The organism is Acinetobacter sp. TYF_19 (assembly GCF_043105125.1).
Lineage (GTDB): Bacteria > Pseudomonadota > Gammaproteobacteria > Pseudomonadales > Moraxellaceae > Acinetobacter > Acinetobacter johnsonii.
This window is the reverse complement of the sequence record NZ_JBICLH010000072.1, coordinates 1-57,671: the sequence shown is the minus strand read 5'-3', so window position 1 is coordinate 57,671 and position 57,671 is coordinate 1. Positions and strand designations below refer to the sequence as shown.

Here is a 57,671-nt window from a genome sequence, read left to right as displayed (position 1 = left end):
TATGATTTTTTGAAAAATGGGTCTGGTATTGAATTGAATGTGGCATAGCTATTGCTACTAGCTACATGAGTTTATCGAAATAACCAAAAAACGTCGGATACGATGTGGGGGAATCAAACAATGAAATTTGCACTTAAAGCATTATCTTTAGCTGTGGTGGCTTCAGCTTCTACATTCACTTTCGCAGATGACGAGCCAGCATTACCGTTTGGTTTCTCTTTTAGCGGAAGTGCTGCTGTAACAACCGACTATCGTTTCCGTGGTTTAACTCAAACCCAAAATGATCCAGCGGTACAAGCGGGCTTTACTTTGGCACATGACTCAGGCTTGTATTTGGGTCTTTGGGGTTCAAATGTTGATTTTGGCGAAGGTTCACCGAGCTTAGAGCTCGATCCATCGATTGGTTTTGCAACAACATTAGAAAGCTTTGCCAGCAAGCCAGTGCTTGATGTGGGTATGGTGTATTACAACTATCCAAGTGCAGATGATCTGAACTGGTTAGAGTTTTATGGCAAATTAACCTTTGCGAGTGTCTTTACTGAAGGGGACAGCCTACTGACCAATGTAAACTATACCAATGACTATGTTGCAGCAGATACAGACAGCTGGAACATCAATGCTGGTTATACGATTCCATTTGGTTCAACGGGCTTTGGTGGCGTTGCGAATGTGGGTTATACCGTGGTCAGTGATGAAGATAAATATTCATTTGGTGATGATGACAATTATGTCGATTGGAAAGTGGGTGTGACTTATGCATTCCAGTCTATTCCTGGTGCAACAGCAGAATTGGCAGCAGTAGGAACCAATATTGATACTGATAATCTGGATCATGTGACAGCACGTGGTGTAGAAACAGGTGCCGTGTTTACCTTAACTAAAACTTTCTAAGTTTTCGCATCTTCAAAACCCCTCTAGTCCTAAGGACTAGAGGGGTTTTTCTATGTGGAATTTAGCGATTTTTAGGCATTTTGCTGTCGGTAGGAGAGAGCTTCAGTCAAATGTCCCGTTTGAATGTGCTCTGACTGGGCCAAATCCGCAATGGTTCTGGCCACTCTTAAAATACGGTGATAACCCCGAGCAGACAAATTTAAACGCTGTTGTGCTTTTTCAAAGATTAAAGCCGCTTGTCCATCTAGCGGTGCGAATTGTTCGAGTTGTTTGGGTGATAAAGCCATATTGAGACAAGCTTGGCGCTGCATTTGCCATTGATAAGCTTGAATCACGCGCTCACGTACAGTTGCCGAGTCTTCTACGACTTGTGTGTCTTGTAATTCAGACGCATGCAAGGGTGGTACATCAATATGTAAATCAATTCGATCCAGCAAAGGCCCGGAAATACGGTTTTGGTAGCGTTTAATCGCCTCGGCTGAGCACTGACAACGGCTATCTTGATTAAACGCATAACCACAGGGACACGGATTCATTGCGGCAATTAGTTGGAAATTGGCTGGAAAGGTGATCTGCCGTGAAGCACGCGAAATCACAATCTCTTTGGCTTCAATCGGCTGTCTTAAAACCTCTAAAACCTTGCGGTCAAACTCTGGTAGTTCATCTAAAAACAGCACGCCTTTATGTGCCAAAGTAATTTCACCGGGTTTGGGTTGTGACCCGCCACCGACTAAGGCAACCGCAGAAGCTGTATGGTGCGGTGCACGAAATGGCCGCTGTCCAAAAGGATGTTGATGATTGGCCACCGAGTAAATACTCGCCACTTCCAAATTCTCTTGCGTGTTCAAGGGTGGGAGAATACTGGCTAAACGTGAAGCCAATAGGGTTTTCCCTGTCCCTGGCGGTCCTTTAAATAGCAAAGAATGACCACCTGCTGCCGCAATCTCTAAGGCACGTCTCGGACGCAGTTGACCTTTAACATCGGCCAAATCAAATTTGTAGTGCTGTGAGGCTTTTAGCGCCGTGGGTTGAAACTGTTGGATGAGATGGTTTTGCGACAGATGCTCACAGACTTGTTTTAAATGTTGCGCTGCAAACACTTGAAAGTTGGGCAGTTGAGAGGCTTCTTGCGCATTGGCCTCAGGTAAAATCAGTTGATGCCCAGCTTGCTGGCAGGCAATCGCAATACTTAAAGTACCTGAAATTGGTCGCAGTTGCCCATCAAGTGCCAACTCACCTATAAATTCAAAATTTTCAGTCCCTTGCTCAGGGAGCTGACCAGAGGCAATTAAAATACCCAGTGCAATAGGCAAATCCAACCGTGAACTGTCTTTGGGCAGGTCTGCGGGTGCAAGGTTAATGGTGAGGCGTTTAGTCGGAAACTGAAAGCCACTATTGATAATGGCGGAGCGCACCCGATCTTTGCTTTCTCGAACGGCTGCTTCAGGAAGCCCCACAATGGTTAAAGAGGGTAGTCCTTGGCTCAGATGAACTTCAACTTCAACCGAAGGTGCGTGTAAACCGAGCAAAGCTCGAGTGTAAATTTTGGCAAAAGACATCTTTTGTTCCATTATAGTGCATTATTTTAATTCGTTATGCGTCTTTTATTGCACCAAACAGGTGCTCATTTTTTGTTCTGGATGCGTAACTCTAAAGCTTCCACTTGTTTCAATAAGTCATTTAAACGCAAATTGGCATTATTCAGCGCAGTACGTTGACGTTCAATTTCATCTTTGGAAACCAAATCCATCTTAGTGACTACTTCATTGAGCAGTGCGCGTAAATTATGTTCTAAGTCTTGTTTAGGTTGTTCGACTTGTTCCAGTATGGCTTGTAATAAAGTTTCAATCATTTCTATATCCAAAAGTTGGAGAAGTGACAGCAGTGTACCATTGCTGCTTCTGACTCTATAGCCTTTCAGATGAAATATGATTTCATCGATTGTAAAAAAATCATAAATCTTCGACTAAAAAACCTGAATTTTGAAGCTCAAAACGCATTTAAATGTATAGAATAGGGTATAAAGAAAACTCATGTCAGACTTTCTTTTCCCCCCAACCTAAGAATTTTTGGCATGAAATTTGAACATAAAACCTTACTGGTGAAATAAGCCGAAGGAAAACAAACATGAAGCTCGTAACTGCAATTGTAAAACCGTTTAAATTGGATGATGTGCGTGAAGCACTGTCTGAAATTGGTGTTCAAGGGATCACGGTAACCGAAGTCAAAGGCTTTGGTCGTCAAAAAGGTCATACTGAACTTTATCGTGGCGCTGAATATGTTGTTGATTTCTTACCAAAAGTAAAAATCGAAATCGCGATCAGTGATGAAATGGTCGACGCGGTGATTGAGTCAATCACACGTGTTGCTAGCACAGGAAAAATTGGCGACGGTAAAATTTTCGTCACAAATTTAGAGCAAGTCATCCGTATCCGTACAGGTGAAACAGGTGCCGATGCCGTTTAATTTGGCATGAAGTTTGCTGAGTAACACATAACTCGCACAAATTAGGTTGGGGGATACGAATGAAAAAGATGCTATTCGCGCTGAGCTTATCTGGCGCACTTTTAGGTGGTTCTGTTGCTTGGGCTGAAGAAGCAGCAACAGCGCCAACGCCATCAGAACAAGTCACAGTGGTTGAAACAACGGATGTGGCTGCTCCAGCGGTACAAGCGGTTGAAGCCGTTGCTGCTCCAGTAGAAGCACCCGCACCTGCAGAAGAAGAACCAACATTAGATACAGGTGATACGGCGTGGATTTTAGTCTCCACAGCACTGGTTTTATTAATGACCATTCCAGGTTTAGCATTATTCTACGGCGGTATGGTTCGTAAGAAAAACGTCTTAAGCACTATGGCACATAGCTTTGTTGCTGCGGCAGTGGTGAGTATTGCATGGGTCATCATTGGTTATACATTGGCCTTTGGTGAGGGCAATGCCTTTATCGGTGGCTTAGATAAGTTCATGCTGACTGGGATCACCACAGATGCACTCACAGGGACGATTCCTGAAGTTCTATTCGTTATTTTCCAAATGACCTTTGCCATCATTACGGTTGCCATTATTAGTGGTTCAATTGCAGAACGGATGAAATTCGGCGCATTTATCGCTTTCATCTCGATTTGGGTAGTCGTGGTTTATGCACCAATTACTCACTGGGTATGGGGCGGTGGCTGGTTAGCAAATGATGGCGCACTCGACTTTGCTGGCGGTACCGTTGTACACATCAACTCAGGTGTGGCGGGTTTGGTTGCTGCATATATGCTCGGCAAACGTATGGGCTTAGGCCGTGAATCAATGGCTCCACACAACTTGGCATTAACCGTTGTGGGTGCAAGCTTACTGTGGGTCGGCTGGTTTGGTTTCAATGGTGGTTCTGCATTGGGCGCAAACGGCTCAGCAGGTTATGCATTACTTGTGACTCAAGTAGCAGCAGCAGCAGCGGCAATCTCTTGGTTAATTACTGAAAAAGTTGCACGTGGTAAAGGTTCAGTACTTGGTGCTGCATCTGGCGCGGTTGCTGGTCTGGTAGTGATTACACCAGCAGCAGGGTTTGTGACTGTCGGCGGTGCACTGGCGATGGGTTTAATCGGTGGTGTGGTGTGCTTCTGGGGTATCAGTGCATTGAAACGTGCTTTAAAAGCCGATGACTCTTTAGATGCATTTGGTTTACACGGTGTGGGTGGTATTGTCGGTGCAATCTTAACAGCATTCTTTGCCAGCGATTTCATCATGGGCGACAAAGCACCAAGTGATGTGATGCATCAACTTTGGGTTCAAGTTGAAGGGGTATTGGCAACGATTGCATACTCAGCAGTATTAACCTTCATTATCTTAAAAGTGATTGATCTGGTGATTGGAATTCGCGTTGAATCTGATGATGAACGTATGGGTCTAGACTTGAGCCAACATGGCGAACGTGTGGACTAATCAATAGAATAATAAATAAACAGTATAATCAATATATTGTGTGAAACAGCCCGAAAGGGCTGTTTTTTTTCTATATCTAGCGTAAAACTCTACAAAACACCGAATTTTTGCTACACTCTAAAACCATTCAAATTTGTTCAATTTAACCACTATGCATTGTCCATTTTGCAACGCTGAAGACAGTAAAGTGATCGATTCACGTTTGGCCGCTGAAGGTTGTCAGATTCGTCGTCGTCGTGAATGTATTAGTTGTGGTGAACGATTCACAACCTTTGAAAGTTATGAAGTGGTCATGCCTCGTGTGATCAAGTCGGATGGCAAAAGTGAACCTTTTGATGAAGCAAAATTGCGTCGTTCCTTGATGCATGCTTTACAAAAACGTCCCGTGACGCAAGAGCAAATTGAAACCGTCTTGAGCGATATTCAGCTGCAAATCCGCCGTTTAGGTGAGCGTGATGTGAAATCACGCACCATTGGTGAAATTGTTATGCAATCTTTATTTTCGTTGGATCATGTTGCGTATGTACGTTTTGCATCGGTCTATCAAGACTTTCAAGATGTCGATGCCTTTCGTCACCAAATTGAACAAATGCAACAACGTGAACATTAAGCGAGTTGTCATCCATGTCTGAATTACAGTCTAGTGCTTTACACGCTGACCAAGCTTGGATGAAACAAGCGATTGCTTTAGCACTGCAAGGTCAATACAGCACCAAGCCAAATCCAAATGTAGGCTGTGTCATTGTCAAAGATGGGCAGTTATTAGGCACAGGTTATCACCCTAAAGCGGGTCAGCCACATGCAGAAGTTTTTGCGATGCGTGAAGCGGGCGAACAGACCCAAGGCGCAACGGCTTATGTCACTTTAGAACCTTGTGCGCATTATGGGCGTACACCGCCGTGTGCCAAAGGTTTGGTCGAGGCAGGTGTGGCGCGTGTTGTGATTGCTTGTCCAGATCCTAACCCCTTGGTGGCTGGTAAAGGGGTACAAATTTTAAAAGAAGCAGGCATAGAGGTCGATGTCGGCATTTGCCAAACCGAAGCGCATCAGTTGAATGCTGGTTTTTTAAAAGCCATGGCTACTGGCATGCCTTATGTGCGTTTAAAAGTTGCCTCTAGTTTAGATGGTCGAACGGCGATGGCTTCGGGCGAGTCGAAATGGATTACAGGCCCAGACGCACGTTTAGATGTTCAGCATTTTCGTGCCATTTCTGGCGTCGTGATCACAGGGATTGAAACCATACTGGCCGATGATCCTCAGCTCAATGTCAGACAGCTTCAGAGTGTTGCGGATCTGACAATGGTTGTACAACCAAAACGTCTGGTGTTAGATCGTCAAGGCCGCTTGCCGCTGACGGCCCAAATTTTACAGCAACCAGATACCGTGATGGTAATGGGGCCTTATCGTCAAGCATTGGCTGATTTAGGCGTGATACAGTTTGCTGTTCAACCTTTAGATCAGTTATTAACGCAGTTGGTTCAATCGCATCAAATTTACGATGTCATGGTTGAGGCAGGTGCAACGTTATCGACGGCTTTTTTACAAGAGAAGTTGGTCGATGAAATGATTAGTTATGTAGCACCGACCTTATTGGGTCAGTCTGCACGTGCAATGTTCAATGCTGAGTTTTCTCAGATGGCAGAGCAACTCCGCTTTAAGCTTATGGATGTCACACAATTCGGTGATGATGTGCGCTTAACGCTTATCCCTTCTCAAGAGTCATTATGAGTTCAGAGTCTACGGTTTATCATAAACGTCGTCACGCGGCACGTACCACCGATGAATATTTGTTTCATCAACTTGTTCCTTATTTGGGGAATAAGCGCCGTTTGTTGCATCTGATTTTAGAAGCGCTTGAGAGTACAGGGACTTTAAACCGTGCAGATGGTCGTGCGCCTATTTTTGCTGATTTCTTTGCAGGTTCAGGCGTGGTCTCACGTTTGGCACGTCAAAATGGTTATCGCGTGATTGCCAATGACTGGGAACCGTATAGCCATGCGCTGAACCATGCCATTTTAGCTTGTACCGAAGCACCTGCATTTAAAGAGTTGGGTGGTTATCAAAAGGCTATTGATTATTTAAACCGCTTGCCTGAAGTTAAGGGCTGGGTAACGCATAATCTGTGTCCGCGAAATGATGAGATCTATGATCCAAGCCGAGATCGTTTGTTCTTCAAACGTCGCAACGGTATGCGTATTGATGCGATTCGTCAGCAAATTGCCACATGGCAGGCACAAGGGGCAATCGATGATGTGGAGATGTCTGCTTTACTGGCACCGCTGCTGTATTCTGCAAGTTTTGTCAGCAATACTTCCGGCGTCTTTAAAAGCTTCCACCACGGTTGGGGCGGTAAAACCCAAACAGCGCTAGAGCGGATTGAATCCTTGCTGTGGTTGACTCCAAGTCGTTTTAGTGAAGTGGGTGATAATAAGCAAAAGAATCCGATGGCTGAAATGTGGTGTGTCGATGCGCAGCATTTGGCAAACCAAATGAGTAGTTTTGAGGTCGATGTGGCCTATCTAGATCCACCCTATAACCAACATGCCTACAGCAGTAACTATCATGTTTTAAATGCTTTAACGCTATGGGATCAGGTGGATTTGCCGACACCAGACACCAAAGGTTTTAAAAGCGGAATTGACCGTGCGTGGCGCAAAGAGCGTCCGAGTCCTTATAACTCGTCAAAGTATGCCAAAGAGGCATATGAAAAATTACTTTCCACCATCAATGCACGTTACATTCTGACCAGTTATTCAACCGATGGTAATATTGAAGCAGGGGACTTGCTCAAAGCCAATTTGGAGCGAGGTCGCGTGACTTTATTAACGCAGGATGTACCGCGTTATCGCGTGAGTAAGCAGCGTCAGTCTGAGCGTGCGCGTGTGTTAGAGTTTATTGTGATCACCGATACCCATGCCAAGTCAGGTCCGCCAATTCGTCAACTGCTTGGGCAGTTGTACCATTATGCCGAATTGGGCGGGGTCGATACATCTGGGGTCACGACACAGTTGGCGCTGTGGTAAAAATATAGAGGTAGAAATCAGAAATGTTTACAGGGATCATCGAAAGTCTAGGCACGGTTGAAAGCGTACAAAATGTCGGTGGCGATGTGCGGTTACGCATTGGTACGGATCTTGATATGTCAGATGTACATTTGGGTGACTCGATTGCCACCAATGGCATTTGCCTCACAGTGATTGACTGGGGTGAGCACTGGTATGCTGCCGATGTCTCACGTGAAAGTTTAAACCGAACCACACTGACCCACTGGAAAGTTGGCCAACGTGTCAATGTGGAAAAGGCGATGTTGCCCACCACACGTTTTGGTGGGCACATTGTGTCAGGTCATGTCGATGCTGTGGGTGAAATCACCGTTGTGCGTGAAGATGCACGCTCGCTTTATTTTGAAGTAACTGCGCCAGCCGAGATTGCACGTTACTTGGCAGAAAAAGGCTCGATCACGGTTGATGGGATCAGTTTAACCATTAATCATTTGCGTGGCCGTATTTTAAGCCTCAATTTAATTCCACATACGGCTGAACGAACCAACATTGGAACGTGGAAGGCAGGCAGTCAAGTGAACCTTGAAGTGGATGTGTTAGCACGCTACATTGAACGTCTGATGATGGGGGATAAGGCTGCGGAAACTACCCCACAATCTAAAATTAGTTTAGACTTTTTGGCACAAAATGGTTTCTTGAAATAGAAAAATCGTTTAGATTGCAGCAAGAATAGACAAAAGATGAGCTCCCTATTTGCCCAAAATGAGGGAGTTTTTCTTTTGAAATGAATAGGTAAGCAATTGAGTATGATGAAAGATAGTACGCAGTTCATTGCACGGATAGGTGACAATGATTGATTTTTTTCTCCATCTAGAACAATTATTGCCCGTACTGCTTGCAGAATACGGCCTTTGGATTTATGCGATTCTTTTTCTGATTATTTTTGCAGAAACCGGTTTCGTTTTTATGTTCTTTTTGCCGGGTGACAGTTTGCTGATTGCCATTGGTGCCCTATGTTCCAGCTCGGATTTAATCCATATCCATACCATGGGTATTTTGATGATGATTGCTGCGGTATTGGGTTATATCGTCAATTATTATACGGGTCAGAAGTTGGGCTTTAAATTTGCCCATCAGCATTCGCGTTGGCTGAAACCCGAATATATGATGAAGACCAATCAATATTTCTTAAAGCATGGCGGTAAAACTATTTTAGTGGCACGTTTTATTCCTTTTGTACGTTCTTTCGCACCTTTTGCTGCGGGCGCAGGGCATATGAACTTGGCGACTTTTATGTGGTACAACGTGACCGGTGGCCTGATTTGGATTGGTAGTTTGTTGGCGATTGGTTATGGTGTGGGCAATACCTTATCGTTTATGGTTGATGTGTTGGTTTGAGATCGAGACAGACCACATCAGCCGAGAAAAAACAAGGGTGCATAAAAAAACTCACCGCAGTGAGTTTGAGTGGAAGCCAAGGCCAGTTAGGCAGAGTTGGATACCACTTCATCAGAAAAGTCTGAATTTTTCAAAATATAGTCAATTTCTTCTTGAGCCGCGGCTTGTAGCTTACTGCGGTAGCTGGCGACGGACTCTTCAATTAAGGTTTCCGCTTCAAGCTCTAAACGTAAACGTACACTTTCTAACTCAGACAAAATTTGTGAGTCATCAATGCCAAATTTACCTTTGGCATAGTCCAGAGCTTGTTCAGGTGTTTTCTCGTAGCGTGCGGTATAGCTCAAAATTTCCTGATCGACACTTTGACGCATCACATTTAAAGCTTGGGTTTGCTCATTGAACTGACGGATTTCATCTTTTTTGAGGCTCTCCGCATAAGCTTCCTGCGCTGCGCGTTTGTCTGCCAGTGATTTTTCTAACGCTTGTTGTTTACGAATCCGCGCTTCTTCAATCAGCTGTGCTTTCAGATCGGCATACGCTTGTTCAATTCTTTGGGTCGAGACAGCTTGAGCACGTTGGTCTTGTTCAATCCAACTGTGCAAACCTGTTTCAGGTTTGAGTACATCGCAGACGCGACTCAGGTCATCAATAAAGGCCTGACGAACAGCATCAGGTACATTTAACCAGCGCTGTTTAAAATCTGGACCAACATTCAATGCCACTACGCATCTCCTTATTTAGACGGGGAATCATTTAAAGCTTGAAGGTTCGAGCTTCAACTCCGAGACGTCTATATTGTTTAAATTTTTCACGACCTTGTTGTTTGGCCGATTCGTTATTTTCAATAATTTCTATAATGTGGCTAAATTTTTCGAACTGTTCAAGAGCTTGATCGTTAAAATTGAACACAATCCAGTCGGATTGCTCAGGCAGTTGGTCTGAGATACAAATGCGCGCATCGATTTGATCAATGCCATGCGGAATAAAGCTCGTGTCATCAAAACTCCACAAACGTTCATCCAATTGCTGTTGTAGTTCAGGGTCGCTTGCATACAGCCAGATTCGCTCTGGCTGACGCAAGATTTTTCGACATAAACGACAAGTACTTTCGACTTGTCGTTCAGGACTTTGTTCAAACAAATAAAAGCTAATATTAGCCATTAGACTGCGCACGATGAGCTAAGAATTGCATCAATAATGGCACTGGACGACCGGTTGCCCCTTTATTGGCACCCGAGTTCCATGCTGTACCTGCGATATCTAAATGCGCCCAGCGGTAATCACGGGTGAAGCGTTGTAAGAAGCACGCTGCAGTTACGGCACCAGCTTTAGGCCCGCCAATGTTGGCAATATCTGCAAATGGAGAGTCTAACTGTTCTTGATAGTCATCAATCACAGGCATGCGCCAGACGCGGTCAAAGCTATTTTGACCAGCCTCAGACAATTCGGCCGCCAGTTTGTCGTCTGGGGTAAACATACCCGTTAAGACTGAACCGAGTGCCACGACACAGGCACCTGTTAAGGTTGCAATATCAATGACCAGTTCTGGGTTAAAGCGTTTTACATAGGTCAATGTATCGCACAGCACCAAACGACCTTCTGCATCGGTATTTAAAATTTCAACGGTTTGACCACTCATGGTGCTCACGATGTCACCTGGACGCGTAGCCTTACCTGACGGCATATTTTCAGCTGCCGCAATCGTACCTACGACATGAATGGCTAAACGTGATTCACACAGGGCACGGAGCGTCCCTAGAACAGATGCTGCACCACACATGTCGTATTTCATTTCATCCATACCAGCACCCGGCTTCAATGAAATGCCACCTGTATCAAAGGTGATTCCTTTACCGACCAAGACCACTGGGGCTTCAGTACGTTCAGCTTGATACTCAAGGGTAATAATACGGCCTGGGCGGTCTGAACCTTTGCTCACCGCAAGGAAGGAATGCATGCCCAGATCCGCCATTTGCTGCTCATCAAGCACATTAACACGGAGTAGGTCAGGATATTGAGCTGCCAGTTCTAAGGCTTGCTCTGCCAAATATTCAGGGAAACAGATATTGCCCGGACGGTTGCCTAAGTCACGAGCAAAGCTTTGACCTGATTGCACGGCTTCAATCAGTTTAAGTTGTGCAGCATTCAGCGGCGACTCAGCGGCAATCAGGCAGATCTGTTCAAGCACGTTGTCGGCTTTTTTTGATTTGAATTCATCAAATGCATATGCCGCTTGCGTCAAACTGAGGGCAAATAAATAATGGAGCTCAGCTGGAAGGGCTGAAAGGTCAATACTGATGTGTTTGAATTTTTTTTGTGAAGCTTTGATAATGGTTTGAGCAATTTTCACCAGCTTTGCTGCTTGTAATTCAGCTGCTTTACCGACACCCACCAAGGCTGCATTGGGGCTTGCTGGAATTTGACCAATGAGGCTCAAGGTTTCATTGAACGCGGCTTTAAACTGAGTTGCTTCAATTAAGTTGTTTAAATCATTAATTTGATAAGCATTTGCAAGGTGTTGCGTGTTTTCAGAATCTACTAATATCAACAAAAATTGGCTAGACGTATTCTCTGTGAATGACGTATTAATAGAGAGTTTCATAAGTTTTATTTAAGCCTTATAAAGTTTGAAAATGATTAAACCACTGAAACATTAACATGAATAGAGTTGCAAAGTGCAACAAGAGTACAGGTTTTATATTTTCACTATTCGGGTAAACTAGCGCTAGTTTTTATTCACCTATTTTTGGAAGAATTAATTTGATTATTCGGCGTTATCTGGTCAAACAAGTGGTGTCGACATCCTTGGTTGTGATCGCCTTATTGACCTTGATCATGATGGGCGGTCGTTTGATCAAGTATTTTGGCGTAGCCGCGCAGGGTCGCTTAGATGCAGGTATTTTATTTAGCATTATTGGCTATCGTTTGCCTGAATTTTTAACGCTGATTCTTCCTCTAGGCTTTTTTATTGGGCTGATGCTGGTTTTTGGTCGTTTGTATGTCGATCATGAAATGGCAGTACTCAATGGTAGTGGCGTCAGTCGTAACCAATTGGGGCGACTGCTGATTCCTATGACCGTGGTGTTTCTTGCTGTTCAAGCTGTGCTGATGCTTTGGATGGCGCCGTGGGGTGTTCGTCAGTTTGAGCAGCTCACCACCAGTCAGGCGGTGCGTACTGGTTTTGATTTGGTTCGACCCAAAGAGTTTATTTCATCGGGGCCTTATACCATTTATGCGGGTGACTTATCCGAAGACCGTAAGAACCTCAAAGACATCTTCTTCTATCAACGCGCTGAAGCAGAAGGTAAGCCTGATGTGATGATTTTGGCCAAAGAAGCCACGCGGGTTGAAATTGAAAATGATCCCGCCAATGTGGTGGATTTGGTGCAAGGTCGCCGTTATGAAATTTATCCGGGACAGCCGCGTTATAGCCAAGCCGAGTTTCAGTCTTATCGCCTACGTTTAGAAAATGATAAAGAAGCAAAGTTTGAAAGTGCCGATGTTGAAGCATTATCCACCATTAAACTTTGGGATAATCGTCATGATCCTGTCGTGGCGAGTGAGTTGGGCTGGCGTATTTTTGTACCGTTTGCCATTGTAGTGGCGTTGCTTCTCGCTGTGGCTTTATCTGAAGTGAGCCCACGTCAAGGACGTTACTTAAAGCTGTTTCCTGCATTGCTTATTTTTGCCAGTTTAATCGTGGCGCTGATGGCCATTAAAACCCGAGTCAGTAAAGAAGAAATGGGGATTTGGGCTTATCCAATGATCTTGGTGATTTATGCGATAGCAGCGGCTTTGTTTTCGCGTAAACAAAAGCTGGCCCCGAAAATTAAGAAAACATTACAACGAGCGGGGTCTTAATCATGTTTGCACGTCGTATAGTCGCAAAACATGTGACCAAAACCACCGCGATGGCGATGCTGGGTGCTACCGCTATTTTATCGGTCTTGCAAATTCTGTTTACCTATTTGGGTGAGCTAGGCTCCCTTAAAGAAGGTTATGGTGCTTGGGATGCTTTACGTTATGTACTGTGGGGAGCACCGCAATATCTCTATGAGATTCTACCGATTGCCGCGTTAATTGGCTCGGTACTGGGACTGGGCACTTTGGCTTCAAACAGTGAACTGATTGTGATGCGCTCGGTGGGGGTGAGTCTCTGGCGAATCGTCGGCTGGGTGATTCGTTCGGCTTTAATTTTGGTGGTACTGTCATTCGCTTTAAGTGAATGGGTGATTCCATATACCAATGAGCAAGCCAAAGGTGTGAAAAGCCATCGAACTGCGGCTGAACTTGGTGAAGTACGTGGTTACTGGACACGAGAAGGGCAGCGTTTTATTTATGTCGATTATGCCAACTCTCAAGGTCAGCTGAAAAATGTGCAAGTGGTCGACTTTGACAATAATGCTCGTTTGAAAGGCGTTTTAAATGCTGAGCAAGGTCAGTTTGTGCAAGATGGTCGTTGGATTTTAGAAAATACTGCCCAAGTTGATTTACTACCGACTGGCAACGCTGCGGCACAAAAGGCCGCTGAAACACCTTTGGCACTGGCACTGCAGCCGAAATATGTGCACATGGTGACGATTGACCCTGAAGACCTTTCACCGAGTCAATTGGTTAGTTTCATGAGCTATATGCATGAATACAGCCAAGTGCCTAAAACTTATCAGCTGGCTTTTTGGCAAAAAGTGGCGTCTCCATTTGCCTTGATTGCTTTGGTATTGATTGCTTGTTCCTTTATTTTTGGCCCACTGCGCCAACAATCGATGGGCTTTCGTTTGGTCATTGCACTGTTTACAGGCTTAGGTTTCTTTTACCTGCAAGACTTCTTGGGTTATGCAAGTTTGGTGTATTCACCTTCACCCGCATGGTTCGTTTTTGTGCCGATTTTACTGATGTTTGTCGCAGGTGGTTATTTATTACAACGTGCGCGATAACTGTACGATATTGAAGAAAACAATGCGGATGATGGTGTTAAACCATCATGCCTGCATAGAGTCTTGACCGAAAATTCGGTAAGATAGAGCGATGAATTTGTAGACAAAAAAAGAGTGCTTATTATGGCGGATGCAACTGCTGGCAAAATCCCTCACGTACTGGTCATTATGGATGGTGTGGGACACCGTGAAGCGATTGAAGACAATGCTTTTTTAGCAGCGAATCGACCGAATTTAACAGCGATTGAAGCAAAGCATCCGCATAGCTTAATTTCAGGTTCTGGTGAAGACGTGGGTCTGCCAGATGGCCAAATGGGTAACTCTGAAGTGGGCCATATGAACTTGGGCGCAGGTCGTGTGCTCTATCAAGACTTTACCCGAATCACCAAAGAGATTCGTACGGGTGCTTTTTTCGAGCATGAAGTTTTGGTTGATGCTGTTGAAAAAGCCAAAGCAGCGGGTGGTGCGTTGCACATCATGGGGCTATTGTCTGAAGGTGGGGTCCATTCACACGAAGACCACATTGTTGCCATGGCTGAACTTGCGTTAAAACGCGGTGCAACCGTGTATCTCCATGCCTTCTTAGATGGTCGTGATACCCCGCCACGCAGTGCACAGCATTCTTTAGAAAAATTAGATGCATTGTTTGCTCAATATCCAAATCAAGGTCGTATTGTGAGTCTCATTGGTCGTTATTTTGCGATGGATCGAGATAACCGTTGGGACCGTGTGGAACAAGCCTATCGTTTACTCACAGAGTCTGAAGCAACACGTACTGCAGCTACAGCCGTTGAAGGTTTAGCATTGGCTTATGCCGCAGACGAATCTGATGAATTTGTCAAAGCAACACGCATTGGCGATGCTGTAAAAGTTCAAGATGGTGACAGCATCGTCTTTATGAATTTCCGTGCGGATCGTGCGCGTGAAATTACCAAAGCGTTTGTTGAAAAAGATTTTGCAGGCTTTGCGCGTAAAGTCGTACCAAACCTATCTAAGTTTGTGATGTTGACACGCTACCAAGCCAGTATTGATGCACCTGTGGCATATATGCCTGAAGCATTAAAAAACTCGATTGGTGAATATCTTTCAGATCTTGGTAAAACCCAATTACGTATTGCTGAAACTGAGAAATATGCACATGTGACATTCTTCTTCAGTGGTGGTCGTGAAGATGAATATCCAGGTGAAAAACGTATTTTGATTCCATCACCGAATGTGGCTACTTATGACCTCAAGCCAGAAATGAGCGCATATGAAGTAACCGATGAATTGGTGGCTGCGATTAACTCTGGTGAGTTTGATCTATTGGTGGTGAACTATGCCAATGGCGATATGGTTGGTCATACGGGCGTGTTTAATGCTGCAGTGAAAGCAGTGGAAGCCGTTGATTTATGCTTAGGCCGTGTCTATGAGGCGGTGATGGCACAAAAAGGCCATATGTTAATTACGGCTGACCATGGTAATGTTGAACAAATGCAGGATTATCACAGTGGTCAGGTGCATACTCAGCATACGACAGAATTGGTGCCTTTTATCTATGTCGGCCCAACTCAAGCAACCATTGCTGAGGGGGGCGTATTGGCCGATGTCGCACCAACCTTGTTAAGCTTGATGCATCTTCCTGTTCCAGCAGACATGCAAGGTCGTAACTTAATTACATTAGACGTATAAATCAATTTGGGTGGGTAAATGGCAAAAGCATCGTGGACTTCAATAGGTGTAGTGATTGCTTTAGGTCTGAGTCTGATCCACCCGATGGGGGCTGTTGCAAAAACTGCGGCAGCACCCGCTTTTGATGATGAACTGGAACAAGGTTATGTTGAGGTTCCAATTGAATCAATTCAACAATTTGTACAAATCTACGGTTTAGTCAAAGACAATTATGTGGCTGAACGTAGTGATGAAGCACTGTTTCAACAGGCTATTAAAGGTTTAGTCGGTGGCTTAGACCGTTATTCTCGCTATTTATCTCCTCAAGAATATAAACAACTGGTGCAATATACTGAAGGGGATTTGGCTTCAGTTGACTTCAGTTTAGAGTTTGATTCTCGCTTACAACAATGGCTGATTCGTGGATTAAAACCTGACTCAGATTCCAGTAAATTGGGCTTAAAAAATGGGATCTCCGTTTTTAAAGTGGATGATCAAGAGCTACGCAAGCTCAACCATGCTCAAGTCAATGAATTACTCAGTGGGGCAATTGGTAGTACCATTAGCCTACAGTTAAAAGCCAATTCAACGCCGATCAATTTAGTCCGAACCAAAAAGGTTGAAACCGATATTCAGGCGCAACTGTTGAATAACCAAGTTTTGGTGCTCAAGGTACGGGTGTTTCAACAGGATACGGCCAATGAAATTCAGCAATTGATAGAAGAGCATCAGTCTTCGCGTTTAAAAGCGGTCTTGATTGACCTCAGAAATAATCCCGGGGGGCTGTTGTCTGCCGCAGTTGAATCTGCCGATTTATTCTTAAATCAAGGGGTAATTGTTTCAACCCAAAGCCGTTCTGAAGGGGATCAACAGTTCCAAGCTTTACCAAGTCTAGAGTTTCAAAATTTAAAAGTGGGCATTTTGATTAATGACCGTTCTGCATCGGCCGCGGAAGTGTTTACCGCCGCGCTGAAAGAGCATGGACGGGCGTGGGTGATTGGTGAAAAAAGTTATGGTAAGGGCGTGGTGCAAAAACTATTTCCACTATCGAATGGCGCAGCTCTGCAAATGACCGTGTCACACTATTACACCCCAAGTGGGCAAATGATTGAGGGGGTGGGGATTGCGCCAAATCAGGTGTACCCAATGCCACATGAACTCAAAGACGAAAGCTATGTTGAACATGTGGCAGAGATTCTAATTAACCGTCGTTAAGTCTCTAAACGGAATCGTCTTCGCCATCTAGCCCGAATTTCTTCAAGCGATAACGTAAAGAACGGAAAGACATGCCGAGCTTTTTAGCCGCCAGTGTTCGGTTCCAGTGGGTAAGATTGAGCGCATTCATCAAAATTTCTTTTTCAATTTTTTCTAAATACAGCTCTAAACCCTCTTCGGGTAATTTACGCGAAGGCATATGACTGAGTTGATCATTGCCAACAGTACCTTGTTGGGTGGCATTGGCAAAGTTGGTCTGAGCAATCGGTCGCAGTGGGGCTGTTTGCAAGTGTGGTAAGTCGATACTGCTTTCATCACTTAAGGTGATGGCACGTTCCATCATGTTGCGTAGTTCACGCACATTGCCTGGATAATATTGGGCCAATAAAAACTCACGTGCACGTTCACTCAGTGGTTTGACTGGGATGTCCCATTCTTGGCAGATTTTCTGAATGAAATGTTGTGCCAAAAGAATAATGTCATTGCCACGCTCACGTAGGGCAGGCAGCACAATGTCCATGACATGGATGCGGAAGTATAAATCCTGACGGAACTTGCCTTGTTGCACCAGTGCTTCTAAGTCTTGATGGCTGGCACTAATCACACGGAAATCGACATCAATTTCGGTATCACTCCCAATGGGACGAATACGTTTTTCTTGTACCGCGCGCAGCAGTTTTACCTGCATAGTGAGTGGTAACTCAGCAATTTCATCTAAAAATAAACTGCCGCCATGCGCAGATAGAATCAGCCCTTGTTTGTCTTGAGTCGCCCCTGTAAAACTACCCTTACGGTGTCCAAATAATTCACTTTCCATCAGTTCAGTCGGAATGGCACCGCAATTAATGGCAATTAATGGCCCTTCATTACGATTGCTCAGGCGATGTACCAGATTAGCCACCACTTCTTTGCCAGTGCCTGATTCACCCGTAATAAAGACAGGGGCTTGCGAGCGTGCAATTTTCTTTAAGGTTATGCGTAGCTGTTGAATAGGAAGGGACTGACCAATCAGCAGACGATGTTCAAGCGTATCTTCTTGGATATGCAGCTGATTGATGGGTTGATTAAAGGCTTTTTGTAAAAGTTGCTCTAAATGTTTTTGGTTGATTGGTTTACTGACAAAATCAAACGCACCAGCTTTAAGTGCTGCAATCGCAATATCCATATTGCCGTAAGCAGTCAGCACTGCAACAGGCAAATTAGGATAATTTTGAGCAATAAAATCGACCAAGCTCAGACCATTACCATCGGGTAAATTAAGATCGGTTAGACAGGCATCATATTGATGCGTTTTCAGGGCTTGAACCGCCTCTTGTAAGCGATAGGCAATATGTGTATCAATCCCCATCCGACTTAAAGACATTTGCATCAGTGTACATAAGTCTTGTTCGTCATCCACCAATAAAACAAGTGGTTTTTTTTCCACGTTTAACCCCAAAAATTACACGTCATTGTTTATACGGGGGCATTCAATCCGAAAGCATGCCCCTATTTTTTGTTCTACATAGTATAGCTTAGCTTGGTTGGCTTCGCAGAAACTATGGGATAAATATAATCCTAACCCAGTTCCATTGATTGAGGTACTAAAAAACGGTTGAAACAGGGTGCTTTGATCCTGAGTGGCGACCCCTTCACCAAAATCGCAGACATCAATGTGGACGAGGTTTTTATAGCTATAGACTCGAATGTGAATGTGCTCTGCTTCAGCTGCATTATGCCGAATGGCATTTCGAATCAGGTTGATCAGCACTTGCCTCAGTTGTTGTTCATCAAACTGAATCTGAGCTTGATCGGAAATGCGGTAATCAATTTGATCTTTGACATCGGGCAAATCTTCAACGATAAAACGTTCTAAAAAAGCGGCGACATCAATCAAGGTTGGATAGGTTTCTTTACTGCGTGCCATGCTCAGTGTATCGCCAATAATTTTATCAATCCGTGAGGCTTGTTTGGCGATCATGTTCTGTAACAGGGCTTGCTCAGGATCGTTCACCTGCATCAATTCATTGGCTTGGGTGATGGCAGCCAATGGATTGCGGATTTCATGGGCAATACTGGCAGAAAGTTGACCCAGTGCAGCCAGCTTGAGTTGTTGTACACGTTGATTAATTTTTTGTGCATCTTGTAGGACGAATAAGGTCAGTGTTTGGTTCGGGACTTGAAGTTTTTGAATTTCGATCTGAATTTGAAAGCGACTCAGCTGGGATGTAAATTGGAATTTTTCTCCATTCTTCAGTTGGTCGAATTTGAGGAGTTCAAATAAATCAGGCTGTGCTTTGTACAAAGGATATTTATCGTGAGCATAAATCGGGGAGATACCCAATAATGCACAGGCTGCAGGATTACTCAGCACCATGTGGCAGTTTTCATCGAGAACCAAATAGCCGAGCTCGGTTTGCTCTAAAATATAACGGTTAATGTTTTGCAGTTGATCCAGTTCTTGGGACTGATAGAAGTTTAAATTTTCAAGGACTTGAAAACGTCGTACTGCAATTTGTCCAGATCCATAAACCACAAAGAACAAAAAGGCGAGCACGGCACTGTTGCCAATGGTATTCAGTGAACTAATTGAAAATAGCGTTCCAATAAAGTGTTGATAAACCAGTGTAATCACAGCAATCAAGGTAATGATGAGTGCTTTTTGTTTATCGACCAATACACAAGAGGCAAAGATCGTGATCACAAACAATAAGCTTAACTGTAAGTTCGGACCGTCGGTGGCGAAAGTGAGTAAGCTGAGGCTAATGACATCGATGATAAACAACAAGGTGAGCTGAAGTGGTATGCGCTTGCGCACATGCTTGAGGCTCAATAGCTGAAAGGCACTGATAAAAATAAAGCCAATCAGGACAGAACGATACAATACTGGATATTGATAATTGGAAAACAGTTGCTCATAAGTCAGCAGATAAACCAACAATAAACAGCAACCAATAAACAGTCGATAAGACGCATACCAAACACCTAGACGGTATTGATTTAACTGAATATTGGTTGAGTATTGCAGCATGTGGGTGTTAGTCAGCTTGCATCAGGGTTTAATTAAACCATAACGAATAGCAAGGTGAGTCAGCTTCACATCACTGTCGATGTTGAGCTTTTCAAAAATTCGGTAACGGTAAGTATTGACCGTTTTTACGCTCACAAAAAGTTTGTCAGAAATTTCTTGTGCACTAATGCAATTCACGACCATCATCGCCACCTGCATTTCACGTTCAGACAGAGCATCAAAAGGCGAGGTTTGTGTATCCGATAGATAAGAACTGGCCAGTTGTTCAGCAATATCAGCGCTGAAATATTTGCCACCTTGCATCACTTTATTGATGGCGCGTACCATTTCGGTCACAGGTGCACCCTTTGTAATGTAGCCTTTGGCGCCAGCTTTGAGTAACAGGGAAGGATAAGGCTCTTCAGCTAGGCCACTGACTGCCAGTACTTTGGTCTCGGGTGCGGTTTGCAGTAAGCGGCGTGTAGTTTCAACTCCACCAATACCTGGCATGTTGACATCTAACAGAACCACATTCGGGTGATGTTGACGGACGAGATTAATTGCTTCTTCACCAGATTCAGCTTGGCCAATGACTTGAACATCGGCATGGTCCTCGAGCATTCGACAAATCCCTGTACGTACTAACTCATGGTCATCTACCACTAAAACTGTGATCACCTAGCTCTTCCTCACTATAAAAACCATATTTTTTGTTACATAAAGCAAAATAAGCTTGCAATGAAACGACAAAATTAGCAATCCTATTCTTAGGCTTATTTGAAAAGATATGCACGCTGTCGACGGCAATGCTGTTCGCATTGTGTACAAATGTAAGGCATATTGGCGTGAATACGCAAATGTATCTTATGGGTTATGAAGTTGAGTGAAGAAAAGTGAAAAAATCAAATAAATTTTTAATGCATCTATTGGGATGGTCGATTGCAACGACGGTCAGTACCCATAGCTTTGCAGACTTGGTGATGAATCCGGGCTCGGGCCCTAGCCAAGCAAGCATGAGCTGGTCTGCAGCAGATGCAGAACAGTTTCTGAATGATGATCTCATGGAAGATCCTGAAGAGTACGCTCCTCAGGGTTCAACAAAAGTCACCACCAGTATTCGCAGTTCTAACGGTGTGGTGACGAATAATAGTACCTCGAAAACAGTACAAATTTTCGATACCTCGAAATATTCAAACCAACCCAATGTCAATGCTCGTGCAGCACTGGTGATGGATGGCAATACAGGTGAAGTGCTGTACAGTAAAAACAGTAATACCGCGCTGCCGATTGCTTCGATTACTAAGTTGATGACGGCAGTGGTGATTTCAGATGCACGTTTAAATATGTCTGAAAACATTACTTTACAGCAAGCGGACTTTTCGTGTTCGGGTTGTAAAAGTTCAAGCTCGTCCCTGCGTGCAGGAGACAGTATGAACCGTGCAGAGGCATTGTTATTTGCATTAATGAAGTCAGAAAACCCAGCAGCATCGGCGCTTGCACGGACGTATCCGGGTGGTCGCTCAGCCTTTGTTTCGGCGATGAATGCCAAAGCCAAATCTTTGGGTATGAATTCAACTCATTATATGGAGTCGACAGGTCTACATCCAGGTAATGTCGCTTCAGCACGTGACTTGGGTATTTTGGTCAATGCCGCATCACAGTATGGTCTGATTCGTCAGTTCTCAACCACAGCCAGCTATGACTTTAACTTGGGCTATCGTGTATTAAAATCAAACAATACCAATGCCTTGGTTCGTAATGGTGGTTGGAATATTAATATTTCAAAAACAGGTTTCATTAATGAAGCCGGTCGTTGTGTGGTAATGCATACCACTTTAAATAACCGTCCAGCAGTGGTGGTGTTATTGGGTGCGGACTCATCTGCAGCACGTACCAATGATGCAACGCGCCTAATGAACTGGGCAAGCCAATTACCAAAACGTATTTAACCCGACTTTGTTTTTGTTCACTCAACAACGAAAATTGAGTCATAAAAAAGCCCTGCATATGCAGGGCTTTTTTTGTCTTCTCTCAATTACATGTTTGAAAGAATTGAATCGCGAACTTGTTCTAAAGTGGCATCGATTGATAGCATGACCGCATCAGAACACTGTTTGATCGCAGTATCTGGGTCTTTTAGACCATTACCTGTCACGGTACAGACAATCACAGAACCTTCTGCAATTTTACCGGCTTTGATGTCACGGATTGCGCCGCCAATAGATGCTGCAGAAGCAGGTTCTACAAAGACACCTTCATACATTGAAAGTAAACGCTGTGCTTCTAAAATTTCTGCATCAGTCAGTTCATCAAACCAACCTTGAGAGTCACGAACCACTGCTTTCGCATGGTTCCAGCTTTGTGGGTTACCAATACGAATTGCTGTTGCAACTGTTTCAGGGTTTTCAACGGGTGCACCACGTAAGAAAGGTGCAGCACCTGCTGCTTGGTAACCCACCATGGTTGGTAGGCCTTCAGGTTTTGGACCTGTGAATTGATCTGTTTCAGCATTGTAAATCACTTGCTCAAATTGATCTGCAGGTTGATTGGCAACTGCTTCGGTATAACCCATCCAGTGTGCAGTAATGTTTCCTGCGTTACCTACTGGTAGGCAGTGGTAATCTGGTGCACGGCCTAACTCATCGACGATTTCATAAGCAATGGTTTTTTGACCTTGCAAACGGTATGGGTTGATTGAGTTTACGATGGTCACTGGGGCTTTGTCGGCAATTTCTTTAACCAGACGCATGCCGTCATCAAAGTTACCGCGGATTTGCATGGTGATGGCACCATACATCATTGCTTGCGCCATTTTACCCATGGCAATTTTGCCTTCAGGGATTAAAACGAATGCTTTGATGCCAGCACGCGCTGCATAAGCCGCAGCAGCAGCTGATGTATTACCTGTAGAGGCACAAATAATCGCTTTTGAGCCTTCTTCAACGGCTTTAGTAACCGCCATGGTCATACCACGGTCTTTAAATGAACCAGTCGGGTTTAAGCCCTCGTACTTCACATAAATTTCAACATTTTTGCCAATTAAACGTGGAATGTTCTCGAGTTTAATCAGTGGCGTATTACCTTCACCCAAAGAAATAGCGCGAGTAGTTGCAGACACTGGTAAACGGTCGCGATAACGGTCAACTAAACCAGTATAACGATTGGCATTCGACATGATGATGTTCCAATTGTGTGTAGAGCTTGGAGAGGAAGAGAAGAGCGTTCTTTTCCTCAACCCGATTAATTATCAAGCGATTCTAAACGAATTCGCACGATTTCGCCATGAATGACGGGTAAGGCTTGAATTTGAGCAAGTGCCTCGTCCATTTTTGATTCAACGACTGGATCAGTCAAAATCACGATTGGAATAAGGTCTTTTAAGCGTGGTTGTTGCATGATGGCATCGATACTGATGCCTGCACGGCTCAGAATCGTGGTTACATCGGCCAAGACGCCAGTTTGATCTTCTGCATTAATCCGAATGTAATAACCTGTAGTCATTTCTTCACGGCTTAAAATGGGCACATTGGTCAGTGCTTCGAAGGCCAATTGCGGAATCGTTCCAGCACCATCTTCGGTATACGAGATATCACGGACGATATCAATAACATCTGCAACGACCGCAGAAGCGGTTGGGCCCGCGCCTGCGCCTGCGCCATAGTACAGGGTTGGGCCGACAGCATGGGCTTGTACCAAGACAGCATTTTTAACGCCGTTGACATTGGCAATCAGTTCTTCCGCAGGGATCAAGGTCGGGTGAACACGAAGTTCGATGCCATTCGCTGCGCGGCGCGCAATTCCCAAGTGCTTAATACGGAAACCCAGCTCTTCAGCATACTTCACATCTTGTGCTGTGATTTTACTGATGCCTTCAGTATAGACTTTGTCAAACTGTAGCGGAATACCAAAAGCACACGATGCTAAAATCGTGAGTTTATGTGCAGCATCAATGCCTTCGACATCAAAAGTTGGATCAGCTTCGGCATAACCCAGCTCTTGTGCTTCTTTGAGCACATCGGCAAAGGCACGACCTTTTTCACGCATTTCAGTCAGAATAAAGTTACCTGTACCATTGATGATACCCGCTAACCAATTAATCTTGTTTGCCGCTAGGCCTTCGCGCATCACTTTAATGATGGGAATGCCTCCTGCAACCGCAGCTTCATAGGCAATTTGCACGGCATTGTCATCCGCCAGTTTGAACAGCTCATTACCATGTTCAGCAAGTAAAGCTTTGTTCGCGGTGACCACTTGTTTACCATGTAAAATGGCTTCTTTAATCACTTCATATGCAGGGTGGATGCCACCCATGACTTCAACCACAACATCGACATCAGGCTGACGCACAATGTCGAGTAAGTCAGCACTTTGCTTGACCTCATCGCCTAAGTCTAAGTCTGGACGAGGGCGGCGTGTGCCGACATAGGTAATTTGAATTTCACGACCGGTGCGACGTTTAATCTCAGCAGCATTTTCATTTAGTAGTTTAAGGGCACCACCACCCACAGTACCAAGACCGAGGATTGCCAGACGAACTGGTTTCACGTCACACTCCAATTTACTTATATATATTGAACCAAGCCTAGATCATAGCTAAAAAAACTGTGAGACTCTAGGAGAGAAATCATTTTATGTTCAACTATAAATATTAGTTAAATAGCAAATAAAAATTAGTTATTTAAGACGATTTAATAATTCACTTGGGGCCAAATAACCACCGAGATATTCACCATCTTCATTGTAGATCGCAGGTGTCCCATTTACGCCCATGTTCAGACCCAACTGGTATTGATCTCGCACTGGGTTTTTACAGGTCGCTGGTGGAAGTTGAGCACCTGAAATTGCTTGATCAAAGGTAGCTTGACGGTCTGCGCTACACCACACACTTTCCATGGCTGGCATGAACTGTTCGCCACGCGGCCATGCAATGTAACGTACTTCAATGCCTTGAGCTGTGATTTCAGGGATGTGTTCGTGCAGTTTATGGCAGTAAGGGCAGCTGGCATCGGTAAAGACATAAACCACATGCTTGGTCTTGCCTTTGGCTTTATAAACCAGTAAGTCTTCAGTTTTGAGCCCTGCTAGAAGCTTTTTGTTGGCTTCAGCTTGCAGATTGTCGCTGACGTTGTGGAGTGTTTTATCGCCCAAGCGAATCACATCACCTTGGATAATATATTTACCATCTGCCGTGGTATAAACCGAGCTCATCCCTTCAAGATTGACCCAAAATAAATTTGGCACTTCAGTGGTTTTGATATCGATGATTTTGGCATTGATATTGGCTGTTTTGAAATGCTTTTGAAGAGTGTCAATTAAACGTTGCTTTGCGTTGCGTTCCGTCAAAGTCGACGCTTCACCTGTGGCTGGCGCGCTTGCTGTTAAAGAGTCTTGTTTTTTTTCTTCAGTGTTATTTGAACATGCTGTAAATAGAACACTTGAAGCAATGGCACAGGCAATGAACAATGGTTTACGGGTAAATAACATAGATAACCCTTTTTCTTTTGACTTTATAAAAACAGAGCGCCAAGCATAGCAAAAAAAGTACAGGACTCGGTAATACTTCGTAGTCTTCGTGCTAAAAACAGCCTTAAGTTATGGATGATCAAGACCTTAAGCTCTTGGGTGATGGCTGGCATGCAGTTGTTGCATACGCACTTGTGCGACATGGGTATAAATTTGTGTCGTGGACAGATCACTATGTCCCAATAACATTTGTACCACACGCAAGTCGGCGCCGTGATTGAGTAAATGCGTTGCAAAAGCATGTCGTAAGGTATGTGGAGAAAGTTCTGCTTGAATTCCTGCTTGTAAGGCATAACGCTTAATGGCATACCAAAAGTTTTGTCGACTCATGATGCCACCATGTTGGGTGAGAAACAGATAGTCAGTTGCAGATTTATATAATTGCGGACGTGATTCAATTAAGTATTTTTCGACCCACTCCACTGCGATTTGCCCCAAAGGTACCAAGCGTTCTTTATTGCCCTTACCTGTAATTCTTAAATAGCCTTGTTTTAAATTGATTAAGTCTAGGCGTAAGTTCAGTAGCTCAGATACACGTAAACCACAGGCATACAACACTTCAAACATGGCACGATCACGGAGTCCGAGAGCAGTTTCAATATTTGGAGCTTGAATTAAGGCATCCACGTCTTGCTCAGACAAATCTTTAGGCAGTGCGCGGCCAATTTTGGGTGTTTTATGTAGCGCAACAGGGTTGTCTGAACGCAGTTTTTGTTCCCGTAGAAATTTAAAAAAAGAACGCAGAGCAGACAGACAGCGCGCAATGGAGCGCGGGCTTTTGCCTTGCTTGGTGAGGGTCAGCAGAACATCGGCGACATCGTCACTGCTCCATTTGGGCATGCTCACCTGACTGCACTCGCTGCACTGCAATAAGTCAGAGAGATAAGCATTTCGGGTGTGTGGGCTGACGGTTTGTGCAATGAGATAATCTTTAAAGCCGTGTAAAAAACTGAGCTGAGTTGGAATTTGAACAGGCGCAGGCACACGCGGTTTTTTATTTAACATAAGCTCTCAAGCACATCATCACGGAAAGACAAAAACAAGGAATAGGGGTTTTATTCAATGTAGTGTAATCATTCTCGCTTGTCGATGTGTTATAACAGATGCGAATCATTATCGAATCTGATTTGGTAATTATTCTCATTTGTTTGTATACTGTTCAAAATATTAAAGGGTTGGATGCGGTGCGTTTATCTGATTTAAAAGTCAAACAAACTGCCATCATTAACAAAGTGAATCATACTTTGGATGGCGAAGCTCAGACTGATTTGGTGGCTAGTCGTCTTGAAACATTAGGCTTTGTCGCAGGTACAAAAGTACAGGTGATTACCAAAGGTGTTTTTGGTGGCGATCCAATTTTAATCCAAGTGGGTTTTACACGTTTCGCCTTAAGAAAAGTTGAAGCTGAAAAAATTGAAATTCAAGTCGAAGGAGCACCTAGATGAGTGATGCCTTGCGTGTTGCCCTTGTAGGTAATCCAAACTGCGGTAAAACTTCGTTATTTAACCATCTCACTGGAACACGCCAAAAAGTAGGTAACTATGCGGGTGTAACGGTTGAGCGTAAAGTTGGTCAATTTACTCTTCCTTCAGGTCAAGCAGTTCGCGTGCTGGATTTGCCAGGGACGTATAGCTTAGATGCGACCAGCCCTGATGAAATGATTACCCGCGACGTGGTGATGGGGAAAATTGCAGACGAAGGTCAGCAAGATGCTTTCTTATGTGTCGTTGATGCAACCAACCTCAAACTTCACCTTGGTTTAGTGATTGAACTGATTGCATTGGGCCGTCCAATGTTAATCGTTTTAAACATGATGGATGAAGCACGTCGCCGTGGCATGCAAATCAATACCCAAAAGCTTTCTGAGCGTTTGGGTGTGCCGATCGTTGAAACCGTTGCGGTACGTAATTCGGGTATTGAAAGCCTACTCAGCGCTTTAGAGCAGGGCAAATATGCCGTGCCTTATACCGAGCTGACGGGCTTAAAAGGTGACACTGCGCATGAGAAAGTAGAAAATTTATTACATGACGCCGTGCAGTACGTCGATGAAGAAGACAAGCGAACGGATTTTCTGGATAAGATTTTTCTACATCCAGTTTTGGGGCTAGTTAGCCTTGCAGTCATGATGTTTATTGTCTTCCAAGCCGTTTTTTCTTGGGCAGCGCCGTTTATGGATGGGATTGAAACCTTCTTTGGCTGGCTGGGTGAAACCATCGGTGGGTCAATTAGCCACCCTTTACTTAACAGTTTGGTGGTAGATGGGATTATTGCGGGTGCGGGCGGTGTCGTGGTGTTCTTGCCGCAGATTTTAATTCTGTTCTTCTTTATCTTGGTATTGGAAGAGTCGGGTTATTTACCGCGTGCCGCGTTTTTGTTGGATAAGCTGATGTTTAAAGCAGGTCTTTCTGGGCGTGCCTTTATTCCATTGTTGTCTAGCTTTGCCTGCGCAATTCCGGGCATCATGGCATCGCGTACCATTAGTGATCCGCGTGACCGTTTGACCACGATTTTTGTGGCACCACTCATGACGTGTTCAGCACGTTTACCTGTATATGCCTTGTTAATTGCTGCTTTTATTCCTGAACAAACCGTTTGGGGGATCTTCAATCTGCAAGGCTTGGTGTTGTTTGCTTTATATATGGCTGGGATTGTGAGTGCACTGTGTGTATCTTTCGTTCTGAAATTCTTCCATAAAGACAAGTCACAGCATATGTTGATGATGGAGTTGCCAAGTTATCGTTTCCCTGACTTAAAGAATATTTGGATTGGTTTACTTGACCGTGCCAAGATCTTCTTGCGTCGTGTGGGTGGCATCATTTTCGCGTTGTCTATTTTGTTGTGGTTCTTATGTACCTTCCCGCAAGCTCCTGAAGGCGCGACTTTACCTGAAATTGATTATTCATTTGCCGGGATGCTCGGTCATTTGCTGCAACCAATTTTTGCCCCGCTGGGCTTCAACTGGCAGATTTGTATTGCCTTGATTCCAGCCATGGCTGCTCGTGAAGTCGTGGTGGCAGCTTTAGGTACGGTATATGCCTTATCTGCTGTCGATGATGATGCCATGTCACAAGGTTTGGCTTCACTCATCAGTAGTGGCGGTGAGCTCGGCTGGTCGGTAGCGGCTGGTCTGTCTTTATTGGTGTGGTTTATTTATGCACCGCACTGTTTGGCGACTTTAGCGACGGTCAAACGTGAAACAGGTTCATGGAAAACCGTGAGTTTTATGACCATTTACTTGTTTGGTTTGGCTTATTTCATGTCATTCCTGACCTATCAAATTGCAACGCACTATTTGGGCTAATCGGCGTAAATAGGCGAGGAGATTGAGATGATTGAAATTCTAATTGTTGCTGCTCTAGTGATCTGGAGTGCAGTGGTGGTATTTAAGAGAGTATTTCCTAAGACATCGGGTTCAGTTTTCATGTCCTTGTCCGCACTGTGTGAGGCTCGTGGTTGGACACGTTTAGCAACGTGGTTAAAGCCGTCAATGGCTGGCGGGTGTGGCGGAAACTGTGCCTGCCCAGCAACAGAAGACAGCAATGCGAAAAAGCCTGAAGTTCAGGCGGTGAAGTGGAAATAAAACGATTTTTGCTCACAAATAAAAAAGCCGTCCAAGAGGGACGGCTTTTTTACGCACTGACACAAAAAAAGTGCAGGAAAGTCAAAACAGAAAAAGCATTCAAAACAGCAAAGTGCTAACATTTCCGCAGATAAATCTCAGACCAAGCATGGGGCAAAAATGTTAATACAACGTGGTGGACTTAAGGTCGTTGCAGGGCTCGGCATTTCTGGTGTTGCAGCGGTCAATTTTTTACATAACCAAGGCTACCGCGTTGCAGTAACGGACTCTCGATCGACCCCGCCCGGTCATGACCAAATTCCAGCAGAGGTACAAACCAGTTTTGGTCAGTTTGATACAGAACTGTTGTTGTCTGCTGAAGAAATCGTTATTAGCCCTGGGCTCGATCCGAAACTACCTGAAATTCAAGCTGCGATTGCCAAAGGCATCCCCGTGGTGAGTGAAATTCAAATCCTACGCCGTGCAACCGACAAGCCGATCATGGCCATTACTGGGTCGAATGCAAAAAGTACCGTGACGACCTTGATTGGTCTGATGGCTGAACATGCAGGCGTGAAAGTCGCGGTAGGCGGTAACCTTGGTCGCCCAGCGTTGGATTTGACCAAAGATGAGCCAGATTTATACATTTTAGAGCTATCCAGCTTTCAGTTAGAAACCACTTCAAATTTACAAGCTGAAGTTGCGGTGGTGCTGAATATGAGTGAAGACCATCTTGACCGTCATGGCGATATGATGGGCTATCACACCGCGAAGCATCGCATTTTCCAAGGCGTGAAAAAAGTCGTTCATAACCGCGATGACTCACTTACTCGTCCTTTGGTCCCTGATGCTACGCCAATGCAAAGCTTTGGTTTAAATGCACCTGATATGAATCAGTACGGTGTATTAAGAGATGACGACGGTACGATCTGGTTGGCTCGTGGCCGCACACGTTTATTGAACAGTGCAGAGATGTATATTCAAGGCACACACAATGTGGCCAATGCTTTGGCCTGTTTGGCTTTGGGCGAGGCAATCAACTTACCACTGGAGTCGATGTTGGAAACGCTGAAAAGCTTTAAAGGCTTAGAGCATCGCTGTGAGTTTGTGAAAGAAGTTGAGGGTGTTCGTTACTATAATGACTCTAAGGGCACCAACGTCGGCGCAACACTGGCTGCGATTGATGGTCTAGGCGCTGCGATTGAAGCCAAAGGCGGCAAAGTCGCGATCATTTTAGGTGGTCAAGGCAAAGGGCAAGACTTTAGCGCTTTACGTGAGGCTTTGAGCAAATACGTGAAAGTGGCGGTATTGATTGGTGAAGATGCCGCGTTGATTGAAAAAGCCGTGGCAGGAACGACGACTTTACTGCATGCTGAGACTTTAGAGCAGGCGGTTGCACTTTGCCAAGCCCATACCCAAGCCCATGATGTCGTGTTATTGTCACCCGCATGTGCAAGTTTTGATATGTTCAGTGGTTACCCACAGCGCGGACATCAGTTTGTCGCTTGTGTGCAAGAACTCCACTAAAAATAATAAGGAAATTGAGATGGCTGAGTTTGCTCAGACAACGATCAATAAAATTAACCAGTTTTATAGCCGTTGGGCGCCGTGTGTACCCAGCGAAGTGACACCACGTAATGTGTTGATCTTCTGCGTCGTTGCGTTGTTGTGTTTAGGTTCGATCATGGTCGCATCTGCGTCGATGCCTTATGCTGAACGCCTTCATGAGAATTCATTTCACTATGTCCTTCGTCACGGGATTTCAATCGCGGTGGCTGGCGTTTTGGCCTATGCGGTATACCGAGTTCCGCTCAATGTTTGGTTCAATAACACCTTTCCGTTGTGGATTTTGACCATTTTACTGCTGGCTGCTGTGTTGGTCGTCGGTACGGAGGTCAATGGTTCGACCCGCTGGATTCGTGTTGCGGGCTTTACGTTACAGGCTTCTGAGGTTGCCAAAGTGATGATGGCGATTTTCACCGCGGACTATGTGGTACGGCGTGCCGAAGAAGTAAGAAATAACATCAAAGGTTTGATTCGTCTCGGTATCATTATGCTGTTGACGGTGGGTTTGATTATCGCGGAGCCCGACTTGGGTGCAACCGTGGTGATTAGTTTGATGATGCTCGGGATTTTCTTCCTTGCTGGCGCGCCGTTGATTCAGTTTGGTATGGCTTTTGGTGCAATTTTTGCGGCCTTTGTCTTTCTGATTGTGTTTGAGCCTTACCGTTTTGAACGTCTCATGTCTTTCTCAAACCCTTGGGAAGATCCGCTAGGTACTGGTTACCAGCTTTCCAATGCCTTGATGGCTTTTGGGCGTGGTGAATGGTTTGGTGTAGGACTTGGCCATAGTGTACAGAAAATGGCCTACTTGCCTGAAGCGCATACCGACTTCATGTTGGCCATTTTAGGCGAAGAGTTTGGCTTTTTCGGGATCACTACGGTCTTAATTCTGTCCTTTACCATGTTGCTGTGCTGTATCAAAGTGGGTCATCGTGCCTTGAAAAATCAGTACTTGCGTGCGGGTTATTTGGCTTATGGGGTATCGATTATTTTCTTACTGCAAATTTTGGTAAACGCAGGTATGAATATGGGGATGCTGCCAACCAAAGGTTTGACCCTACCTTTTATTAGTTATGGAGGTTCATCACTGATTATGTGTGCAGTGATGATCAGTTTGATTTTGAAAATTGATGCAACAACACAAAGTGCTAATCCAACCAAAGAAGAATCCAGCTTCTAAGCGGGTTGTTCTTTCATCACGCTTTCCGCAGACTAAACGTACTTTTCGTTTTATGCGGATAGCGTTTGAGCCCTTCTAAATTTTTTGAATTTCTTTCAATTACAAACGTTGCGCACTAGACCTCGCGTTGAGTTTCTGCCGCAATCGTTTTGCTATAAATAGATACCGTGCAGGGTAGTATGGTGCGGAATTAGTGAAACATCCCATTGCGCAATGGCTTGTTGCAACATTCGTTCAGGGTGGTCTAACGCGACAGATGGCTGATTTAGAGCATGTATCGCTTGAGCGAGTAGTGCTGGTGCTTGGTTAAGATCCAGTGCCTGTGCCATATTTTGTTTAGACAACTTTTGCCCTTGATCATTCATGGCTAAAGGCAGATGCATATAGCTAAGACGTGGGTAATCTAGCAGCTGACCTAAATAAATTTGTCGCTCGGTATTATCCAATAGATCTGCACCACGAACCACGTGGCTGATGCCTTGTAGGTAGTCATCCACCACGACTGCTAATTGATAATTGATAATGCCATCGCGGCGTTTCAATACAAAGTCACCGAGCTCATGTGCCAGTTGTGAGCAGTGTCTGCCCTGCAGAGCATCATCAAAACAAATTTCGACATCTTCCACTTTGACGCGAATGGCTTGTTGCTCAAAAGGCAGAGCAAGGTCACGGCAGGTGCCTGCATAAATGTGGTTAGAACCGAGCATTTTGCGGGTGCACTGACAGGCATAGACCAGTTTGAGTTGATGCAGTTGTTGAATCACGTCTTCATATAGGTCGAGACGATCTTTTTGGAAAATAATCTCCGCATCGGGCTGAAAGCCGAAAGCCTCAATACAACGCAAGATATGGCTTTCACTGCCGGGGTAAATACGCGGGATATCGGTATCTTCAATACGAACCAACCATGTGCCTTGATGTGCTTTTGCTTCGCAATAACTGGCAACGGCTGTGATGAGTGACCCAAAATGCAAAGGGCCGGTTGGCGATGGCGCAAACCGACCCACATAAGCCATCCTGTTGTCCCCCTCCTTATGTAAAGGAGGGGTTGGGGGAGGATTATTGAATAACATGATTAACCGTTATTTTGCTTCTCTTTGATTTCTGCCAGTGTTTTGCAGTCAATACATAAAGTTGCTGTTGGACGGGCCTCTAAACGGCGCAGACCAATTTCGATACCACAGGTTTCACAGAAACCATAGTCATCGTTTTTAATCGCTTCAATTGATTGCTCGATTTTGCGGATGAGTTTACGTTCACGGTCACGTGTACGTAGTTCAATTGCAAACTCTTCTTCTTGTGTCGCGCGGTCATTCACATCAGGCAAAGCGGTGTTTTCGTCTTGCATGGTGTTGAGTGTGCGGTCAACTTCTGACATCAACTCTGCTTTCCATGCCAACAAAATTTGGCGGAAGTGCTCAAGCTGACCTTCAGACATGTATTCTTCATTTTTTTTCGGCTGATAAGGTTCAATACCAAATAAGCTTGCAGTAGAACCACCGTCAGTCGCTTTAGGCTTAGTTTTGCGCACACGTTTTGTAGATTTTTCATCTACAACATCAGTTTGTTCGTCTAAGACAGTATTTTGGTTGTCATTCGCCATTTAGGGCAATCCTCATCATATACGTATCTTTAATACGCAAAAAATATGGTGATATGCAAGTGTTTTTATCCACCCTCGAGGAGATTCACCCTCGGGGGTCGTCATCATATAGACTTTTTAAGTATTTTGATAGTCTTTGATGTTTGGATTAAATTGATCACTTTTTCGTAAGAGCAACTAAGGTAATTGAAAACGATAAAAATGAAAAGTTAATAACCTGAAATTTCAACATTTATTTTTTGCTGTGCGTGTAAGACACGTTCTACGTGGGTTTCATGGCTGCCATCTGCGTTTAATTGTAAAATACGATAACCTGGTGCTTGCTCATCTAAGGCAAAATGATCACTTAAAGGCTTAAATTGGACACTGGTAGATGGCGTCGAGTAAAACTGAATACCATGCCATTCACGCCATGATTCTTGATGGACATGTCCCGACAGCACAATTTTGACATTGTGGTATTTCGCAAGAACCGCAGTGAGGTCTTGGGTGTTCTTGAGTTTATGTTGATCAATCCATTTTGACTGCATTTCAAATGGATGATGATGACAGGCAATCACAATGTGCTGCTGGGCAAATTCTTGTAGGATTTGTTCCAGTTGGTTCAATTGTGTTTCATCGACCCAGCCATCGATTTTACCTTTGACGGCACTATTGAGTAAAACCACACTCCAAGGACCAAAGTGAATCACGTGGACTTTGTTTTGTTGCTGATGAAAAGGGAAGTGTTCGGCATTGTCATGATTGCCCGGAACCTGATAAAACGGCGTCTTTAAACTCTGCATAAAGTCTAAATAGCGTTGATAGGTTCGAGGCACAGGTACTTGTGCCAAGTCGCCCGTATGGACGAAGGCATCAATTTGTGGATGACGTTCCACAATGTGTTGTATTACATGATGAAAGCTTTGCTCTGGATTCATACGGACAAATTCCAGATGATCTTGATCCATCAAGTGCGTATCTGAAATTTGGATAATGGTCCAATTTTTTTCATTATTTAAAGTCATGCCTGACCCCTTAGACATTCCTTGTCGTTTTAATCTGTTGTTGTAGCCATTGCAAGGCCATTATGACAGGCGCATTTCTGAGCCGACCATTGGAAAGTAATGTATCGATCTGCGCATAATCAATCAGGTGTAATAAAATATTTTCACCTTCATCGGGCATACCAAATACACCACCTTGTTCGGGTAAATCGGCCGCAGCACTATACAGATGAAACAGTTCTGCACAGGCACCTGCAGAAGGATAAAAGCTAAACAGATGTTGTAAGTGTTCAATCTGACAGCCTGATTCTTCTAATGCTTCACGGCGAATACAGCTTTCAGGTGATTCATCACCATCTAATACTCCCGCAATAATCTCCAGCTGCCAAGCTGAATCTTGATCATCCATAGCACCAATACGAAACTGTTCAATCAAGGCAAATTTTTGTTGTGCATCATCATAAATCAAGACACCCGCAGCTTCAGGACGCTGAATGAGCTCACGTGAAATCACAGAGGTGTACTCAGTTTGATTAAACAGGCGATGACGTAAATTTACTTTTTCTACGTGAACAAAACCCTGAAAAACAAAGGCCCTGTCTACAATTTGGACATCTTCACTGTGATATGTAGCTTGCTTAATTATGTTCATAAAGCGCAATCAGGATGAAATTTATCATTTCATCCTAACTGAGAATCACATGATTACAAAAGGTTTTTTATCAACTTACACTTTTTGGTACAAGTTTTGTCCGGTTGCATGGAATTGTTTTTTCATGCTATCGAGACCGTTTTCGACCTCTTCTTGCTGAATTTTATTCAGCGTAGCATTTTGCTGGTTTTGTGCATAATCACGCACGTTTTGGGTGATTTTCATCGAGCAAAACTTCGGGCCGCACATCGAACAGAAGTGTGCAGATTTGTGTGCTTCTTTTGGCATGGTTTCATCATGCATGCTACGCGCCGTGTCTGGGTCAAGACTGAGATTAAACTGATCTTCCCAGCGGAATTCAAAACGTGCTTTAGACAGGGCATTGTCACGAACTTGCGCACCCGGATGACCTTTGGCCAAATCTGCCGCATGTGCTGCAATTTTATAGGTGATGATGCCATCTTTGACGTCTTTTTTGTTCGGCAGGCCCAAGTGTTCTTTTGGCGTGACATAGCACAACATGGCAGTCCCATACCAACCAATCATCGCTGCACCAATCGCAGAAGTAATATGGTCATAACCCGGTGCAATATCGGTGGTTAATGGCCCTAAAGTGTAGAAGGGCGCTTCTTGGCAGACTTCAAGTTGTAGATCCATATTTTCTTTGATCATATGCATAGGCACATGCCCCGGACCTTCAATCATCACTTGCACATCATGTTTCCATGCGCGATGGGTCAGCTCCCCTAAAGTACGCAATTCAGAGAACTGTGCTTCGTCATTGGCATCTTGGATACACCCCGGACGTAGACCATCACCGAGGCTGAATGACACATCATAGGCTTTCATGATTTCGCAGATTTCATCGAAATGTGTATAGAGGAAGTTCTCTTGATGATGGGCCAAACACCACTGCGCCATGATTGAACCACCACGAGACACAATACCAGTGAGGCGATTCGCCGTCATTGGAACATAACGTAATAAGACGCCTGCATGGATGGTGAAATAATCCACGCCTTGCTCAGCTTGTTCGATCAGCGTGTCTTTGAAGATTTCCCACGTCAGGTCTTCCGCCACCCCATCAACTTTTTCTAAAGCTTGATAGATCGGTACAGTCCCAATCGGAACAGGTGAGTTACGGATAATCCACTCACGGGTTTCATGGATGTTCTTCCCTGTGGAAAGGTCCATGATGGTGTCTGCACCCCAACGGGTTGCCCACGTCATTTTTGCGACTTCTTCATCAATTGAAGAACCGAGAGCCGAGTTGCCAATATTGGCATTGATTTTCACCAAGAAGTTTCGACCAATGATCATGGGTTCGATTTCAGGGTGGTTAATATTGGCAGGGATAATCGCACGACCTTCAGCCACTTCTTTGCGCACAAATTCAGGTGTGATTTCCATCAAGTTATGCGCACCAAAGTTTTGCCCCGCGTGCTGACGTGCATCGACTCCTTCACGTTGACGCTGATTTTCACGAATAGCGATGTATTCCATTTCAGGAGTAATGATGCCTTGTTTGGCATAATGCATCTGCGTGACATTGAGGCCTGCTTTGGCACGACGTGGTTTTTGAATATGGGCAAAACGAATATCAGCGGTACGAATATCCCGTAAACGCTCTTGACCAAAGCTTGAACTGAGGCTGTCTAACATTTCGGTATCGTTGCGCTCTTCAATCCAACTTTCACGGACATTCGGTAGACCTTTGTTCAGATCAATACTGACATTGGTGTCGGTATACACACCAGAGGTGTCATACACCATCACTGGTGGATTGTATTCACCGCCTAAGCCTGTTGGGGTTTCGGTCAGTTCAATCTCACGCATGGGGACTTGAATGTCTGGGCGTGAACCTTGGATATAGACTTTTTTAGAGGCAGGCAAGATACGGGTCAGATCTTTGGCATCTTGTTCATGTTGTGCTGAAATTTCAGCGGAAAGATTCGTTAAATGGTTCATTGCAATGATCCTTATGAATGACATCAACGAATCAAGCACGACCAAAAACGATGGCAATTGAAGCTATTTCTGTGTGTTGTTGATTTGATGATACAAATGCAACGGATGTATTTCTACTGGAAATAATTCAATGAAAGGCGTTCAGTTTTTAGATGGCTTGATTCCTACGCAGGTCTTAACCTGATCAGGTTCAACGGTACTCAGCTTCAAAACTTTATTGAAAAGTCTTAGCTGATCTCAGCGAGCAATTACTCGCGCTCCGTCAAGCGATGCATCATCTTAACATGCAATGTTGTTAAAAACAGCGACCTTTTTATTCAAAGTGTGAAAGGAGATATGTTCAACGTTCTAAGCAAATGGCATCGCTTAAGCAGTCTTTGCCTTGATCGGGTTGGACCATACGTAGTTGAATAAAATGCGCCAATTGTCTTTGTAAGAGTTGATCTGCACCTAGGCGCTGTGCATGGGCGGAAGCAGGCAAGATGATTTGAGCCGCTCTTTGTTCAGGGCTGAGTTTCACGAACTTTAAAAATAAGCGCGCTTGATCCGTCACACTTGAATTTTTTAATTCGGCTAGGCGCTCAATTTCTTCCAAATAATTGCTATGCACGGTATAGCCGTCGTAAACGCGTTGAGCATCCAGTCCGATAAACAAGAGGGTGCTATATAGGTTCAATAGATGACGTGCATCTTGGTGGTAGCTACTTTTCGGGTATTGCTGTAAATAACTTTCCCAATACAGCGCACGATCTACAATTTCTTTGGCATCAATTTTGACCTGACTTCCAATCACGGCAGGGTATTGATTCTGTGTTGCCAGATGTTCAATAAACTCTTGCTCAGCGACAGGTAGGTAAGGCGCAAAAATTTTGGCTAAATATTCAGGGCTACGGCGGTAATGCACTTGTCCTTCGCCTGCATCAAACAGCTCGACATAAGACTGCCCTTGGTGTTTGATTAAGTATTGGTCACGAATGGTCAGTTGCTCAAAAAGACTTTGTTGAATGGTCGGATGTTGCGCCATTTCTAGAGCATAGCTTTCAAAAGCGCGCTGCTGTTGCGGCGTACGTTCGACCGATAAGAAGTCATGGTACATTTTATTGGATAAACCCAATAAATGCTTTTGTTGTTGAAAGCCGAGTAAAGGCAAACACAGCTTAAGATCTTGATTGATTTGCTCTAAAGCAAAAGTCGTACGCTGCGCATCTATTTCTGACATGTTTTTGTCAATTTTTTGGCACAAGTCGGTTAAGTCTAAGGTTTGAGTTGAAGACGCTTCTATTTGCGCAGGCTCTTGAAAGCTAACAGGTTCAGGTTTCTGACAGGCAGCCAACAGCACACACATGAAAATCAGTGCGTAAGGTTTAAGCGAAAATAAAGAAGAATGATTCACAGCGACTCGATCAAAAAACTCAGTTCAGCGACAACACAGTAGAGAAACTCCTTTTCTCCATGGCTCATTTTATAGGGGGAATGGAATTTTTAATGTGTAGTATTGTGAATGAGTTTGTTGAACGGGCTGTGACACTGTTTAATATTTACTTCATAATGAACAAATTAGTGGGCGCTATTGTAACCAGTGCAATAAAAAATATACGAAAAAAATGACAACCCGTTTTAGTATAGCGTTGCTCAGAACGAGGCCAGTGAGGCGGAAAGGTTGACTGAAAACAATGAAGATTAAATGTATCCTAGCCAGCTGTGTGTTGTTTTTCGCGCCGTGGAGTCATGCCTTGGATTTGGTCGACGCTTTACAACGCGCCAAAGTCAATGATCCCAACTGGCAAGCCAATTTACTCCAATATGAAGCAGATCAACTCAATTTAGGCATTGCTCAAGGTAACTTACTACCTACTATTAGTCTGTCTGGTAATGTGACTCGAAAAAATCAACCCATTGGGCAGGTGAGTTCGGTTCTTTCCATGCCCGATACGACCACCACCAAACAAGTGGCGATTACGGCACGCCAACCCCTTTTTCGTTGGGATGCGTGGGAAGGATTGAAACAAGTCAAGACCTCCCTCAGTTTAAGTGAAGTCAATTTACAGCTACAGCGGCAGCAACACATTTTAGACGTGACGGAAGCCTATTTTAATGTACTGCGCCAACAAAGTTTAACCGCAGCCAATTTACAAGAAGAACAGGCTCTACTTGAGCAACTGAATATGATGAATGCCAAACTCAGAGAGGGTTTGGTGGCAAAAAGTGATGTGAGTGAGGCCAATGCACAATACCAAAGCGCACAGGCTAACCGCATTGCGACGCATGTACAACTGGTCTTGGCGCAGGAACAACTGGCGCAAATTATCGGGCCTTATCAAGAAAACTTGGCAGTGCTGCGTGAAGACTTTCAGTTTCAAAAACCTTATCCAGCAAAGCTTTCAGCATGGACCAATTTAGCTCTCGCACAGAACCTAGGCATTCAGCAGGCACGCTTACAACAGCGCTATGCTGAAGATCAAAAACGGGTTGAACAAGCTGCTTTTTATCCGCAAATTGAAGCTGTGGGAAGCTATGGTTATAGTGAACAGACGCCTGAGAATATTATGTCGGCCAAAGGCAACTTTGATCAGATTGGTATTGAGATGAATTGGAATGTCTATACGGGGGGACGAACCAAGAAGTCGATTCAAAAAGCCGTTGTTAACGTCAAAAAATCTGAAGCTGAACTGGATGCCGCCATCCGTAAAGCCAACACCGAGGTGAAAAAGTCTTATTTGCAAGTGGAAACAGACCAAGCCAAGTTGCAAGCACGTAAAGCTGCCATGGAATCATCCAGCCTCGTCTCTCGTGCCTCACAAGCGCAGTATCAAGAAGGCTTAAAAACCATGGTTGATGTTTTACTGGCACAGCGCAATGCCTTTTCGGCCAAGCAGGATTATGTCAATGCTAAGTATGACTATCTGATCAATGTCTTGCATTTAAAGGCATCTGTGGGTAAGTTGACTGAACAAGATATTCAAGAAATGAATGCATGGTTGGTGGACAAAGCACGCTTATAAAAGGGTCTTGTCATCAAATCTTCACAATTGCTATGCTTTAATATCGCTCAATCTTTAGTCCCTCATGATGTTGCTGTGGAGTACGTCCTTTGCCAAATAGTCCTGTTTTAAACCATCACATTTCTTCGCAGTTCAATGAAGATTTGCAGGATGTGAACACCAAATTTATGACCATGGGTGGTTTGGTAGAGCAACAAGTGGCAAATGCAATTCATGCGCTACTCGACACTGATGCCAACTTAGCGGTCGATGTCCAGTTTAAAGACAATGCGGTGAATCAGCTCGAACGTGAAATTGATGAGGCCTTGACCTTGATTTTGGCGCGTCGTCATCCTGCTGCGATTGATTTGCGTATGGTAATTGCGATGTCGAAAGCCAATACCGACCTAGAGCGTATTGGTGATGAAGCGGCGAAAATTGCTCGTATTGCGCAAAGCTTATGTGAAGACGGTGAATCCCCTCGCGGTTATATGGAAACGCGTCATATTGGTAACCAAGTCCGTGTCATGATTCATGATGCCCTAGATGCTTTTGCACGCTTAGATGCAGAACAAGCGCTACGTGTGATGATGGCCGATGCTGATATTGACCGTGAATATCAATCTGCAACGCGTACTTTGATGACTTATATGATTGAAGACCCGCGTCATATTGCCCGTGTGATTAATGTGATGTGGGTATTGCGTTCATTAGAACGGATTGGCGATCATGCGCGTAATATCTCTGAGCAAGTGATTTACATGGTGAAAGGTTTAGATGTGCGTCATACCAGTTTTGAAGAAGTTGAAAAACATATCCAAAAATAAAAAAAGTGAATCTTATTTTCAAGCACAACTTCGGTTGTGCTTTTTAATGGTTGCTTAATTTTTAGATAAAAAAAATCTCAGACTTTGGGGGAAATCTGAGACTAAAATCGGGGATATTTATCGTTATAGATAAGAGGTTTCCCTCTATCCTTGAATGCCATTATAGGAAAGATGTTTTTCTGCGTCATGTAGGTTCTTGTAGTGTAATGTTGAGTTTTGCAAGGGTTGTGTAGCGCTATGTTTACACTCAATCATTTGGATACAAATAACTGCTTTATAGCGTAATTGGGTCATCAAGATGTCACCTATCTTGGGTTTGGTTAGACCTGTGCTTAGATAGAACATTGTATGAATAAAAAGAAAAGCCCCGATGTCGGAGCTTTTCAAATGTGCAATGCTTTATCACGCCTCAGGCTTTAAGCCTTCTGCTTTTTCTAAGCTTTCATCATTGTTAAAGAACTTCTCACGTTGTTCTTCAAGAAACTTTTTCGCATCAGGTTCAAACACATTTAGGCGTTTTTCATTGATTAAAGTGGTTTGGTGCTTTAACCATTCTCCCCAAGCTTGCTTGGAGATGCTTTCAAAAAGTTCTTGGCCTTTTGCACCAGGAAACGGTGCAAAGTCTAAACCTTCCATTTCTGTTTGATATTTACGGCAAAAAACTTGTCGAGTCATATCTAGACGTCCTTATTGAGCATAAAGTTTTTCTAAACGCGCATGGGCACGTTCAATGGCAGCTTCTACTTGCGCAGGTGCAGTTCCACCAATGTGGTTACGTGCATTGACTGACGCTTCAAGGGTTAGTGCTTTTTCAAATACATCCGCTTGAATTAAGTCAGAGAACTGTTGAAGTTGTTCCAAAGTCAATTCAGAAAGATCTTTTGACTCTTGAACGCCTAAAGCAACGGCTTTACCCACAATTTCATGTGCGTCACGGAAAGCTACGCCATTTTTTACAAGGTAATCAGCCAAGTCCGTTGCCGTTGAGAAACCACGCAGCGCTGCTTCACGCATGATTTCAATGTTTGGAACCAAAGCAGGAATCATGTCTGCAAAAGCCATGAGCGAGCCACGTACGGTATCAATCGCATCAAACAACGGTTCTTTGTCTTCTTGGTTGTCTTTGTTATACGCCAACGGTTGACCTTTCATCAGTGTTAATAAGCTCATCAGGTCGCCATAGACACGACCTGTTTTACCGCGCACTAACTCTGGAACATCTGGATTTTTCTTTTGTGGCATGATTGAAGAGCCAGTACAGAAACGGTCCGGAATGTTTACGAAATTAAACTGTGCAGACGTCCACAGAATCAGTTCTTCTGACATGCGTGATAAGTGCATCATGATCAGCGAAGCCGCCGCATTGAATTCAATACCGAAGTCGCGGTCAGATACTGCATCGAGCGAGTTTTCAGAAACGGCTTCAAAACCCAGTAACTCTGCTGTAAATGCGCGGTCGATTGGGTAAGTGGTACCCGCCAATGCTGCTGAACCTAAAGGCATACGGTTAGTACGTTTACGACAGTCAATGAGACGCTCAGAATCACGGACTAACATTTCAAACCATGCCAACAGGTGGTGACCAAAGGTCACAGGCTGTGCCGTTTGTAAGTGGGTGAAGCCCGGCATAATGGTATGCGTGTTTTGAGCAGCAATACTCAAAATACCTTTTTGTAATTTTTTCAGTAATTCTAAAATGGCATCAATCTCATCGCGGACATATAGACGAATATCGGTTGCCACTTGGTCATTACGGCTACGACCTGTGTGGAGCTTTTTACCTGTGATGCCAATCCGTTGAGTCAAACGCGACTCAATGTTCATGTGCACATCTTCTAGGTCAATACGCCATTCGAACTGACCCGCTTCGATTTCAGCTTGAATGGTGTTTAAGCCATTGATGATGTCATCGCGTTCTTGTTCAGTCAGAACGCCAACTTTTGCAAGCATGGTCGCATGAGCAATAGAACCTGCAATATCTTGTTTATAAAAGCGTTGGTCAAATTGTACAGATGCTGTAAATTCAGCAACAAAGGCATCAGTAGCTTCAGAGAAACGACCGCCCCACATACCCGAAGTTTGGGCTTGTGACGGATTTGAGGAATTAGAAGATGTGGTCATGTCGGCTCAATAAGATAAAAAGCGGTAGAACTCGCATGAGTATAACAAATTCAAGACAACTTGCCGAAGTTCAAGATGCGCAAAGTTTAACTTCCAGCATGGCTAAGCCAAATATCTCTTATTTATTTAGTAAAATCGTGCAATGGCCGCATTTGTTGGAATTATTTGTAGGTGGAAATTTGTTGGCCATGCTGTTGGCTTTGGCCGAGGCGCAGTCTTGGTCAAACTTGGTGTTTGAGCATGTACTCGGTTATATGCTTTACATCAATTGGGTTTTACTGTCTTTTGCTGCGCTAATGCAATATGGGCAAAAAAAGTTGCAGAATTTAGGTCTGGGTATGACTTTATTGTCAGGCTTTTTTCTATTACAGATCATTGTTTTGGTGACCACGCTCAGCCTTAATATACTGATCTTCTTTGGAGCTAATTTTAGTTTCAATGGTTTGACTTCAGCCATCTTATGGAATGATGTTGCTTTGCATTTGGGCTATGGCTTGCTGTTAGGCAGCTTTTGTTTTCGTTATTTGTACCTAAGAGAACAGTGGTTTAGGCAGCAAAATAGTGAGCTGAATGCACGGGTGCAGGCGATGCAAGCCCGTATTCACCCGCATTTTTTGTTTAATAGTTTAAACAATGTGATTTGCCTAATTGCGATTGACCCAGATAAAGCCGAACAGATGTTGCTCAATCTATCGCGTCTGTTTAGAGCCAGTTTCCAAGAGTTAAAACTGGTCAAGCTCAGTGATGAAATTGAGTTGTGTCAGCGTTATTTGGCGATTGAGCAAATTCGTTTGGGGGATCGTTTACAGGTTGAATGGAAAATCGAGCATGCCGAATTGTGTCAGCAGGTACAAATTCCACTCTTAACTTTACAACCTTTACTTGAAAATAGTATTTTTCATGGTGTTGAAAAATTTTTAACTAAGAGTACGATAAGTGTACTGATTGAAATATTGCAAAATCAAGTTAATATCGTCATAACTAACCCATTTACAAAGGAAACAATTCATAAACGACAAGGACATGGTATTGCCATTGAAAATGTGAAGCAGCGTCTAGAGGCATATTTTGGGCGAACTGTGAGCTTTCAAACCTATGCAGGGGAGGGAATGTATACCACTGTTGTGCAGTATCAATATAAATAAGCCGCAGTGAACCTATAAAAATAAACAAGGTGACTGTTGGGGAGGAGATAAATGGACATCCTAATTTGTGATGATGAGCCTTTAGCAATCGAACGTTTGTCTAGATTGGTGAGTCAGCTCGGACATCAAGTGGTGGCAACAGCCTCACATGGTCAACAAGCAATTGAATTAACTCAACAATATGAACCAGATGTGGTACTTTTAGATATTCAAATGCCAGAAATGGATGGTTTGACCTGTGCGCATTATTTGCGCCAACTTGAACCGATGCCTGCTTTGGTGTTTTGTACAGCTTATGATGAACATGCGCTCGATGCATTTAAGTCACATGCTGAAGGTTATTTATTAAAACCAGTGATGCAACAGGAATTGCAACAGGTGCTTGGTCACCTCACTAAATTAACCCAAGCTCAAATGAGCGAGATAAAACAAAAAGAAAATATGGATGAATTTAACGTAAAGCGACATCAAATCGCAGCGAAAACCTATCGTGGTGTGGAATTGGTTCCCATTGAAAATATTTACTATTTTTTGGCGGATCAAAAATATGTCACGGTACGCCACAAAAACGGCAGTGTCTTAATTGATGAAACCTTAAAAGACTTAGAGCATGAGTTTGGGGAGGCCTTTATTCGTATCCATCGTAATGCCTTGGTTTCAGTTCACTTTTTAGAAGGACTTGAAGTGGTCAACTCTGGGCAGTATCAAGTGCGTTGCCGTGAGTTAGACGAGCGCTTGGCGGTGAGTCGACGGCATTTGCCGGGCTTGCGCGAGCGCTTACATAGGCTTTAGCAGGCTAATATAATTATTCTACTGCTGATGATGAGATGGGACGCTTTGGGCTGAATACATTTCCAATGGGGGAAATTCAGTTTAAGATAGTTTCATTCTTATTGGCACATACTAAAATTTATGAAAACCTTAAAGATCGCTACTCGACAAAGCCCGCTTGCTCTTTGGCAAGCTGAACATATCCGTGCTCGTTTAGAAGCATTGCATGCGGGGCTCACAGTAGAGTTGGTGACTTTTGTTACCCAAGGGGACAAAATTTTAGATACACCATTGGCAAAAATTGGTGGCAAAGGTTTATTTGTTAAAGAGCTTGAAGCAGCTTTGTTGGATGGTCGTGCTGATTTGGCAGTGCATTCGATGAAAGATGTTCCGATGGCTTTGCCTGAGGGGTTATCGCTGGCCGTCATTTGTGAGCGTGAAGATCCTTTAGATGCTTTTGTGTCGAATAGTTGCGTGAGTTTTGATGCCTTGCCACAAGGGGCGAAGGTCGGCACCTCGAGTTTACGCCGTAAATGCCAAATTTTAAAACAACGACCTGACCTAGAAATTATCGATTTACGTGGCAACGTGGGAACACGTTTATCTAAATTGGATGCAGGTCAGTACGATGCCATTATTTTGGCCAGTGCGGGATTAAAACGTTTGGGTTTGGCAGAACGTATCCGTCATACCATTCGCCCAGAGTTGAGTTTACCTGCCGTGGGCCAAGGTGCTTTAGGGCTAGAGTGCCGTGCAAATGATCAAGCGGTATTGGATTTAATCAATCCTTTATTACATATAGAAACCGATACCTGTGTTCGCGCTGAACGTGCTTTCAATGCTTATCTTGAAGGTGGATGTCAGGTACCTATTGCAGGCTATGCCACTTTAGCAGACAACCGTATTCAGCTCGAAGGGCGTGTGGGGAGTGTCGATGGGCAAACGCTCCTCAAAGCACAAGTGGCGGGTGATGCCGCTGAAGCCGAGCATTTGGGTGTTGTCCTTGCACAAGAGTTATTGGCTCAAGGTGCAGGTGATTTACTCAAAGCCTTTTATCACTAATATTGCTTAACGATGCTGTTTATTAATACGCGCCCTGTTGATCGCGCGGCAAGCCTCACGATGGCACTAGAGCAACAGGCCGTTGAGGTCTATCTATTGCCGTTACTGGAGTTGTTGCCTAGAGCATGGGATCATGATCTGGCACGCTTGTATCAGCAGTTAGTGTACACCCAAGTGATTGTGGTGGTTAGCCCTAGTGCTGTGCAGTTTGGTATGGCACATTTGCTGCAAAGCGGTTTAACGGTGTCCGATTTACGGCATATTCAATGGATTGCGGTTGGACAAAAAACAGCGCAGGCTTTGGCTGAATATGGTTTGGACAGTGTGGTGCCTGAGGTGGAAACCTCTGAAGGGATGTTACAACTGCCTGTTTTGCAGAACTTGGCCAGTGATGCGAGTATTGCATTTTGGCGAGGAGAAGGTGGGCGTCAGTTTATGATGGACACCTTAATGCAACACGGGCGTCTTATACTGAACTTTGTTTTGTATGAGCGCCATTGTCCAAATGAAACGATGCAGCAACAGGCTGAACTAATTCAATGTTTATCAGAACATAATTACTATGTCACACTAATCAGCAGTGAGGCCAGTTGGCTGAATTGGTTAGCTCTGCTGGACTCAAATATTCAGCTTCTGCAACAAGGACACTTTTTGGTGTTGGGTGAGCGTTTGGCACAGATCTTGAAGCAGTATCAAGAGCAAATGCATGTGTCATTTAAAATGAGTGTACTGAAAGATTTAAAGACAGCCACGATTGTACAGTTGTTACAAAGTGAGCAAGGGAACGCATGAAGAAGATTCTTATCATTGTATTGATGGCTGCATTGGCGTGGATTGCGAAGCTAAGTTATGACGTGTGGGGGCTGAGTACACAGCAAGCTACTTTGCTCAATGAAATGCACCAAATCGAACAGCGCAGCGCCAATTTGAACGATCAAGTCGTGGCTATGCAGCGTCAAAAAGAAACTTTGAAACAAAACCCTGCAACAGTGAATACGATGAGTAGCCAACCTGCCGAATTGGTGGTTGAGGGTATTGATCCAATTTTGTTTATTAAGCAACAGTTGGACTTGGTTGAGTTTGCCTTAAAGCAACAGCAGTATGTGGTGGCCACCGATAAGTTGGCTTTTTTAGATATGCAGCTGGAAAAATATAACTTGGCTGTGGCGTTGAAGCAAAGTTTGCATCAGGTGATAGCACGAGATATGCAAACCATTCAGAAATTTGTGGCTGAGCGCAATGAGCAGCAAGCGCTGATTAACCGTCAGCTGCAACAGATTGATCAGGCTTTAAGTCGGGAAATACAACAACTTCAGTTAAACACCACGCGCGATACGTCTGAATCCTTTTGGAAGCAATGGTTAAGGCTCGAACCTGCGCAAGCACCTGCAACAGCGTTAATGCAACGACAAATCGTGCTTAAAGAAGCCCAGTTACGCTTATTGTTAGCACGCCAAGCCTTAGCTTCAGGGCAATATACCGAATATCAAAAAGACTTAACCGAAGTAATGCTGTTGATCCAGCAACTTCCAGACCCTAAAGCCAAAGAGCTGCTGAAACAGCTGAATAAGCTGAAAACATTGGTGGTTGTCCCAACGCCTATTTTAAGTACGCGTGCGTTGTTGGGGTAATGGAATGAAACAAATACTGATTGCTTATGGTTTGGTGAGTTTAATTGCAATTGCTGCGTTGAGTGTCTTGAGTTATGGGCATGGTGCGGGTTATGTCTACGTGTTTTGGCATGACTGGCAGTTACAAACCAATCTCTGGATCGTATTTATTGCGCTAGCACTGCTTAGTTTTAGCTTGCATTTGGTTTGGTTGGGGCTAAAACGCTATCTCAGTCGAGAAAAACGCAAAGCGGAAACTGTTTTTGATTTTAAAAGTTTGCATCCTTATGAACAACTGGCTGTGATTTGGTTATTGGATGCAGGTCGAGATCAACAAGCCTTTATTCAAAATGCCTTCGCGCAGTCAGGCTTGCTCAAAAGTATTATTGATGCACGTTTATATTTGATGAAGGAGCAGTTCCCTGAAGCCTTAAGCGCCTTGAGCCAAAGCAATGCCATGGCTTTTGAGTTGGCGGAACTGCAACGTATTGAACTGTTTTTAGCAAAAGAAGATGCAGAACAAGCTTTAACTCATCTAGAGTTTCTCAATCAACATGAACTGTCACCTTGGCTTAAAGATGTGCAAACCGCTTATGAAGCGTGTTTAAAAGAGCTATGGGGACGTTTTGCGATTCAGTTTCCATGGCTTTATTTACGCTCAACTCAATATGGTCATTTAGATCAAGATGTGAAAAAAGCATGGCTGAAGCGTTTGTTGATAAAATTTGATCAAGCTAATTATGAAAATTTAGAGGATTTAAAACAACGTTATTTGGACTTGTCTGATCAGATTTTCAGCCGCAGTTATGATGTTCAACTGCTGTGGCTTAAGTTATTAGCACGTATGCCAGACATGAGTGAACAGCACGAACACTTGTCGATTTATTTGCTCAATCAGCAGTTTAATTCGGAAGTATTTTATTTGTGGTTCCAGCAGCAACTTTTGAAACAGCAACCCGATTATGTGGACTTGCAGCAACACATTGAAGCATGGGAAGCGAAGTATACGAGTGTGCCGGTTTTGAGTTTTGCCAAGTGGCATATTTATACTGCTTTAGGCATGCAAGAGCAGGCAGATGCGTTATTAAGTTTATATCCAGATAATGTATTAATGAACTATTTAAGAATCAAATCGACTTTAAATGGTGATGAAGATTTAATTAAACAGTTAAATTTAATTTTTGAAAATAATGCAAATTTTGTAGAAATGAAAATATAGGTGCATAATGCAGAGCGTTTTAGATTACCCATTGGTTTATACTCAACACGTGGCTTGGGGAGATATGGATGCCTTTGGTCATGTTAATAATGTAATGTATTATCGTTATGTTGAAAGTGCGCGTTTGGCTTATATTGAACATACGGGTATTTTATCTGCGGATGTACTGACTGTTGTTGCATCAAATCAGTGCAAATATTTAAAACCCGTATTTTATCCAGACCAATTAAAAATTAGTGCGCGTATTGAAGAACTCAGAAATAGTGCATTTCGTATGCACTATTTATTATGGAGTGAACAGCAACAGTCATTCGTTGCGGAAGCAGAAGCGGTCATTGTTTGTGTCGATAAAACCAATATGCAGAAAACATTAATTCCTGAACTGGTGCGTCAAAAACTCAAAGAATTTGAGTTAACCGTCGGTCACCAAATATAAATCTCTTTTTATTTATTTTAAAAGTCGCTAGACTATATAAATATTGTCTAAGTATTGTTGTTTAAGTCATGGATGAGTTGAGTCTTTGGTCTAATCAAAATATTATTAAATAGACTCAGTAAATAAAATGTTGGTTAATGGAGTTAATGTAATGCCAGATATTAGTAATTTGTCCGTAGAAGAGTTAAAGCGTCTACAAATCGAAGCGGAAGCTTTAATTGCATCTAAAAAAGATCAAGCAATTGAAGATGCTTATACCCAAATTAACGCGATTGCGGAAAATGTAGGCTTAAGCATTGAACAAATTTTAGAGTTTGGCGCGACTAAGCGTAAAAAAGGCACACGTAAGTCGGTTGAACCGCGTTACCGTAACAAAGGCAATGCTGCTGAGACATGGACTGGCCGTGGTAAGCAACCACGTTGGTTAGTGGCTCAGTTAGAAAAAGGTGCGAAGCTTGAAGATTTTCTAATCTAAGTCATCACCTTGTCACAGATGTGACCTAAGCTCAAAAAACCAAGCATCATGTGCTTGGTTTTTTTTATAGTTAAAGTTTGGTGTTGTTGTAAAATTATGCATAATGTCTATCAAAGAAAGACAAGAAATGAAGCAAGGAAGAATAATTGAAAGTTCGTGGTGGGAGAATCACAAAACCTAAATACATCACGTGGTGGATGTTTGCAGTCGTTGCCTTTTTAATTTTTGTTTTGCTGCAAATTCCTGCGGCATGGCTTATTGCAAAATTTTATAAAAACAACCAAGTTTTACATAACGTCAGCGGTAATATTTGGCATGGACAGGCCGATTGGCAAACTGGAAAATTGCGTGGAACTGTGCTTTGGACCACCCGACCTTTAGATTTACTGCTCCTTCGTGCAGGCACGAATCTCGAAATTTATAGTGCCAATACCAAGCTTGAAGGCGTTTTGGCCTATGGGTTTGGGAAAAAAATAATGGTGCGTGATTTAAACGGACAAATTGCACCCGAAACGTTAAAGTCGTTGGCCAATTGGCAATGGCCGAGTAATGCGGTTCAGTTACAAGAAATTGATTTTAATTATAAAAAAGAGCAGGGATTTGACCAAGTGGATGGGGGAATACAATGGGCAGGCGGCGAACTCATGTATATCTTTGCGCAGCGCCCACAACAAATGCAGATTCCATCGTTGGCGGGTCGTTTGTCGCAGGAGCAAAATAAGCTGATGGTCGATTTACGCGATCAACGACAACAAAAACTGATGAACCTGACCATCGATCCAAGTCTGATGTTGGATGTGCAATTAACCCAGCGTCTCATGTTGAATGTCCCGTCATATCAAGGCAAAGCAGGCCTAGATAGTTATGTGGTGAGTTCACGTCAGCCTTTACTTAGTGGGGGTTTTTGATGGGTTTTGATCTGCAAAAATTACCAGAGCTGAATCTCAAACAGTTTGAACGTATAGCACCACTGTGCTTAATGCTTTTGATCTTGGCGCTATGCTGGAAGTTGGCTGGCTTATTTTGGCTTTGGGTGGCGCCACCACAAGTTATGCAAATGCCACGCGTTGAATTGGGTTCGCAGCAACCTCAAGTTCCGAATATTACCAATTTTGCGTTATTTGCAGAGCAAAGTAAGAATCCCGCAGATGATCAGCTCAATTTACAGCTACAAGGGGTGGTGGTTGGACAACCCAGTCAGTTCTCATCTGCTGTGATTAAGGCAAATAATGTAGCAGAGCGCTATCGGGTGGGGGAAAACATCGAAGGCAGCGCTTATTATTTGTCAGAGGTGTATTGGGATCGCGCGATTCTCAAAAATAACAGTGGGCAAACCCGAGAATTGTTTTTTCAAGGGATTGATAATTTAGATCAGCAAATTGTGCCCCCAGCAACAGCACCCGTTGTAGCGCCTGCTGTGAGTCAAGAGCAGCAAGCATTAGGCCAAGCAGTACAGAACTTACAACAAGATCGTGAGCAATATTTAAAAGATTTGGGTGTAAATACCAATAACACAGGGCAAGGTTATCAAGTCACGGAGCAAACACCAGCTGCACTGCGAAGTCGTTTAGGCTTGCAGGCTGGGGATCAGATTATGTCTTTAAATGGTCAAACGATCGGACAGGGGCAAAACGACGCGCAGTTGTTAGAACGTGCGCGCCGTGAAGGACAAGTAAAAATAGAAGTGAAACGTGGTGATCGTATCATTACGGTACAACAGAATTTTCAGTGATCGAACATCACCAATATTAGTTAGGAATGACTTGGATTTATGGCTTTATTGAATCACCGCCCTGTTTGGGCACTGACAATCGCAGCGCCTTTGCTTGCCATGGTGAGTACAGCCAGCTATGCACAAACGTGGAAAATTAATCTGCGTGATGCGGACTTAACTGCATTTATTAATGAAGTTGCGGATATCACTGGGAAAAACTTTGCAGTTGATCCACGGGTACGCGGCAATGTCACGGTGATTTCAAACAAAGCGTTGAATAAGCAAGAAGTCTACGACTTGTTCTTAGGGGTCTTGAATGTCAACGGTGTGGTCGCGATTCCTTCTGGTCGGACCATTAAAATTGTGCCTGACAGTAATGTCAAAAGTTCTGGCATTCCCTATGATGTTCGTCACCGCGCCACAGGCGATCAGGTTGTGACGCGGGTGATTTGGCTGGAAAACACCAATGCCAATGACCTGATTCCTGCACTGCGTCCATTGATGCCGCAGTTTGCACATTTATCTGCGGTGAATGGCACCAATGCACTGATTGTGTCTGATCGCGCCAGCAATATTTATCAGCTTGAGACCATCATCCGTAACTTGGATGGAACGGGACAAAATGACATCGAAGCGGTTTCGTTGCAGTCGAGTCAGGCTGAGGAAATGATTGGGTTGTTGGAAAGTATGAGTGGAACGGGCTCAATCAAAGATTTAAAGGGTTCCAGAATACGGATCCTTGCAGATAATCGAACCAATCGGATTATTCTAAAAGGAGATACCGCGACGCGTAAACGTATTCGCCAAATGATCGAGATGCTGGATGTGCCTGCTGCGGAGCGTTTGGGAGGTTTGAAGGTGTTCCGCTTAAAATATGCCAGCGCTAAAAGCTTATCCGAAATTTTACAAGGTTTGGTTTCAGGGCAGGCTGTTAATTCTAGCCAGTCTAACGACAGCAATAACAATAGCAATTCCAGCTATAACCAAAATAATAGTTCGAGTGAAGGTTCATCTTCACAGATTTCCACGCCAAGTATTAACTTAAACAGCCAGTCCAATCGCAATCAGAACAACATCACCAGCTTTAACAGTAATGGGGTCAGTATTATTGCCGATAGTTCGCAAAATGCACTGGTGGTCAAAGCAGACCCTCAGTTGATGCGTGAAATTGAGTCCGCTATTCAGCAGTTGGATACCCGCCGTCAACAAGTCCTGATCGAAGCGACTATTCTCGAGGTGGAAGGTAACGATGCCGACCAACTGGGCGTGCAATGGGCGATGGGTGATTTAAGTAGTGGTGTTGGGATTATCAATTTTGACAATATTGGTTCGAGTCTCAAAAGTATTGCTGCAAACTATTTAACGGGTGGCGGTGCGGGGGCTGCAAGTGCAATTGGCGCGGGTGGTTCGTTAATTCTTGGGGATTATAAAGAAGGCAGTGATGGCTCACGTCAGTTATATGGCGCGATGATCCAAGCATTAAAAAGTAATACCAAGTCGAATTTGCTGTCTACACCATCGATTGTCACCATGGACAATGAAGAAGCCTATATCGTCGTGGGTGAAAATGTGCCGTTTGTAACAGGCTCAGTTTCTACCACTTCTTCAGGTACAGCTAACCCCTACACCACCATCGAGCGTAAAGATGTGGGTGTAACGCTTAAGGTGGTGCCGCATATTGGTGAAGGTGGAACCATTCGCTTAGAGATTGAACAAGAAGTATCGGATGTCAAAACCAATAAAGGTGAAGCGCAGGATTTGGTCACCAGTAAGCGTGCGATTAAAACTTCAGTCTTGGCGGAACATGGCAATACCATCGTTTTAGGCGGCTTGATTTCGGATAATACGTCTTATTCACGCCAATCGATTCCAGGTCTTGGTGCAATACCGGGATTGGGACGTTTGTTCCGCTCAGATGGTAAGTCAGATCAGAAACGCAATTTGCTGGTTTTCATTCATCCGACGATTGTGGGGGATGGGGAGTCTGCACGTCGCCTTTCTCAGCAGCGCTACAGTCAGCTTTATAGTTTGCAGTTGGCCATGGATAAAGATGGTAGCTTTGCCAAGTTGCCTGAAAATGTCGATGATGTCTTCCAACAGCGCTTGCCTGTGACATCAACCAAACCGACCTTGCCACAATCGTATCAACAGGTGCCAAGCAGTCCAACCTCAACGCAGCCGATGGTTGAAACAACGCCTGTGGCCATTGAACCTGCGATTCGTAAACAGCCGATTGCTAATGTTCCTAAAAATACCACCTCGCGTCAGTTATACCCAACGGGTCACCCTTATATTGGCTTGAACCTAATGGAAAATGTTCAAGGTGGTCGAGTGGCACACATGGCACAGGCGGTATCGACAAGCTACTCCATCCCTGAGCGATATACTGAGAATATCTCGATAGGTTCAGCCTAGCTGTCCTGCCATTCATCTGTAAGGGGGATGAAATGGTAAAGAATATTCTCTGTGTTATCATAAATCAGCACATAGAGAGATAAGTCATGACTTGGAAAATACAAGCAATTACTGGCGAATTAACTGGTCAGGAAATTAGCATTGACCGTGATATGTTGGTCGGTCGTCATCAAACAGCGGATATTTTATTACAACAATCTGAAATTTCGCGTAAACATGCGGCTTTTTTACTGAAAGAACATGCTTTGTGGCTACAAGACTTGGGTTCTTCAAATGGCACATATGTGAATAATGTGCAAATTGCGGCAGAAACGTTGTTGAAGCAGGGTGATATCGTCCAGTTTGCAAGCTTAAAGTTTTCGGTCTTTGAGCCTGCTAAGGCGTTAGAAGATGTGGTGGAATCGGTAGCGGCGGCAACTTTGGGCGCAGCTGTGGTTGAAGCGCCGATTAGCCAGCCATCTGAAGCAGTAGCTGCTTCAGAAACGGCCCAAGCGGAAGTGAGTGCTGATGCACCTGTTGTTGAGCCAGAACAGCCGAAAACGGCAGCACAGCATATGAACGATCAGGGCATACCTGAGCTAAAAGAACGTGATGGTAATGTGAGTTTAACGCGTGATGGTATGCCGCAAAATGTCGGTATTCCGAAACCCGCTCCTATTCCTGCAGGGGTGGATTTGACTGCGCCTAGCGTGCCTCAGGTTGAGAACAACGAGGCTCCAAAAGTACAGGTTGAACAAGAGGCTGAAACTCAGAAAAATGCCTCGCTGGGGTTAATCTCGATTATTGTCTTGATTATTTTAGCGATTATTGCTTGGCTGATGTTCAAATAAAACGCAGATCACACTACAATCAAGGCATGCACAAGCATGCCTTGATTGTTTTGGGCGGTACACGATAAAAATGGGTGAGGGTGAATGAATATTGCAAATGTGGCACAGCGAGAGGTTTTACTTTTCGATCTAGATGGAACCTTGGTGGATTCAGCAACAGATTTGCATCGTGCCATGAATATGAGCCTGAATGCTTTGCAGCTGCCTACTGTTACTGAAGCGCAGGTGCGGGTCTGGGTGGGTAAGGGAACTGCGCTGTTTTGTCAAAGTACCTTGCAGCATTTAACGGGTAAAGTTGATCCTGCCCAGCAACAACAATTGTTGGATACGTTTTTAAAAATTTATAATGCCGACCCATGTGTGGAAACTCAGCCTTTCGATGGCATTCTTGAGTTTTTAGAATGGGGCTTGGCACAAAAGAAAACCATGATTTGCGTGACCAATAAACCTGAAGCGCCTGCGCGTGCTATTGTCGATCATTTAGGTATGACCCATTATTTTGCTGATGTCATCGGCGGCGATCGTTTTGAAGAGCGCAAACCTCATCCGCGCCAATTGTTACATTGTGTTGAGCAATATGCACAAAGCAAAGATCAGGTCTTAATGATTGGGGACTCATCCAATGATGTTGAGGCTGCACGTCGTGCGGGTATTGATTGTGTTGTGGTCAGCTATGGCTATAATCATGGTGAAAGTATTTTAGACTGTCAGCCACAGCAAGTGGTGGATAATCTGTGTGAACTGATTGGGTAACTTTGTAAACGAAGGAATGAACATGAGTAAACATATGGCTTTTCGATGGCGAAACTCAAACCACTAATTTTAAAAACTGATCACGCCATATTGAAAAAATAGAGAACACTCATGACAACGCAAACTCAATTCGATCAACTCAAAACAGCGGGTTATAACCTGATTCCTGTCTATCGTCAGCGCTTAGCCGATACTGAGACACCATTGTCGGTCTTTGCTCGCCTGAAAGAGCATAAGCAAGCCTATTTGTTTGAATCTGTGGAAGGTGGGGAGAACTGGGCGCGCTATTCTATTATTGGTTTAGGTGAATCTACCGTGTTCTCATGCAACGCGGGTGAGCTGACCATTCAACAAGCCGACGGCACTATAGAAAAGCAACCCTGTACAGATCCGTTCCAATTCATCCGAGATTTTCAGTCGCGGTATAAAGTACCTACTCAAGCTGATTTACCTGCTCTGCCAAGCTTTACAGGGGGCTTGGTGGGCTACTTTGGTTATGATGCGGTACGTTATATTGAACCGCGTTTAAACAATGCGCCAGAAGCAGATCCAGTGGGTTTGCCTGATATTTGGATGATGCTGTCTAAAACAGTGATTGTGTTTGATAACTTAAAAGATACGCTATTCCTGATCGTGCATGCCGATGTGGTTGACGCGGATGCGTATAGCCAAGCCCAGCAGCAACTGGATGCATTGGAAGATTTACTCGCAACGCCAATTAGTCTAAAAGCCACGCCGCATACTGCACCGCATTTTGAGTCACTCACGGGCAAAGCCAAATTCTTAGAATCGATTGAAACGGTGAAAGAGTATATTCGTGCGGGTGATGTGATGCAGGTGGTGCCAGGGCATCGTATGGTCTCTGACTTTGATGGTGAACCTTTACAAGTCTATCGCGCGCTACGTCATTTGAATCCATCGCCTTATTTGTTCTTGGTACAGGGGCAAACTTTGGAAAATAATCAGCCTTTTCATATTGTCGGTTCTTCCCCTGAAATTTTATCTCGCCTTGAAAATGGGATTGCAACCGTACGTCCGCTGGCAGGAACGCGTCCACGTGGTAAAACTAAAGAGGAGGATTTAGCGCTTGAACAAGACTTGCTGTCGGATGAAAAAGAGATTGCTGAACATTTAATGCTGATTGACTTGGGGCGAAATGATGTCGGTCGTGTCTCGAAAATTGGCAAAGTGCAAGTGACTGATCAAATGGTGATCGAACGTTATTCGCATGTCATGCATATTGTTTCCAATGTGCAAGGCGAAGTTCGTGATGATGTAGATGCCTTGGATGTTTTTAAAGCAACTTTCCCTGCAGGTACACTTTCAGGTGCGCCAAAAATCCGTGCGATGGAAATTATTGATCAAGTTGAGCCCGTAAAACGTGGAATTTTTGGTGGTGCTGTTGGTTATTTAGGCTGGCATGGCGAAATGGACATGTCGATTGCAATTCGTACCTGCGTTATTCGTGAAAATAAGGTGTATGTTCAGGCAGGAGCGGGGCTTGTTTATGACTCAAATCCTGAATCTGAGTGGAATGAAACCCAAATAAAAGCTCGCGCAGTGATCAAAGCGGTTGAATTATCGTCAAACGGATTGATTTTGTGAGTTTTTGACGTTTTTTTTGAAAAAAACACTTGCAAGGATTTTGAGTTTTGCTAAACTGCACACCGTTCCGATACGAAACGTACGAAACACTAAGAAACGCCGGCATAGCTCAGTTGGTAGAGCAACTGACTTGTAATCAGTAGGTCCACAGTTCGAATCCGTGTGCCGGCACCATCTTAGAAAGTTGAGTAGGTTAAGTAAAGAGCGACACTGAAGTAAGTGTAAAATGGTGAGGTTCCCGAGCGGTCAAAGGGGGCGGACTGTAACTCCGCTACGAAAGTTTCGAAGGTTCGAATCCTTCCCTCACCACCAATTTTAAGACTTTAAGAAAGTGGTCTTTGTACCAACATCGTGCGGGAGTAGCTCAGTTGGTAGAGCGGTAGCCTTCCAAGCTACATGTCGCGAGTTCGACCCTCGTCTCCCGCTCCATTTGAAGTTTTATATTTGCTCTTATAGCTCAGTGGTAGAGCACTCCCTTGGTAAGGGAGAGGTCTCGAGTTCAAATCTCGATAAGAGCTCCAGATTACAGTTTAGTAGAATTTCTACAAATTTTTAAAGAAGCAGGCTTATTAGTCTGCTTTTCAAGTATTTGGTGTTTGATTTTTTAGGCGATGTGTCGATACTGAGTTGTTTATACCTGTGTTCGACGTAAACGAGGAAGATGA

54 protein-coding genes, 4 tRNA genes and 1 riboswitch are annotated in these 57,671 nt (G+C 44.0%); of the genes, 38 read left to right on the top strand and 20 right to left on the bottom strand.

Features of this window, described 5'->3' with window-relative positions:
- Window positions 1–120 precede the first annotated feature (120 nt).
- On the top strand, window positions 121–891 hold the full coding sequence (locus ACF8FD_RS10685; protein ID WP_148826912.1) for a TorF family putative porin: 771 nt from the start codon (window positions 121–123) through the stop codon (window positions 889–891).
- A 71-nt stretch (window positions 892–962) separates the two neighbouring features.
- Here the strand turns inward: ACF8FD_RS10685 and ACF8FD_RS10680 are convergent, their stop codons facing one another.
- Together ACF8FD_RS10680 and ACF8FD_RS10675 are read right to left on the bottom strand one after the other, a co-directional pair.
- Window positions 963–2,450, bottom strand: a complete 1,488-nt coding sequence (locus ACF8FD_RS10680; protein WP_062033311.1) for a YifB family Mg chelatase-like AAA ATPase — start codon at window positions 2,448–2,450, stop codon at window positions 963–965.
- Between the two features lie 65 nt (window positions 2,451–2,515).
- Complete coding sequence (locus ACF8FD_RS10675) at window positions 2,516–2,743, bottom strand: accessory factor UbiK family protein (RefSeq protein ID WP_058868719.1); 228 nt, start codon at window positions 2,741–2,743, stop codon at window positions 2,516–2,518.
- Between the two features lie 275 nt (window positions 2,744–3,018).
- Between ACF8FD_RS10675 and glnK the strand changes: the two genes are divergently transcribed.
- The 7 genes from glnK to ACF8FD_RS10640 all read left to right on the top strand — a co-directional run bounded on the left by glnK (window position 3,019) and on the right by ACF8FD_RS10640 (window position 9,220).
- Window positions 3,019–3,357, top strand: a complete 339-nt coding sequence (gene glnK, locus ACF8FD_RS10670; protein WP_004281042.1) for a P-II family nitrogen regulator — start codon at window positions 3,019–3,021, stop codon at window positions 3,355–3,357.
- A 59-nt stretch (window positions 3,358–3,416) separates the two neighbouring features.
- Window positions 3,417–4,820 (top strand): ammonium transporter, encoded by a 1,404-nt coding sequence (locus ACF8FD_RS10665; protein ID WP_010325684.1) that lies wholly within the window; start codon window positions 3,417–3,419, stop codon window positions 4,818–4,820.
- A 151-nt stretch (window positions 4,821–4,971) separates the two neighbouring features.
- The gene (gene nrdR / locus ACF8FD_RS10660; RefSeq protein ID WP_004692852.1) at window positions 4,972–5,430 is read left to right on the top strand and encodes a transcriptional regulator NrdR; all 459 of its coding nucleotides are present in this window, start codon (window positions 4,972–4,974) and stop codon (window positions 5,428–5,430) included.
- Window positions 5,431–5,444: 14 nt separating this feature from the next.
- Complete coding sequence (gene ribD / locus ACF8FD_RS10655; RefSeq protein ID WP_392453371.1) at window positions 5,445–6,548, top strand: bifunctional diaminohydroxyphosphoribosylaminopyrimidine deaminase/5-amino-6-(5-phosphoribosylamino)uracil reductase RibD; 1,104 nt, start codon at window positions 5,445–5,447, stop codon at window positions 6,546–6,548.
- Window positions 6,545–7,843, top strand: coding sequence for a DNA adenine methylase (locus ACF8FD_RS10650; protein ID WP_004692850.1), 1,299 nt, complete (start codon window positions 6,545–6,547; stop codon window positions 7,841–7,843). The genes ribD and ACF8FD_RS10650 overlap by 4 nt, the downstream gene beginning before the upstream one ends.
- A gap of 23 nt (window positions 7,844–7,866) precedes the next feature.
- Window positions 7,867–8,526, top strand: a complete 660-nt coding sequence (locus ACF8FD_RS10645; RefSeq protein WP_004978564.1) for a riboflavin synthase — start codon at window positions 7,867–7,869, stop codon at window positions 8,524–8,526.
- A gap of 145 nt (window positions 8,527–8,671) precedes the next feature.
- Window positions 8,672–9,220, top strand: coding sequence for a VTT domain-containing protein (locus ACF8FD_RS10640; protein ID WP_242759933.1), 549 nt, complete (start codon window positions 8,672–8,674; stop codon window positions 9,218–9,220).
- Between the two features lie 86 nt (window positions 9,221–9,306).
- Here ACF8FD_RS10640 and ACF8FD_RS10635 read toward each other — a convergent pair whose 3' ends face one another.
- The 3 genes from ACF8FD_RS10635 to ACF8FD_RS10625 are packed head-to-tail and all read right to left on the bottom strand — an operon-like array spanning window position 9,307 to window position 11,822.
- On the bottom strand, window positions 9,307–9,942 hold the full coding sequence (locus ACF8FD_RS10635; RefSeq protein ID WP_125273430.1) for a hypothetical protein: 636 nt from the start codon (window positions 9,940–9,942) through the stop codon (window positions 9,307–9,309).
- Window positions 9,943–9,973: 31 nt separating this feature from the next.
- Entirely contained in the window at window positions 9,974–10,381 is a 408-nt protein-coding gene (locus ACF8FD_RS10630) for a DNA polymerase III subunit chi (protein WP_242759935.1), read from the bottom strand.
- Entirely contained in the window at window positions 10,374–11,822 is a 1,449-nt protein-coding gene (locus tag ACF8FD_RS10625; RefSeq protein ID WP_242759936.1) for a leucyl aminopeptidase, read from the bottom strand. Before ACF8FD_RS10625 ends, ACF8FD_RS10630 begins: the two co-directional genes overlap by 8 nt.
- A gap of 158 nt (window positions 11,823–11,980) precedes the next feature.
- On the opposite strand from ACF8FD_RS10625, the gene lptF reads away from it, so the two are divergent.
- The 4 genes from lptF (at window position 11,981) to ACF8FD_RS10605 (ending at window position 17,019) form a co-directional block, all read left to right on the top strand.
- Entirely contained in the window at window positions 11,981–13,081 is a 1,101-nt protein-coding gene (gene lptF, locus ACF8FD_RS10620; protein ID WP_279733548.1) for an LPS export ABC transporter permease LptF, read from the top strand.
- A gap of 2 nt (window positions 13,082–13,083) precedes the next feature.
- Window positions 13,084–14,154, top strand: coding sequence for an LPS export ABC transporter permease LptG (gene lptG / locus ACF8FD_RS10615; RefSeq protein WP_242759938.1), 1,071 nt, complete (start codon window positions 13,084–13,086; stop codon window positions 14,152–14,154).
- A gap of 123 nt (window positions 14,155–14,277) precedes the next feature.
- Window positions 14,278–15,825, top strand: coding sequence for a 2,3-bisphosphoglycerate-independent phosphoglycerate mutase (gpmI, locus tag ACF8FD_RS10610; protein ID WP_392453370.1), 1,548 nt, complete (start codon window positions 14,278–14,280; stop codon window positions 15,823–15,825).
- Between the two features lie 18 nt (window positions 15,826–15,843).
- Window positions 15,844–17,019, top strand: a complete 1,176-nt coding sequence (locus ACF8FD_RS10605) for a S41 family peptidase (protein ID WP_392453369.1) — start codon at window positions 15,844–15,846, stop codon at window positions 17,017–17,019.
- Between the two features lie 4 nt (window positions 17,020–17,023).
- Here ACF8FD_RS10605 and ACF8FD_RS10600 read toward each other — a convergent pair whose 3' ends face one another.
- From ACF8FD_RS10600 to ACF8FD_RS10590, 3 genes are all read right to left on the bottom strand, one after another.
- Window positions 17,024–18,388 (bottom strand): sigma-54-dependent transcriptional regulator, encoded by a 1,365-nt coding sequence (locus tag ACF8FD_RS10600; protein WP_392453376.1) that lies wholly within the window; start codon window positions 18,386–18,388, stop codon window positions 17,024–17,026.
- A gap of 72 nt (window positions 18,389–18,460) precedes the next feature.
- On the bottom strand, window positions 18,461–20,029 hold the full coding sequence (locus tag ACF8FD_RS10595) for a PAS domain-containing sensor histidine kinase (protein ID WP_131229856.1): 1,569 nt from the start codon (window positions 20,027–20,029) through the stop codon (window positions 18,461–18,463).
- 21 nt (window positions 20,030–20,050) lie between these two features.
- A complete protein-coding gene (locus tag ACF8FD_RS10590; protein ID WP_004692836.1) occupies window positions 20,051–20,686 on the bottom strand; it encodes a response regulator in 636 nt (211 codons plus the stop codon).
- Between the two features lie 215 nt (window positions 20,687–20,901).
- Here ACF8FD_RS10590 and ACF8FD_RS10585 point away from each other — a divergent pair, with 215 nt between their 5' ends.
- Window positions 20,902–21,957: a serine hydrolase gene (locus ACF8FD_RS10585; protein ID WP_392453368.1), complete on the top strand. Its 1,056-nt coding sequence runs from the start codon at window positions 20,902–20,904 to the stop codon at window positions 21,955–21,957.
- Between the two features lie 86 nt (window positions 21,958–22,043).
- On the opposite strand, the gene thrC is transcribed toward ACF8FD_RS10585, so the two are convergent.
- The 4 genes from thrC to xerD all read right to left on the bottom strand — a co-directional run bounded on the left by thrC (window position 22,044) and on the right by xerD (window position 26,536).
- Complete coding sequence (gene thrC, locus ACF8FD_RS10580) at window positions 22,044–23,183, bottom strand: threonine synthase (RefSeq protein WP_058868731.1); 1,140 nt, start codon at window positions 23,181–23,183, stop codon at window positions 22,044–22,046.
- Between the two features lie 65 nt (window positions 23,184–23,248).
- Window positions 23,249–24,553: a homoserine dehydrogenase gene (locus ACF8FD_RS10575; RefSeq protein ID WP_125273421.1), complete on the bottom strand. Its 1,305-nt coding sequence runs from the start codon at window positions 24,551–24,553 to the stop codon at window positions 23,249–23,251.
- Between the two features lie 129 nt (window positions 24,554–24,682).
- On the bottom strand, window positions 24,683–25,492 hold the full coding sequence (locus tag ACF8FD_RS10570) for a DsbC family protein (RefSeq protein ID WP_392453367.1): 810 nt from the start codon (window positions 25,490–25,492) through the stop codon (window positions 24,683–24,685).
- Between the two features lie 126 nt (window positions 25,493–25,618).
- Window positions 25,619–26,536: a site-specific tyrosine recombinase XerD gene (xerD, locus tag ACF8FD_RS10565; protein WP_392453366.1), complete on the bottom strand. Its 918-nt coding sequence runs from the start codon at window positions 26,534–26,536 to the stop codon at window positions 25,619–25,621.
- A 179-nt stretch (window positions 26,537–26,715) separates the two neighbouring features.
- Between xerD and ACF8FD_RS10560 the strand changes: the two genes are divergently transcribed.
- The 5 genes from ACF8FD_RS10560 to ftsW all read left to right on the top strand — a co-directional run bounded on the left by ACF8FD_RS10560 (window position 26,716) and on the right by ftsW (window position 31,833).
- Window positions 26,716–26,976 (top strand): FeoA family protein, encoded by a 261-nt coding sequence (locus ACF8FD_RS10560; protein ID WP_010325703.1) that lies wholly within the window; start codon window positions 26,716–26,718, stop codon window positions 26,974–26,976.
- Window positions 26,973–28,832 carry a ferrous iron transporter B gene (locus ACF8FD_RS10555; protein WP_392453365.1) on the top strand — a complete coding sequence of 620 codons (1,860 nt, stop codon included), beginning with the start codon at window positions 26,973–26,975 and terminating at the stop codon, window positions 28,830–28,832. The genes ACF8FD_RS10560 and ACF8FD_RS10555 overlap by 4 nt, the downstream gene beginning before the upstream one ends.
- 27 nt (window positions 28,833–28,859) lie before the next feature.
- Window positions 28,860–29,111, top strand: a complete 252-nt coding sequence (locus ACF8FD_RS10550; RefSeq protein ID WP_286407530.1) for a DUF6587 family protein — start codon at window positions 28,860–28,862, stop codon at window positions 29,109–29,111.
- Between the two features lie 159 nt (window positions 29,112–29,270).
- Window positions 29,271–30,617 carry a UDP-N-acetylmuramoyl-L-alanine--D-glutamate ligase gene (gene murD / locus ACF8FD_RS10545; RefSeq protein ID WP_392453364.1) on the top strand — a complete coding sequence of 449 codons (1,347 nt, stop codon included), beginning with the start codon at window positions 29,271–29,273 and terminating at the stop codon, window positions 30,615–30,617.
- A 19-nt stretch (window positions 30,618–30,636) separates the two neighbouring features.
- Window positions 30,637–31,833 carry a putative lipid II flippase FtsW gene (gene ftsW, locus ACF8FD_RS10540; protein WP_058868736.1) on the top strand — a complete coding sequence of 399 codons (1,197 nt, stop codon included), beginning with the start codon at window positions 30,637–30,639 and terminating at the stop codon, window positions 31,831–31,833.
- Between the two features lie 152 nt (window positions 31,834–31,985).
- On the opposite strand, the gene gluQRS is transcribed toward ftsW, so the two are convergent.
- The 6 genes from gluQRS to ACF8FD_RS10510 all read right to left on the bottom strand — a co-directional run bounded on the left by gluQRS (window position 31,986) and on the right by ACF8FD_RS10510 (window position 38,435).
- Window positions 31,986–32,906: a tRNA glutamyl-Q(34) synthetase GluQRS gene (gene gluQRS / locus ACF8FD_RS10535; RefSeq protein ID WP_392453363.1), complete on the bottom strand. Its 921-nt coding sequence runs from the start codon at window positions 32,904–32,906 to the stop codon at window positions 31,986–31,988.
- A gap of 2 nt (window positions 32,907–32,908) precedes the next feature.
- A complete protein-coding gene (dksA, locus tag ACF8FD_RS10530; RefSeq protein WP_004692816.1) occupies window positions 32,909–33,436 on the bottom strand; it encodes an RNA polymerase-binding protein DksA in 528 nt (175 codons plus the stop codon).
- A gap of 209 nt (window positions 33,437–33,645) precedes the next feature.
- Window positions 33,646–34,443, bottom strand: coding sequence for a 3',5'-cyclic-AMP phosphodiesterase (gene cpdA, locus ACF8FD_RS10525; protein WP_205667310.1), 798 nt, complete (start codon window positions 34,441–34,443; stop codon window positions 33,646–33,648).
- A gap of 10 nt (window positions 34,444–34,453) precedes the next feature.
- Complete coding sequence (locus tag ACF8FD_RS10520) at window positions 34,454–35,074, bottom strand: NUDIX domain-containing protein (RefSeq protein ID WP_392453362.1); 621 nt, start codon at window positions 35,072–35,074, stop codon at window positions 34,454–34,456.
- Between the two features lie 75 nt (window positions 35,075–35,149).
- Window positions 35,150–37,042, bottom strand: a complete 1,893-nt coding sequence (gene thiC, locus ACF8FD_RS10515; RefSeq protein WP_279740489.1) for a phosphomethylpyrimidine synthase ThiC — start codon at window positions 37,040–37,042, stop codon at window positions 35,150–35,152.
- A gap of 144 nt (window positions 37,043–37,186) precedes the next feature.
- A riboswitch (TPP riboswitch) is annotated at window positions 37,187–37,314 on the bottom strand.
- Between the two features lie 68 nt (window positions 37,315–37,382).
- Window positions 37,383–38,435 carry a hypothetical protein gene (locus tag ACF8FD_RS10510; RefSeq protein WP_392453361.1) on the bottom strand — a complete coding sequence of 351 codons (1,053 nt, stop codon included), beginning with the start codon at window positions 38,433–38,435 and terminating at the stop codon, window positions 37,383–37,385.
- 280 nt (window positions 38,436–38,715) lie between these two features.
- Between ACF8FD_RS10510 and ACF8FD_RS10505 the strand changes: the two genes are divergently transcribed.
- Both ACF8FD_RS10505 and phoU read left to right on the top strand, forming a co-directional pair.
- Complete coding sequence (locus ACF8FD_RS10505; RefSeq protein ID WP_392453360.1) at window positions 38,716–40,044, top strand: TolC family outer membrane protein; 1,329 nt, start codon at window positions 38,716–38,718, stop codon at window positions 40,042–40,044.
- A gap of 89 nt (window positions 40,045–40,133) precedes the next feature.
- Complete coding sequence (gene phoU / locus ACF8FD_RS10500) at window positions 40,134–40,850, top strand: phosphate signaling complex protein PhoU (protein ID WP_004692799.1); 717 nt, start codon at window positions 40,134–40,136, stop codon at window positions 40,848–40,850.
- Between the two features lie 402 nt (window positions 40,851–41,252).
- Here the strand turns inward: phoU and ACF8FD_RS10495 are convergent, their stop codons facing one another.
- Entirely contained in the window at window positions 41,253–41,525 is a 273-nt protein-coding gene (locus tag ACF8FD_RS10495; RefSeq protein ID WP_004978611.1) for an oxidative damage protection protein, read from the bottom strand.
- Between the two features lie 12 nt (window positions 41,526–41,537).
- Window positions 41,538–42,971, bottom strand: a complete 1,434-nt coding sequence (gene argH, locus ACF8FD_RS10490; RefSeq protein WP_392453359.1) for an argininosuccinate lyase — start codon at window positions 42,969–42,971, stop codon at window positions 41,538–41,540.
- On the opposite strand from argH, the gene ACF8FD_RS10485 reads away from it, so the two are divergent.
- From ACF8FD_RS10485 to ACF8FD_RS10400, 18 genes are all read left to right on the top strand, one after another.
- Complete coding sequence (locus ACF8FD_RS10485; RefSeq protein ID WP_279732622.1) at window positions 42,962–44,116, top strand: sensor histidine kinase; 1,155 nt, start codon at window positions 42,962–42,964, stop codon at window positions 44,114–44,116. The genes argH and ACF8FD_RS10485 overlap by 10 nt on opposite strands.
- A gap of 51 nt (window positions 44,117–44,167) precedes the next feature.
- Window positions 44,168–44,908, top strand: coding sequence for a LytTR family DNA-binding domain-containing protein (locus ACF8FD_RS10480; RefSeq protein WP_058868745.1), 741 nt, complete (start codon window positions 44,168–44,170; stop codon window positions 44,906–44,908).
- Between the two features lie 120 nt (window positions 44,909–45,028).
- Window positions 45,029–45,949: a hydroxymethylbilane synthase gene (gene hemC / locus ACF8FD_RS10475; protein WP_234304167.1), complete on the top strand. Its 921-nt coding sequence runs from the start codon at window positions 45,029–45,031 to the stop codon at window positions 45,947–45,949.
- Between the two features lie 12 nt (window positions 45,950–45,961).
- Complete coding sequence (locus tag ACF8FD_RS10470) at window positions 45,962–46,741, top strand: uroporphyrinogen-III synthase (RefSeq protein ID WP_234304166.1); 780 nt, start codon at window positions 45,962–45,964, stop codon at window positions 46,739–46,741.
- Window positions 46,738–47,580: a hypothetical protein gene (locus ACF8FD_RS10465; RefSeq protein WP_234304165.1), complete on the top strand. Its 843-nt coding sequence runs from the start codon at window positions 46,738–46,740 to the stop codon at window positions 47,578–47,580. The genes ACF8FD_RS10470 and ACF8FD_RS10465 overlap by 4 nt, the downstream gene beginning before the upstream one ends.
- 4 nt (window positions 47,581–47,584) lie before the next feature.
- A complete protein-coding gene (locus ACF8FD_RS10460) occupies window positions 47,585–48,778 on the top strand; it encodes a heme biosynthesis protein HemY (RefSeq protein ID WP_234304164.1) in 1,194 nt (397 codons plus the stop codon).
- Between the two features lie 7 nt (window positions 48,779–48,785).
- Window positions 48,786–49,214, top strand: a complete 429-nt coding sequence (locus ACF8FD_RS10455; RefSeq protein WP_010325723.1) for a thioesterase family protein — start codon at window positions 48,786–48,788, stop codon at window positions 49,212–49,214.
- A gap of 151 nt (window positions 49,215–49,365) precedes the next feature.
- Entirely contained in the window at window positions 49,366–49,689 is a 324-nt protein-coding gene (locus ACF8FD_RS10450; RefSeq protein WP_004692786.1) for an H-NS family nucleoid-associated regulatory protein, read from the top strand.
- 197 nt (window positions 49,690–49,886) lie between these two features.
- Window positions 49,887–50,597 (top strand): type II secretion system protein N, encoded by a 711-nt coding sequence (gene gspN / locus ACF8FD_RS10445; RefSeq protein ID WP_392453374.1) that lies wholly within the window; start codon window positions 49,887–49,889, stop codon window positions 50,595–50,597.
- On the top strand, window positions 50,597–51,421 hold the full coding sequence (locus tag ACF8FD_RS10440) for a type II secretion system protein N (RefSeq protein ID WP_039890327.1): 825 nt from the start codon (window positions 50,597–50,599) through the stop codon (window positions 51,419–51,421). Before gspN ends, ACF8FD_RS10440 begins: the two co-directional genes overlap by 1 nt.
- Window positions 51,422–51,460: 39 nt before the next feature.
- A complete protein-coding gene (gene gspD / locus ACF8FD_RS10435) occupies window positions 51,461–53,818 on the top strand; it encodes a type II secretion system secretin GspD (RefSeq protein ID WP_114392533.1) in 2,358 nt (785 codons plus the stop codon).
- A gap of 86 nt (window positions 53,819–53,904) precedes the next feature.
- Window positions 53,905–54,648, top strand: coding sequence for an FHA domain-containing protein (locus ACF8FD_RS10430; protein ID WP_114392530.1), 744 nt, complete (start codon window positions 53,905–53,907; stop codon window positions 54,646–54,648).
- An 84-nt stretch (window positions 54,649–54,732) separates the two neighbouring features.
- Window positions 54,733–55,401: a phosphoglycolate phosphatase gene (gene gph / locus ACF8FD_RS10425; protein ID WP_114392529.1), complete on the top strand. Its 669-nt coding sequence runs from the start codon at window positions 54,733–54,735 to the stop codon at window positions 55,399–55,401.
- A gap of 111 nt (window positions 55,402–55,512) precedes the next feature.
- A complete protein-coding gene (gene trpE, locus ACF8FD_RS10420) occupies window positions 55,513–57,006 on the top strand; it encodes an anthranilate synthase component I (protein ID WP_062033221.1) in 1,494 nt (497 codons plus the stop codon).
- Between the two features lie 98 nt (window positions 57,007–57,104).
- A tRNA-Thr gene (locus tag ACF8FD_RS10415) sits at window positions 57,105–57,180 on the top strand.
- Between the two features lie 54 nt (window positions 57,181–57,234).
- Window positions 57,235–57,318: transfer RNA gene (locus ACF8FD_RS10410), tRNA-Tyr, on the top strand.
- 41 nt (window positions 57,319–57,359) lie between these two features.
- A tRNA-Gly gene (locus ACF8FD_RS10405) sits at window positions 57,360–57,435 on the top strand.
- A gap of 17 nt (window positions 57,436–57,452) precedes the next feature.
- Window positions 57,453–57,527 (top strand) — tRNA-Thr (locus ACF8FD_RS10400).
- Window positions 57,528–57,671 lie beyond the last annotated feature (144 nt).

Excerpts from the sequence above, each read along its gene's own strand:
- ACF8FD_RS10685 (WP_148826912.1), top strand. The coding sequence starts at position 121 with ATGAAATTTGCACTTAAAGCATTATCTTTAGCTGTGGTGGCTTCAGCT.
- ACF8FD_RS10680 (WP_062033311.1), bottom strand. The coding sequence starts at position 2,450 with ATGTCTTTTGCCAAAATTTACACTCGAGCTTTGCTCGGTTTACACGCA.
- ACF8FD_RS10675 (WP_058868719.1), bottom strand. The coding sequence starts at position 2,743 with ATGATTGAAACTTTATTACAAGCCATACTGGAACAAGTCGAACAACCT.
- glnK (WP_004281042.1), top strand. The coding sequence starts at position 3,019 with ATGAAGCTCGTAACTGCAATTGTAAAACCGTTTAAATTGGATGATGTG.
- ACF8FD_RS10665 (WP_010325684.1), top strand. The coding sequence starts at position 3,417 with ATGAAAAAGATGCTATTCGCGCTGAGCTTATCTGGCGCACTTTTAGGT.
- nrdR (WP_004692852.1), top strand. The coding sequence starts at position 4,972 with ATGCATTGTCCATTTTGCAACGCTGAAGACAGTAAAGTGATCGATTCA.
- ribD (WP_392453371.1), top strand. The coding sequence starts at position 5,445 with ATGTCTGAATTACAGTCTAGTGCTTTACACGCTGACCAAGCTTGGATG.
- ACF8FD_RS10650 (WP_004692850.1), top strand. The coding sequence starts at position 6,545 with ATGAGTTCAGAGTCTACGGTTTATCATAAACGTCGTCACGCGGCACGT.
- ACF8FD_RS10645 (WP_004978564.1), top strand. The coding sequence starts at position 7,867 with ATGTTTACAGGGATCATCGAAAGTCTAGGCACGGTTGAAAGCGTACAA.
- ACF8FD_RS10640 (WP_242759933.1), top strand. The coding sequence starts at position 8,672 with ATGATTGATTTTTTTCTCCATCTAGAACAATTATTGCCCGTACTGCTT.
- ACF8FD_RS10630 (WP_242759935.1), bottom strand. The coding sequence starts at position 10,381 with ATGGCTAATATTAGCTTTTATTTGTTTGAACAAAGTCCTGAACGACAA.
- ACF8FD_RS10625 (WP_242759936.1), bottom strand. The coding sequence starts at position 11,822 with ATGAAACTCTCTATTAATACGTCATTCACAGAGAATACGTCTAGCCAA.
- lptG (WP_242759938.1), top strand. The coding sequence starts at position 13,084 with ATGTTTGCACGTCGTATAGTCGCAAAACATGTGACCAAAACCACCGCG.
- gpmI (WP_392453370.1), top strand. The coding sequence starts at position 14,278 with ATGGCGGATGCAACTGCTGGCAAAATCCCTCACGTACTGGTCATTATG.
- ACF8FD_RS10605 (WP_392453369.1), top strand. The coding sequence starts at position 15,844 with ATGGCAAAAGCATCGTGGACTTCAATAGGTGTAGTGATTGCTTTAGGT.
- ACF8FD_RS10600 (WP_392453376.1), bottom strand. The coding sequence starts at position 18,388 with ATGCAAATGTCTTTAAGTCGGATGGGGATTGATACACATATTGCCTAT.
- ACF8FD_RS10595 (WP_131229856.1), bottom strand. The coding sequence starts at position 20,029 with ATGCTGCAATACTCAACCAATATTCAGTTAAATCAATACCGTCTAGGT.
- thrC (WP_058868731.1), bottom strand. The coding sequence starts at position 23,183 with ATGTCGAATGCCAATCGTTATACTGGTTTAGTTGACCGTTATCGCGAC.
- ACF8FD_RS10570 (WP_392453367.1), bottom strand. The coding sequence starts at position 25,492 with ATGTTATTTACCCGTAAACCATTGTTCATTGCCTGTGCCATTGCTTCA.
- xerD (WP_392453366.1), bottom strand. The coding sequence starts at position 26,536 with ATGTTAAATAAAAAACCGCGTGTGCCTGCGCCTGTTCAAATTCCAACT.
- ACF8FD_RS10555 (WP_392453365.1), top strand. The coding sequence starts at position 26,973 with ATGAGTGATGCCTTGCGTGTTGCCCTTGTAGGTAATCCAAACTGCGGT.
- ACF8FD_RS10550 (WP_286407530.1), top strand. The coding sequence starts at position 28,860 with ATGATTGAAATTCTAATTGTTGCTGCTCTAGTGATCTGGAGTGCAGTG.
- murD (WP_392453364.1), top strand. The coding sequence starts at position 29,271 with ATGTTAATACAACGTGGTGGACTTAAGGTCGTTGCAGGGCTCGGCATT.
- ftsW (WP_058868736.1), top strand. The coding sequence starts at position 30,637 with ATGGCTGAGTTTGCTCAGACAACGATCAATAAAATTAACCAGTTTTAT.
- gluQRS (WP_392453363.1), bottom strand. The coding sequence starts at position 32,906 with ATGTTATTCAATAATCCTCCCCCAACCCCTCCTTTACATAAGGAGGGG.
- dksA (WP_004692816.1), bottom strand. The coding sequence starts at position 33,436 with ATGGCGAATGACAACCAAAATACTGTCTTAGACGAACAAACTGATGTT.
- cpdA (WP_205667310.1), bottom strand. The coding sequence starts at position 34,443 with ATGACTTTAAATAATGAAAAAAATTGGACCATTATCCAAATTTCAGAT.
- ACF8FD_RS10520 (WP_392453362.1), bottom strand. The coding sequence starts at position 35,074 with ATGAACATAATTAAGCAAGCTACATATCACAGTGAAGATGTCCAAATT.
- thiC (WP_279740489.1), bottom strand. The coding sequence starts at position 37,042 with ATGAACCATTTAACGAATCTTTCCGCTGAAATTTCAGCACAACATGAA.
- ACF8FD_RS10505 (WP_392453360.1), top strand. The coding sequence starts at position 38,716 with ATGAAGATTAAATGTATCCTAGCCAGCTGTGTGTTGTTTTTCGCGCCG.
- ACF8FD_RS10495 (WP_004978611.1), bottom strand. The coding sequence starts at position 41,525 with ATGACTCGACAAGTTTTTTGCCGTAAATATCAAACAGAAATGGAAGGT.
- ACF8FD_RS10485 (WP_279732622.1), top strand. The coding sequence starts at position 42,962 with ATGTGGTCATGTCGGCTCAATAAGATAAAAAGCGGTAGAACTCGCATG.
- argH (WP_392453359.1), bottom strand. The coding sequence starts at position 42,971 with ATGACCACATCTTCTAATTCCTCAAATCCGTCACAAGCCCAAACTTCG.
- ACF8FD_RS10480 (WP_058868745.1), top strand. The coding sequence starts at position 44,168 with ATGGACATCCTAATTTGTGATGATGAGCCTTTAGCAATCGAACGTTTG.
- hemC (WP_234304167.1), top strand. The coding sequence starts at position 45,029 with ATGAAAACCTTAAAGATCGCTACTCGACAAAGCCCGCTTGCTCTTTGG.
- ACF8FD_RS10470 (WP_234304166.1), top strand. The coding sequence starts at position 45,962 with ATGCTGTTTATTAATACGCGCCCTGTTGATCGCGCGGCAAGCCTCACG.
- ACF8FD_RS10465 (WP_234304165.1), top strand. The coding sequence starts at position 46,738 with ATGAAGAAGATTCTTATCATTGTATTGATGGCTGCATTGGCGTGGATT.
- ACF8FD_RS10460 (WP_234304164.1), top strand. The coding sequence starts at position 47,585 with ATGAAACAAATACTGATTGCTTATGGTTTGGTGAGTTTAATTGCAATT.
- ACF8FD_RS10455 (WP_010325723.1), top strand. The coding sequence starts at position 48,786 with ATGCAGAGCGTTTTAGATTACCCATTGGTTTATACTCAACACGTGGCT.
- ACF8FD_RS10450 (WP_004692786.1), top strand. The coding sequence starts at position 49,366 with ATGCCAGATATTAGTAATTTGTCCGTAGAAGAGTTAAAGCGTCTACAA.
- gspN (WP_392453374.1), top strand. The coding sequence starts at position 49,887 with ATGTTTGCAGTCGTTGCCTTTTTAATTTTTGTTTTGCTGCAAATTCCT.
- ACF8FD_RS10440 (WP_039890327.1), top strand. The coding sequence starts at position 50,597 with ATGGGTTTTGATCTGCAAAAATTACCAGAGCTGAATCTCAAACAGTTT.
- gspD (WP_114392533.1), top strand. The coding sequence starts at position 51,461 with ATGGCTTTATTGAATCACCGCCCTGTTTGGGCACTGACAATCGCAGCG.
- ACF8FD_RS10430 (WP_114392530.1), top strand. The coding sequence starts at position 53,905 with ATGACTTGGAAAATACAAGCAATTACTGGCGAATTAACTGGTCAGGAA.
- gph (WP_114392529.1), top strand. The coding sequence starts at position 54,733 with ATGAATATTGCAAATGTGGCACAGCGAGAGGTTTTACTTTTCGATCTA.
- trpE (WP_062033221.1), top strand. The coding sequence starts at position 55,513 with ATGACAACGCAAACTCAATTCGATCAACTCAAAACAGCGGGTTATAAC.